This is a genomic window from Acinetobacter sp. ANC 4216, assembly GCF_004331195.1.
Classification (GTDB): Bacteria; Pseudomonadota; Gammaproteobacteria; order Pseudomonadales; family Moraxellaceae; genus Acinetobacter; species Acinetobacter kookii.
Genome location: NZ_SJOC01000014.1, coordinates 1 through 57671 on the forward strand (window position 1 = coordinate 1; position 57671 = coordinate 57671).

52 protein-coding genes, 1 tRNA gene and 2 pseudogenes (1 of these 55 running past the window's edge) are annotated in these 57671 nt (G+C 43.9%); 14 read left to right on the plus strand and 41 right to left on the minus strand.

Annotated elements, in window-relative coordinates; translation table 11 throughout:
• Positions 1-334 precede the first annotated feature (334 nt).
• From E0H88_RS11995 to E0H88_RS12005, 3 genes and pseudogenes are all read right to left on the minus strand, one after another.
• Positions 335-1798 carry a phospholipase D family protein gene (locus E0H88_RS11995; protein ID WP_131274340.1) on the minus strand — a complete coding sequence of 488 codons (1464 nt, stop codon included), beginning with the start codon at positions 1796-1798 and terminating at the stop codon, positions 335-337.
• 107 nt (positions 1799-1905) lie between these two features.
• Positions 1906-4014 carry a zinc piracy TonB-dependent receptor ZnuD gene (gene znuD / locus E0H88_RS12000; RefSeq protein WP_131274341.1) on the minus strand — a complete coding sequence of 703 codons (2109 nt, stop codon included), beginning with the start codon at positions 4012-4014 and terminating at the stop codon, positions 1906-1908.
• Positions 4015-4143: 129 nt separating this feature from the next.
• Positions 4144-4803, minus strand: a pseudogene (locus E0H88_RS12005) (IS982 family transposase); the annotation flags it as partial.
• Between the two features lie 434 nt (positions 4804-5237).
• On the opposite strand from E0H88_RS12005, the gene E0H88_RS12010 reads away from it, so the two are divergent.
• The 5 genes and pseudogenes from E0H88_RS12010 to E0H88_RS16130 all read left to right on the plus strand — a co-directional run bounded on the left by E0H88_RS12010 (position 5238) and on the right by E0H88_RS16130 (position 10176).
• Entirely contained in the window at positions 5238-6584 is a 1347-nt protein-coding gene (locus tag E0H88_RS12010; protein WP_131274342.1) for an O-antigen ligase family protein, read from the plus strand.
• 75 nt (positions 6585-6659) lie between these two features.
• Entirely contained in the window at positions 6660-8450 is a 1791-nt protein-coding gene (gene aspS / locus E0H88_RS12015; RefSeq protein WP_092820333.1) for an aspartate--tRNA ligase, read from the plus strand.
• Positions 8451-8566: 116 nt separating this feature from the next.
• A complete protein-coding gene (locus E0H88_RS12020) occupies positions 8567-8788 on the plus strand; it encodes a hypothetical protein (RefSeq protein ID WP_131274343.1) in 222 nt (73 codons plus the stop codon).
• Positions 8789-8982: 194 nt separating this feature from the next.
• Positions 8983-9846: a lysophospholipid acyltransferase family protein gene (locus E0H88_RS12025; RefSeq protein ID WP_131274344.1), complete on the plus strand. Its 864-nt coding sequence runs from the start codon at positions 8983-8985 to the stop codon at positions 9844-9846.
• A gap of 104 nt (positions 9847-9950) precedes the next feature.
• Positions 9951-10176 (plus strand): annotated as a pseudogene (locus tag E0H88_RS16130) (hypothetical protein).
• A 96-nt stretch (positions 10177-10272) separates the two neighbouring features.
• Here the strand turns inward: E0H88_RS16130 and E0H88_RS12035 are convergent.
• Together E0H88_RS12035 and E0H88_RS12040 are read right to left on the minus strand one after the other, a co-directional pair.
• Positions 10273-11043, minus strand: coding sequence for a glycosyltransferase family 25 protein (locus E0H88_RS12035; protein WP_092820330.1), 771 nt, complete (start codon positions 11041-11043; stop codon positions 10273-10275).
• A gap of 13 nt (positions 11044-11056) precedes the next feature.
• Positions 11057-11824, minus strand: coding sequence for a glycosyltransferase family 25 protein (locus E0H88_RS12040; RefSeq protein ID WP_131274345.1), 768 nt, complete (start codon positions 11822-11824; stop codon positions 11057-11059).
• Between the two features lie 79 nt (positions 11825-11903).
• Here E0H88_RS12040 and E0H88_RS12045 point away from each other — a divergent pair, with 79 nt between their 5' ends.
• Positions 11904-12788: a glucosamine inositolphosphorylceramide transferase family protein gene (locus E0H88_RS12045; RefSeq protein ID WP_409449188.1), complete on the plus strand. Its 885-nt coding sequence runs from the start codon at positions 11904-11906 to the stop codon at positions 12786-12788.
• On the opposite strand, the gene E0H88_RS12050 is transcribed toward E0H88_RS12045, so the two are convergent.
• The 10 genes from E0H88_RS12050 to E0H88_RS15945 all read right to left on the minus strand — a co-directional run bounded on the left by E0H88_RS12050 (position 12789) and on the right by E0H88_RS15945 (position 24004).
• The gene (locus E0H88_RS12050; RefSeq protein WP_131274346.1) at positions 12789-13823 is read right to left on the minus strand and encodes a glycosyltransferase; all 1035 of its coding nucleotides are present in this window, start codon (positions 13821-13823) and stop codon (positions 12789-12791) included.
• Entirely contained in the window at positions 13820-14599 is a 780-nt protein-coding gene (locus tag E0H88_RS12055) for a glycosyltransferase family 2 protein (RefSeq protein ID WP_092820326.1), read from the minus strand. Before E0H88_RS12055 ends, E0H88_RS12050 begins: the two co-directional genes overlap by 4 nt.
• The gene (locus tag E0H88_RS12060; RefSeq protein ID WP_213074929.1) at positions 14593-15348 is read right to left on the minus strand and encodes a polysaccharide deacetylase family protein; all 756 of its coding nucleotides are present in this window, start codon (positions 15346-15348) and stop codon (positions 14593-14595) included. The genes E0H88_RS12055 and E0H88_RS12060 overlap by 7 nt, the downstream gene beginning before the upstream one ends.
• Entirely contained in the window at positions 15345-16373 is a 1029-nt protein-coding gene (locus E0H88_RS12065) for a glycosyltransferase family protein (protein ID WP_131274348.1), read from the minus strand. Before E0H88_RS12065 ends, E0H88_RS12060 begins: the two co-directional genes overlap by 4 nt.
• A gap of 12 nt (positions 16374-16385) precedes the next feature.
• On the minus strand, positions 16386-17264 hold the full coding sequence (locus E0H88_RS12070) for a mitochondrial fission ELM1 family protein (RefSeq protein ID WP_131274349.1): 879 nt from the start codon (positions 17262-17264) through the stop codon (positions 16386-16388).
• Between the two features lie 40 nt (positions 17265-17304).
• A complete protein-coding gene (locus tag E0H88_RS12075; protein WP_131274350.1) occupies positions 17305-18099 on the minus strand; it encodes a GT-D fold domain-containing glycosyltransferase in 795 nt (264 codons plus the stop codon).
• Positions 18100-18176: 77 nt separating this feature from the next.
• Positions 18177-19103, minus strand: coding sequence for a branched-chain amino acid transaminase (locus E0H88_RS12080; RefSeq protein WP_086199767.1), 927 nt, complete (start codon positions 19101-19103; stop codon positions 18177-18179).
• Positions 19104-19121: 18 nt separating this feature from the next.
• Positions 19122-21881, minus strand: a complete 2760-nt coding sequence (gene glnE / locus E0H88_RS12085) for a bifunctional [glutamate--ammonia ligase]-adenylyl-L-tyrosine phosphorylase/[glutamate--ammonia-ligase] adenylyltransferase (RefSeq protein ID WP_131274351.1) — start codon at positions 21879-21881, stop codon at positions 19122-19124.
• Between the two features lie 74 nt (positions 21882-21955).
• Positions 21956-23230, minus strand: a complete 1275-nt coding sequence (locus E0H88_RS12090) for a sensor histidine kinase (protein WP_131274352.1) — start codon at positions 23228-23230, stop codon at positions 21956-21958.
• 597 nt (positions 23231-23827) lie between these two features.
• Positions 23828-24004: a hypothetical protein gene (locus E0H88_RS15945; protein ID WP_165493316.1), complete on the minus strand. Its 177-nt coding sequence runs from the start codon at positions 24002-24004 to the stop codon at positions 23828-23830.
• A 409-nt stretch (positions 24005-24413) separates the two neighbouring features.
• Between E0H88_RS15945 and E0H88_RS12095 the strand changes: the two genes are divergently transcribed.
• On the plus strand, positions 24414-26645 hold the full coding sequence (locus tag E0H88_RS12095) for an NADP-dependent isocitrate dehydrogenase (RefSeq protein ID WP_092820319.1): 2232 nt from the start codon (positions 24414-24416) through the stop codon (positions 26643-26645).
• A gap of 131 nt (positions 26646-26776) precedes the next feature.
• On the opposite strand, the gene E0H88_RS16135 is transcribed toward E0H88_RS12095, so the two are convergent.
• From E0H88_RS16135 to E0H88_RS12105, 3 genes are all read right to left on the minus strand, one after another.
• Positions 26777-27103: a hypothetical protein gene (locus tag E0H88_RS16135; protein ID WP_252152019.1), complete on the minus strand. Its 327-nt coding sequence runs from the start codon at positions 27101-27103 to the stop codon at positions 26777-26779.
• The gene (locus E0H88_RS16140; protein ID WP_252152020.1) at positions 27100-27459 is read right to left on the minus strand and encodes a hypothetical protein; all 360 of its coding nucleotides are present in this window, start codon (positions 27457-27459) and stop codon (positions 27100-27102) included. Before E0H88_RS16140 ends, E0H88_RS16135 begins: the two co-directional genes overlap by 4 nt.
• 93 nt (positions 27460-27552) lie before the next feature.
• Positions 27553-27639, minus strand: a tRNA-Leu gene (locus tag E0H88_RS12105).
• A 194-nt stretch (positions 27640-27833) separates the two neighbouring features.
• Between E0H88_RS12105 and queA the strand changes: the two genes are divergently transcribed.
• From queA to secF, 7 genes are all read left to right on the plus strand, one after another.
• A complete protein-coding gene (queA, locus tag E0H88_RS12110; RefSeq protein ID WP_131274353.1) occupies positions 27834-28871 on the plus strand; it encodes a tRNA preQ1(34) S-adenosylmethionine ribosyltransferase-isomerase QueA in 1038 nt (345 codons plus the stop codon).
• Between the two features lie 26 nt (positions 28872-28897).
• The gene (locus E0H88_RS12115; protein ID WP_131274354.1) at positions 28898-29926 is read left to right on the plus strand and encodes a hypothetical protein; all 1029 of its coding nucleotides are present in this window, start codon (positions 28898-28900) and stop codon (positions 29924-29926) included.
• 27 nt (positions 29927-29953) lie between these two features.
• Complete coding sequence (locus E0H88_RS12120; RefSeq protein WP_131274355.1) at positions 29954-30520, plus strand: LemA family protein; 567 nt, start codon at positions 29954-29956, stop codon at positions 30518-30520.
• Positions 30521-30746: 226 nt separating this feature from the next.
• Positions 30747-31877 carry a tRNA guanosine(34) transglycosylase Tgt gene (tgt, locus tag E0H88_RS12125; protein WP_092820315.1) on the plus strand — a complete coding sequence of 377 codons (1131 nt, stop codon included), beginning with the start codon at positions 30747-30749 and terminating at the stop codon, positions 31875-31877.
• A 105-nt stretch (positions 31878-31982) separates the two neighbouring features.
• The gene (yajC, locus tag E0H88_RS12130; RefSeq protein WP_086195837.1) at positions 31983-32312 is read left to right on the plus strand and encodes a preprotein translocase subunit YajC; all 330 of its coding nucleotides are present in this window, start codon (positions 31983-31985) and stop codon (positions 32310-32312) included.
• A gap of 51 nt (positions 32313-32363) precedes the next feature.
• Complete coding sequence (secD, locus tag E0H88_RS12135) at positions 32364-34265, plus strand: protein translocase subunit SecD (RefSeq protein ID WP_092820314.1); 1902 nt, start codon at positions 32364-32366, stop codon at positions 34263-34265.
• Between the two features lie 10 nt (positions 34266-34275).
• A complete protein-coding gene (gene secF, locus E0H88_RS12140; protein WP_092820313.1) occupies positions 34276-35244 on the plus strand; it encodes a protein translocase subunit SecF in 969 nt (322 codons plus the stop codon).
• Between the two features lie 116 nt (positions 35245-35360).
• Here secF and E0H88_RS12145 read toward each other — a convergent pair whose 3' ends face one another.
• The 23 genes from E0H88_RS12145 to cysM form a co-directional block, all read right to left on the minus strand.
• Positions 35361-35795, minus strand: a complete 435-nt coding sequence (locus E0H88_RS12145; protein ID WP_131274356.1) for an excinuclease — start codon at positions 35793-35795, stop codon at positions 35361-35363.
• 20 nt (positions 35796-35815) lie between these two features.
• Positions 35816-37036, minus strand: a complete 1221-nt coding sequence (locus E0H88_RS12150; protein ID WP_131274357.1) for a beta-ketoacyl-ACP synthase — start codon at positions 37034-37036, stop codon at positions 35816-35818.
• Positions 37036-37761, minus strand: coding sequence for a 3-ketoacyl-ACP reductase FabG2 (locus tag E0H88_RS12155; protein ID WP_092820310.1), 726 nt, complete (start codon positions 37759-37761; stop codon positions 37036-37038). The genes E0H88_RS12150 and E0H88_RS12155 overlap by 1 nt, the downstream gene beginning before the upstream one ends.
• Positions 37758-38195 carry a hotdog family protein gene (locus E0H88_RS12160; protein ID WP_131274358.1) on the minus strand — a complete coding sequence of 146 codons (438 nt, stop codon included), beginning with the start codon at positions 38193-38195 and terminating at the stop codon, positions 37758-37760. The genes E0H88_RS12155 and E0H88_RS12160 overlap by 4 nt, the downstream gene beginning before the upstream one ends.
• On the minus strand, positions 38192-39391 hold the full coding sequence (locus tag E0H88_RS12165; RefSeq protein ID WP_131274359.1) for a beta-ketoacyl-[acyl-carrier-protein] synthase family protein: 1200 nt from the start codon (positions 39389-39391) through the stop codon (positions 38192-38194). The genes E0H88_RS12160 and E0H88_RS12165 overlap by 4 nt, the downstream gene beginning before the upstream one ends.
• 11 nt (positions 39392-39402) lie before the next feature.
• Positions 39403-39966 carry a DUF3261 domain-containing protein gene (locus tag E0H88_RS12170; RefSeq protein WP_131274360.1) on the minus strand — a complete coding sequence of 188 codons (564 nt, stop codon included), beginning with the start codon at positions 39964-39966 and terminating at the stop codon, positions 39403-39405.
• Positions 39956-41254, minus strand: a complete 1299-nt coding sequence (locus E0H88_RS12175) for an NAD(P)/FAD-dependent oxidoreductase (RefSeq protein WP_131274361.1) — start codon at positions 41252-41254, stop codon at positions 39956-39958. The genes E0H88_RS12170 and E0H88_RS12175 overlap by 11 nt, the downstream gene beginning before the upstream one ends.
• Before the next feature lie 11 nt (positions 41255-41265).
• Positions 41266-43599 carry an MMPL family transporter gene (locus E0H88_RS12180; RefSeq protein ID WP_131274362.1) on the minus strand — a complete coding sequence of 778 codons (2334 nt, stop codon included), beginning with the start codon at positions 43597-43599 and terminating at the stop codon, positions 41266-41268.
• Positions 43574-44158, minus strand: coding sequence for a LolA family protein (locus E0H88_RS12185; protein WP_252152021.1), 585 nt, complete (start codon positions 44156-44158; stop codon positions 43574-43576). Before E0H88_RS12185 ends, E0H88_RS12180 begins: the two co-directional genes overlap by 26 nt.
• Before the next feature lie 68 nt (positions 44159-44226).
• Complete coding sequence (locus E0H88_RS12190; RefSeq protein WP_092820303.1) at positions 44227-44646, minus strand: acyl-CoA thioesterase; 420 nt, start codon at positions 44644-44646, stop codon at positions 44227-44229.
• Between the two features lie 19 nt (positions 44647-44665).
• Entirely contained in the window at positions 44666-46198 is a 1533-nt protein-coding gene (locus tag E0H88_RS12195; RefSeq protein WP_131274364.1) for an HAL/PAL/TAL family ammonia-lyase, read from the minus strand.
• On the minus strand, positions 46198-47076 hold the full coding sequence (locus tag E0H88_RS12200) for a lysophospholipid acyltransferase family protein (protein ID WP_131274399.1): 879 nt from the start codon (positions 47074-47076) through the stop codon (positions 46198-46200). Before E0H88_RS12200 ends, E0H88_RS12195 begins: the two co-directional genes overlap by 1 nt.
• 55 nt (positions 47077-47131) lie before the next feature.
• Positions 47132-47866 (minus strand): glycosyltransferase family 2 protein, encoded by a 735-nt coding sequence (locus E0H88_RS12205; protein WP_131274365.1) that lies wholly within the window; start codon positions 47864-47866, stop codon positions 47132-47134.
• A 12-nt stretch (positions 47867-47878) separates the two neighbouring features.
• Complete coding sequence (locus E0H88_RS12210) at positions 47879-49549, minus strand: ApeI family dehydratase (protein WP_131274366.1); 1671 nt, start codon at positions 49547-49549, stop codon at positions 47879-47881.
• A 12-nt stretch (positions 49550-49561) separates the two neighbouring features.
• Positions 49562-50116, minus strand: a complete 555-nt coding sequence (locus E0H88_RS12215) for a COG4648 family protein (protein WP_131274367.1) — start codon at positions 50114-50116, stop codon at positions 49562-49564.
• Positions 50113-50361 (minus strand): acyl carrier protein, encoded by a 249-nt coding sequence (locus E0H88_RS12220; protein ID WP_092820298.1) that lies wholly within the window; start codon positions 50359-50361, stop codon positions 50113-50115. The genes E0H88_RS12215 and E0H88_RS12220 overlap by 4 nt, the downstream gene beginning before the upstream one ends.
• Before the next feature lie 9 nt (positions 50362-50370).
• Complete coding sequence (locus E0H88_RS12225; RefSeq protein WP_092820297.1) at positions 50371-50631, minus strand: phosphopantetheine-binding protein; 261 nt, start codon at positions 50629-50631, stop codon at positions 50371-50373.
• Entirely contained in the window at positions 50628-51437 is an 810-nt protein-coding gene (locus tag E0H88_RS12230) for a lysophospholipid acyltransferase family protein (protein ID WP_131274368.1), read from the minus strand. The genes E0H88_RS12225 and E0H88_RS12230 overlap by 4 nt, the downstream gene beginning before the upstream one ends.
• On the minus strand, positions 51422-52060 hold the full coding sequence (locus tag E0H88_RS12235) for a beta-ketoacyl synthase chain length factor (protein WP_131274369.1): 639 nt from the start codon (positions 52058-52060) through the stop codon (positions 51422-51424). The genes E0H88_RS12230 and E0H88_RS12235 overlap by 16 nt, the downstream gene beginning before the upstream one ends.
• Positions 52061-52293: 233 nt before the next feature.
• The gene (locus E0H88_RS12240; protein ID WP_131274370.1) at positions 52294-54600 is read right to left on the minus strand and encodes a RelA/SpoT family protein; all 2307 of its coding nucleotides are present in this window, start codon (positions 54598-54600) and stop codon (positions 52294-52296) included.
• A gap of 29 nt (positions 54601-54629) precedes the next feature.
• A complete protein-coding gene (gene rlmD, locus E0H88_RS12245; RefSeq protein WP_131274371.1) occupies positions 54630-56021 on the minus strand; it encodes a 23S rRNA (uracil(1939)-C(5))-methyltransferase RlmD in 1392 nt (463 codons plus the stop codon).
• A gap of 6 nt (positions 56022-56027) precedes the next feature.
• Positions 56028-56849, minus strand: a complete 822-nt coding sequence (locus E0H88_RS12250) for a 3'-5' exonuclease (protein WP_131274372.1) — start codon at positions 56847-56849, stop codon at positions 56028-56030.
• 19 nt (positions 56850-56868) lie between these two features.
• Positions 56869-57671, minus strand: partial view of a cysteine synthase CysM gene (cysM, locus tag E0H88_RS12255; RefSeq protein ID WP_131274373.1) — the 3' portion only. The gene runs 118 nt beyond the window's last position; 803 of the gene's 921 nt are visible here — the last part of the coding sequence; the start codon falls outside the window, past its right edge; its stop codon occupies positions 56869-56871.

Here is a 57671-nt window from a genome sequence, read left to right on the forward strand (position 1 = left end):
AAGCTGTTCAATCGGCTGGTTTAACTGGCTAAAAGAAATCTTGTCATTATTCAGGAATCGCCAGACTGCTTGTGTCGTTGCGAAACTCGACTTTTGGGCAGAAGCCAGGTCTTTGATTGCGGGAGCAAGTGAAGCGAGAGGATTCATATTGAGCTTTACAAGGCTGTTATAGCGTTTAACCAGACGCTGATCTAAGCCAGAGATGTTAAATTGAAGAGCATGCTCTTCAATTTAACGCAAAGCTCGGGATTTGTGTAGATACCTATGCCTTTTAGGAGAGGGAACTCCTTCTCCCTCTGGGATGAGGAATATATTCCGCAAGGGGATGAGGGACTTAAAACGTCGACAATCCGCTCCATTCCATAAAACGGTAAATTCCATATTTCAGTTTCGATTCATCTGCATATTGCCTGTAATCCACACTCATGTTTTTACCATTCAAGTTGGACCAAGCCGTATCAAAATAAGCCTGAGCATCGGTAAATACTGCTGCCTGCGATGAACCAACCACACGTAAATTGGTTTCCAGATTATAGTTTTTAATGTTTCGTGCAGTAAAATTGGCTGAACCCAAAATCATTTCAGATTGCTGTGCATTTGATTTAGTAATCATCTTGCTATGACATTGTTCACCCTGAGTGTTGCACCAGCGCACCGGCACACCTGCAGCATTGAGTTCAGAAGCCACTTGCCGGTTAGGAATCCCATTTTTCTTACGCCCAAATGCGTCCTTATTCGGATCGAGCAATACACGGACTTTTACCCCACGCTCATGTGCAGCCATCAGGGCTTTGACAATATGCCGTTCAGACAAATAGAACATGGCCAAATCAATCCGCTCTTTGGGCTTGGCCGTTTCAATCAGTTTGAGTGTTGCATCGTAAATCGCTTTTTCAGTCAGCACCTGAACCTGGGGTAAAGACCGATCACCCTCAAACTCACCAATAATGACCATTGGAATGTCAGCTTTGGACATCCGGCCTACAGCCTGTTCAGTCTTTAATACATCAATGGCTGTATTGCCCATTACCAGCAAAGCCACATTAGAATGACGTGAACTGCCATCATGCGGATTGGCTGAAGTCACCAAAGCTTTCCAGCCCTGAGCCGTATCCACCACCAGAGTTTTACGGTGATTGGCCTTAAAATTAAACAGATTAAAATAACTGCGCAGGGTAATTTTTTCCTGACCAAACGGATTGGCGAGCCAGCCTTTTTCAGGATTATTGCCGGCATCCTGACAACAGAGATACCAGAAACCAGACCATAAGGGATTGGATGCACGCAGCGGTCGTAAATCCGTTTCAATCACATCAATGCCTGCATTGCGTAACTGACGGTAATGCTCGGGTGCAAGCCCTCCATAGACTGAATTAATCGGGTCGGTAATGACCCTGATTTCAATATTTGGCTGCACACCGCGTTTTAAAATCAAGGCATCCGTAAGTTGTTGTGCCAATGTCTGATGCGCTCGTGTCGATTCGCCCACTTCGCTATTGAACAAGAACATGTCCAGTACAATGGTGGTTTGCGCTTCATCAATCAACTTTAACATTTCATTAAAAATATGATGGTCTTGCTGCTGTTTTCCAGTTGCATCCAGATAGGTTTGATCAGCAATAAACTTCACCTCGGCATGACGTAACTTACCGGTAAAATTCAGGCCTTCAGGCAAAGGTTTATAAGTATGATAAATGGCCGATGAGAGATATCCCAAAGCCAGCAAACCGACGATCACGCTGACATAACGACGGCGTGACCAATTCAGTTTCTGATGAATTCGTTGAAAAATACGCATAACAAAAAACCTAGTCCAATGTCATCAGACTAGGTTTTATTGCTTGATTTATCAAGAGGATTTCTGTTTCACCTGCTTGAATCAACCCCTCCCGGGATCACTTTTGTCTAGAAATCGAATTCCAGACCAACAGTAAAGTTGCGTCCCACCTGCGGAATATTCGACAGGAATGAAGCGTGTGAATAGACTTGATCATCCAGCAGGTTATTGGCTTTAAAGTAGACACGGTAATCATTACGATCTTTCATCTGGCCCGCATAAGACAGCCCCAGATTCAGCATGTTGTAGCCGTTGGTTTCCTGTTCATAGCTGGCAATTTTGTCTTGCTTAAAGACATGGTAAAACTCAGCCAGACCGGACCAGTGGTCATCAAAACTTGCATCCACTTTGCTCCCTAGACGGCCTGCCGGAACACGGGGTGCATTTTCACCGTCAATTTTGCCGCGGACATAGTCGCCAAACACACTGAGCTTATACATGTCATTGATCTGATAACCGGCTTGTGCTTCTGTACCATAGAATGTGGCTTTGTCTTGGGTGTAGTTGATACCACGTAAGTTGCCTTGTTCTGCAACCGTAGCCCCATAAATATAATCATTAAACCAGTTATGATAAATATGCACGTGATAGTCGAGTTTATCGCCTTCATAATGCAGGCCCAGTTCCAGATTGTTGGAGCGTTCCTTATCCAGATCCGGATTACCGACTTCATAAGTATTCGTGGCAAAATGCATGCCATCTGCATAGAGTTCCTGAGCGAGCGGTAAACGCTGCTGATGTGAACTCACCAATGACAGTTTATAGTTTGGTGCAAATTCCCAGTTTGCAGCTGCAGAAGCCGATACACCTGTGCCTGAATAATCTTTTTGCTCAGACTCTACTTCAATTTTCTGATGTTCAACACGCGCACCTAGCTCCACATGTACATCACCCAGCTGTTTATGCTCCAAGGCAAACAGACTGTATTTTTCAGTTTTTGTGTTCGGCATCACCACACTTGAGCCATGGACATGATGCTCTGCATCATTTTCATCACCCTCTTCATGTTCGTCATGTTCGGACGCAGCAAGATCAATCTTTTGCTGACTATACTGCGTTCCAATCACGCCCTCCCAGCCAGCGACAGGCACATGTACCAGCTCCAAACGGCCATCATAACCTTTACTCTTGAAGTTACTGATGACTTCATTTTCTTCAAGCTCATCATGCTCGTAATCGGTAAAGCTGGCATGGGCACGCAGTTTCTCGAAACCGGCAAAAGGCTGTTCCAGCTCGGTACGCACCTCATAACGCTCAGATTTTAAATCTACCCATGGTCCGCCATGTTCTTCTTCATGTGCTGGTGCATTTGGATCTGGCTCTGGACAACCGTGAAAATGATCGCCATGCAGTACACAACCATGATATTCATGGCTATGCCCCGGCAGACCATATTCATCCTGTCGGTTGCTATAGGATAAACCGACAAAGCCACGATCATGAATCCATGAACCACCAATATTCACGGCCTGGCTTTCAGCAAAAGTATTCGCGACTCGGCGTTCTTTTTCTAATTCCCCTTCATGTTCATGAAAATAATCCGGCGCAAAATAGTCATTGGCTTTACGTTTCGAACCTTCTACACGTAAAGCAAAGTTTTCACCAATACCCGCTGTTACACCAGCACTCGCTAATTTTTCATCACTGCCTGAGTTATAACGTAGGCCTGCTGTGCCTTCTAAGCCATCTTCAGGCATTTGTGTCGGAATTTTCTGGTCAGTGACATTGACCAGTCCACCCACTGTTCCTGTTCCATACAGTAAGGTCGATGGTCCACGAATAATCTCAACCTGTTTTGCCAGAATCGGATCAACAATGACGGCATGGTCTGGTGAAAGCGTAGAGACATCCGCCGTTTCAGAGGCATGTTGCAAGATTTTCACTCGTGGACCGTCCTGACCACGAATCACCGGACGGCTGGAACCTGAACCATACTGGTTTGAAGATACCCCCAGCTCACCTGCCAAAGCATCACCAATAGTCGTACCACCTTCGGCAAGCTTTTTATGATCAATCACTTGATCGGCAACTGCAAAATCTGCAGCCGACTGTACCAAGGGATGTGCCTGCAATTTGATGGTGGAGAGTTGTTGAGTTTGACGCTCTTCATCAGCAAAAACAGCAGGTGCAATGACGGCAAAAATAGAAAGTGTAATTAAATTCTTATGAAGAAGCATGGAACGGACTCAAGACTGCAATTTCTGAATATTGTTATAATATAACATTTCATTTTTTTTGCAATAAAACATTTCTTCCACATACTTAGACTAAACTGTAGTGCTTTCCTAATAAAAGCTGAATCCTGTTTAAAACGACAATTCCATAATTTGAATTGCAGGCTTATTTCGATGATTCAATTGGTATGCACATAACGAAGCATAGATTCCACTTAAGAAGCCTGAAATACTCCGGGCTTTACTCGTCACTAAATAGTATTGCCTTTCAATAGGCTAAATAACGTTCATATTTTATTACACTGTTTTAAGTGATATTTATCTGATACAGACAGTTGAACAGACTTCATGTTCTTTCAATGATAGGTGATTAAATTAATACCTTGATTCTTTAATCTATTTTTTACGTCTTGGCTGATATAGCCATGATCTGCATAGAGTTTTGCTTGTAAACCATTAACGAGCTATTCAACCATGTTAATAGCCACTTTGTATGCCCATTCGATAAAGCTGTACGGACAATCTCGCCTGACTGACTCATGATGACATGCAGCTTACAACCAAAAAACCAGTGCATTGAGCTGTTACCTCGAGATACAATGTTGGTTAATGATCTATGGCGTTGAATCCATTGATTTTTACAGACAGGTAGTGTGGTTGACTCAATCCATAAATATTGGCTCTGTTGCACTTTTATTAAGGTGCGATGTAAAGCATGGAGTGCCAGTTGATGCATATTGATGAGGTGAATCATACGTTGGAACAAGGTACGCTTTTAAATAGATGCTTTTTACTTTATCTCTTGTGGTAGTTGTGATTGGTACAATGCTACAGATTTATAGCGATTATCTACTTAGGAAAATTCTAATATCCAACATTTATGGGAGCTCACTGACCATCCAACCTTATGGATTAGACTAGTTTTTACAGTCTACAGTATCGTCTATATCAAAAATTTATTTACTTTCCCCGTAATCCAATATGATTTAGGCATTTAAAATTTTTACTCCACTATTAAATTCTTTATAGGTATTGTACTTGCAGTACTTTTCAGCACAACCATACCTCATTTATCATAAGCTAAATCATGCTCTACCCTGTATTCCAAAATAAAAAACAACTTATTGAATTAAATAAATTTTTATTAAAAAACCCAAATAAAAAAACAAATGATTGAATTAGATTAGAAAACAGTTAAAATATTTTTTTTTAACTAAAATCATACGATGTTTCACTCTAAATTTTTTGATTCTGAAAATTTTATATATTTTTTCACTACAGCTATTTATGTAATTTTTTTCTTTAATTTAACAATAAATGATGGTTCTGACAGATCTTTACTTAAATTTTTTGCATTTTTAGCAATCTTATTTTTTTTTACAAAAAAAATTAAAATTCACACCAACCTATATTTTATTTTAATTACAATTACCCCATTTTTATTTATTAGCTTAAATGAAATTATAATAAATAAAAATATTATTCCCAGCAACCAATTAGCATGGTTTTCGCACACCTCTGAGCTATATAAATTCCAATTTATATACACACTATTTTTTCTTTTTTTACCGGCCCTAATCTTAAATACAAAATTCTGCAGTGAAGTTTTCTTTAAAATAATTAATATCACTGTACTAATATCAATTCCATTTAATATTTATATAAATTTAAGTTCTAATTTCGATAGAGATTTAATTGCCAAAGAACTTAATCCTGTCATTCTTTATGATTATTCTTTAATAGCTATCAGTTTATTAACATTCTGTTATGGATTCTATAAAAAAAATAAAACAGCGTATATTTTTATATTTTTAAGCTTGATTAATATTTTATTAATTTGTCTTCATGGCACGAGAGGTGCATGGCTAGGTATACCAATTATATTTCTTATAGTTTTTATTATTTTTTACAAGAAAAATTTTTTAAAAATTCTAACAATTTTTGGTGTAAGTTTACTATTAATAGCAATAGTCCTGATGATACCTAACAATCCAATACAAACGAGACTACAAGCACTTAAATCAGATGAGTATAATATTGTACACAATCAGAATTATAATACCAGTGTGGGTACTCGATTATCCCTTTGGGAACTTTCTCTAGAAAAATTCAAAGAAGCCCCGCTTACTGGAATCGGAATTGTACAGTTTAAAGAAGATATATGTGAATTAAACCGACAAGGAAAAATTGGAGAATGTACAATACATGCCCATAATATTTTCTTTCAAATTCTAGCGACACAGGGACTGTTAGGAATTTTAGCTTTATTAACTCTGCTGCTCCTTCCTCTTCAGTTTTTTATACAATCGCTCAGAAAAAATTCGAACAATGAAGAGATAAGACTTCTATGCTGTGCAGGGATTTCTTTTATTGTTTATATCATTATCTGTGGCTTAACTGACTTTTATTTTTATGCTCCACGTCAAACTATACTTTATTATCTTGTAATATTTACTTTAATGTCTCTAATCCTAAAAAATCTCCAACATGAATCCTCAAATCGTTTGCAGAAAGTAAGTGGGGGAGAATTTAACAATGTGAATCCTTGTGAGGAAATTGATAAAGAGGCATAATTCAACACTCGAAAAAAGCGGTACGCTGTTTACGTATACGCTGACCTTAACCCATATAGTTGGATTTTTTACGCTATGATGCGAACTCATTACTGCGGCTCATTAACTGAAGCCCAAATTGACCAAACCGTAACATTATGCGGTTGGGTTCACCGTCGCCGTGACCACGGTGGTGTTATCTTCCTGGACATGCGTGACCGTGACGGTCTGGTTCAGGTGGTGATCGATCCAGATACCCCGGAAGCATTCTCAACTGCTGACAAGGCACGTTCTGAATTCGTATTAAAAATCACAGGTCGTGTACGTCGCCGTTATGAAGGCACAGAAAATGCCAACATGGTGAGTGGTCAAATCGAAGTTTTAGCAAAAGACATCGAAGTTCTTGCTACTTCAGAAACTCCTCCTTTCCCATTGAATGACGAAAACACCAACATTTCTGAAGAAATCCGTTTGAAATATCGCTTTCTAGATATTCGCCGTCCAGAAATGTTAGATCGCCTGCGTTTCCGTTCTAAATTGACAAACCTGATTCGTAACTACTTCGAAGAAAATGGTTTCTTAGACGTTGAAACGCCGATCTTGACCCGTGCGACACCTGAAGGTGCACGTGACTATTTAGTTCCAAGTCGTGTTTCTAACGGTAGCTTCTACGCACTTCCACAATCTCCACAGCTATTCAAGCAGTTGTTGATGGTGGGTGGTATTGATCGTTACTATCAAATTGCGAAATGTTTCCGTGATGAAGACTTACGTGCGGATCGTCAGCCTGAATTCACCCAGATCGACGTTGAAACATCGTTCATGAGTGACGATGATATCATGGATTTAATGGAACGTTTAACGGTCAAGATGTTCGATGAACTTCTGGACGTAAAATTCGACAAATTCCAGCGCATGACCTATGCAGATGCAATGCGTGATTATGCATCTGACAAACCAGACTTGCGTATTCCTTTGAAACTCGTTGACGTTGCAGACATGATGCAAGACGTTGAATTCAAAGTATTCGCAGGTCCTGCCAAAGATCCTAAAGGCCGTATCGTTGCACTTCGCGTACCGGGTGCAGGTTCTCTTCCACGTAGCCAGATCGATGAATACACGAAATTCGTGGGTATCTACGGTGCCAAAGGTTTGGCTTACATTAAAGTCAACGAACTTGAAAAAGGCATTGAAGGCCTTCAATCCCCAATCGTGAAATTTATCGAGCCAATCGTACTTGATCTGTTGAAACGTGTTGGTGCTGAGAATGGCGATATCGTGTTCTTCGGTGCGGACAAAGCCAAAGTTGTAAATGATGCAATGGGCGCTTTGCGTATCAAGATTGGTCATGACATGAACATGGCGACTTGCGAGTGGGCTCCGCTTTGGGTTGTTGACTTCCCGATGTTCGAAGAAACTGATGATGGCAAATGGACTTCTGTTCACCACCCGTTCACACTACCAAAATCAAGTGTAGAAGAAGTGAAGAACAATCCAGGTCAAGCATTGTCTGTGGCTTATGATATGGTATTGAACGGTACTGAAATTGGTGGCGGTTCACTTCGTATCTATACGCTCGAGATGCAAAAAGCGATCTTTGAAGCGCTTGGTATTTCTGAAGAAGAAGCCGAAGAGAAATTCAGCTTCTTGCTCAATGCATTAAAATTCGGTGCACCTCCACACGGTGGTTTGGCATTCGGTCTGGACCGTCTGGTAATGTTGATGACGGGTTCATCTTCAATCCGTGATGTGATTGCATTCCCGAAAACCAAAACCGCTGAATGTCCATTGACTCAAGCTCCTGCTCCAGTTGAAGGCAATCAATTACGTGATTTGGGTATTCGCTTACGTGAAAAACCAAAAGCTGAAACTAAACAAGAAGTTTAATGTTTTTCTAGTACAGTGACCAAAACCCTGCTCAGGCAGGGTTTTTTATTAAATTGAGATTGGTTTCTGGTAATGGCATAATAATGCTGTTTTTCTATTATTGAGTTAAGCAAGCTATGGCTATGCGTCCCGCTGTTCGTAATCGTGGCATTATGTTGATTGTGTTTTCTGTTGTGCAGTGGCTATTTATGCGTTATATCCTGGCCAATGGCTTATTTAACATGGATACCAATGAACGCATTCTTTATTTTTGTGTAAGTAGTCTAGGTGGGGCCTTGCTTATTTTTGTCGGCTTGATTTATATGGTTTTAAAAGGCAATGCCGATAAACCTCAATAACTTATTTTATTAATCCACTGAATACCACCATGAACTTCAGTGGTTTCTGTAATTTGTGTTTTCTTTATTTTGTTCTCAAGACTTTTAACTCCTACTCTGTAGTTTAGAAACGGCGCAGCATCATTGATGCGATAAAACTCTTTCCAAAATTTTCTTTTCATTCTCTATTTTTGGTTTTTTAGAGTGGCGCTGTCATGTATTTTCTATTTAAAGTTGTTGCCCTGCTGCCACTTTCGGTTTTGCAACTCATTGCTTTTTGGATCGCCCTTCTCCTTAATGGTCATAATTCCTCTATGAAGCGGATTACGCGGATCAATCTACAATTGGCTTATCCAGAATTGAACGCATCACAACAAAAAACTCTGATCAGAAAAAGCTTAATTAGCCAATGTATGACTTATGTGGAATCCATTAAATGCTGGGGTATGTCGCCTGAATATAGTTTGAATCAGCTAAAAAATATTTATGGTGAACAGCACCTTACTCAAGCCTTAGCCAATAGCAAAGGCGTAATTGTGGTGGTTGCCCATTTTGGCTGTTGGGAACTTTTAAATGCATGGCTGAATCTGCATACTTCTCCCATGATTATGTATAAACCCAACAAAAACAAAGCTGTGAATCGTTTTATGTGGGAAGCAAGACAACGATTAAATGCAACTCTCGTCCCGACAGATGAAAATGGTGTGCGTGCAATCTTTAAGCACCTCAAGCAAGGTGGACTGACAGTCATTTTGCCAGATCATCTTCCTAAAGCATCCGGTGGTATCTATTCAAACTTCTTTAGGCAAAATACCTTATCGACGACACTGGTGTCAAAACTGGCCAATAAAACTCAATGCAATATCATTGGGCTTAGTTGTATACGGGATGAAATTTCCGGTTTCAGTGTCCACTGTTCAGTTTTGACAGATGACATCTTGTCGAATGATTTACAGACTTCAGTTGATAGCCTTAATCAAAATCTTGAAAGCATGATTAATGTTGCGCCTGAGCAATATGTTTGGTCTTATAAACGGTTTAGAAACTGTTATGGAAACGTCAATCCTTATAAAATTTAAACGTGTATTTCTCTTTACATTAAATTAGATGATTTGACCACTATAATGGAATAAATTGAGATTAGTAATCACTAATAACATTCTAGGATTGAGTTAAGCAAGCTATGACTATGCATCCCGCTGTTCATAATCGTGGTATTATGTTGATTGCATTTTCTATCGTAAAATAGCTTTTCATGCGGTACATTTTGGCGAATAATTTTTTTTGCGCTCGCCAAAGAGCGTATTCTATATTTTTGCGTAAGTAGCATTGCTGGTGCTTTCGTAATTTTTGTTGGCTTGATTTATATGATCTTGAAAGCTATTAAAAAGCGGAAAACTAAACCTTGATTAAATTTTAAAAACCAATTAATTTTCTAATTTTGATCAGTTTTTTGCAACTACTTTTACTTTATAAAACATTAAATTTAATTCATTACTAACTACTTAATAATATGTAGAATTAGTTTTTTTTAATATAAATTTTATTAATGAATCAAGAAATTTATTTAATTTATTCTTTTTAAATTTTGGTTTAAAACCTTTAAACAATCGTTCAGACTCTAAAGAGCTTTGATACAAATAATTTCCGGTTATTTCTGGATGCTCAAATAAATGTGTTGCATAAAAATTATAATTTTTACTTAAATACCTTAACCCTCCCCAGTGATCATAGATATGAGGAATTTCATGATAATCAACTAATAACTTTGCCATTGACTTATCAACAATATAAGCGCAAGCATATGAAAATTTTGAGATATAATAAGGATGCAATTTCAAAATGTGTTTTCCACATATTAATTTTTCTAATTTAATCCCTCTAACTTGATTGTTTATTTTCAATTGAATACCACAAAGACTGAATAAGAAGCATTCGGATAGATTTAGTTTTTCTATCTGTTCTTCCAAAGAATTCAAATCAAAATGATTTATTTGAATTATGTCATCTTCAATTATCAATGCATATTTTTCGTTCGAATTTATAAAATCTCTCAAGGATTTAACATGTGATAAAGTACATCCAAGCTCGCCAGGACTTAAAGGTTCTATTTGCCTTGCAACACCCATCTTGTAATATTCTAATATTGGTAAATCAATTCCGCGTACTCCTACTTTTGTAAATTCATCTTTATAGCTTTTAAAAATACTTTGTTCAAAAAGATTATTTAAACGCTGGCTATCAACAGTTTCAATACTAATTAAATACTTTTTCATTTATTTACAAATTTTATTTAGGGTATTTTTTATAGAAAAATTTTAATAAATTATATCTTAGACTAGTTCCATAACGACTTACCAACACATCCGAGCTGTTCATCCTTACCCTTTCCTGTTCAATTGAGCTAAGCTGTGAGTTCTGCTCCCCTGCAGTAATGATTGGGTGATCGACAATTGCTGTCATCCAAATTGAGGCTGATTCATTGAAATCAGTTAAATATCGCCAGTCATCTGCAGCTCGTAAAGGACGATGATAATCAATCAATGTCTGTGCAATTTCCCGATCAACAATATAGGCAACAGCATAACAAATTCGCTGATAAAAATCTGGCGATACTTTTAAAATTTTCTGAGATAAAAACTCTTGATCTAAAATATCTCCGCGAACTTTTTGACATTCTTTCATACGAATGCCCCCTATACTGAACAAAGTATTTTTAGGTAAGTTCAGCGAAGTTAATTCTGCTGATAATTTTTCAATCGTTAAATCATACGGAAGAATAGCATCATCTTCCATTACTAAAGCATATTGATCATCTGTTGTTAAAAATTCTTTTAATGCTGCTAAATGTGAAAGGGTACAGCCCACCATACTCGGTGAAAGAGGTTTAGATCGACCTTTAACACCCAACTCAAAATATTCTTTTGCAGAAAGATCCCCGCCCTTAATCCCAATTTTAGTCACAAGTACTTGACCCTTTTCAAAAAAATCTTGAGCTAAAAATTTCTTTAACCGGGGTGATTTTTCATCTTCAATACTTATGACAAAAATTTTCATTGCAGCCTACCTTTTCGCACTCATTGAATGATATCTAATGTAGAATTGGATAGATAGTCTTATATATTCTCTTGCTTTGATGATGCGTACAATATTAAAAAAATGGTATAAATTTCAACAAAACCAACAACTCAAAAAGTTTGATTCTCATTGGTACATGCGCTTTGGCTGGCTTGATCAACCCTTAAAAAGCCAAGAGCAGTTACATGGTTTATTTGAAATCCATTCACCTGAAAAATTCACCTTTGCAGACTGTTTTTATGTACAGGAAAATAATCGTCATTATATCTTCTTTGAAGAAGTGAATGATATCCATCCTGTTGGTTTTCTATCCGTATTGGAAATTTTCAAAGATGGATGCTATACAGAACCACAGACCATTTTAAAACTGGATTATCACCTGTCTTATCCATGCGTATTTAAGGTCGAAAATGACTGGTATATGATTCCTGAAACCAGTGCCAATAAAACCATCGAACTGTGGAAATGTACCGAGTTTCCTTTGAAATGGGAAAAACATTCCAATATTTTAGAAGGGATTGATGCCGTCGATAGCACACCTTTTTACCATGAAGGCATGTGGTACCTGTTTACCTCAACACGCAGAAACTGTAAAAAGTTTGGGGACCGTTTAGACCTGTTCTTTACCGAAAATATTCTCAACCCAGACTGGCAAGAACACCCGCAAAACCCGGTGTGCAAAGGCCAGCAACAGTTTCGCATGGCAGGCAAGCCTTTTATTTACAACGCCAAACTGGTTCGCCCAAGCCAGGATTCGCTCAAACGCTATGGTGGCAACATTGAACTGAAAGAAATTATTCAACTGAGCCCGACGGTTTATCAAGAGCAACTTTTAGAAGTGGTTTTGCCAGACTGGAAGAGCGAGGATGATGGCTGCCACACCATTAATGTCGAAAATAACTTTGTGGTCCTGGATGCCATTCGTTTATCCGCTAAACAATAATCAAGCCTTCAGCAAATGCTCATAAATATTGAGCGTTTGCTGTGTCATTGCAGCCACCGTCAATTCTGCTTTGGCTTTGGCAAATAAAGGCTGAAAATCCTGTTGGGCATGTGCATTTAACGCATTTTGAATGGCCTGTTGCAATCCCTGTACGTCGCCAATATCAGCCAGATAGGCTTCAGGCAACCATTCAATCACCCCATTGACCTTCGTTGCAGCCATGGCTTTATCTGCTTGCAAAGCTTCTACCATAACCAAAGGGAAACCTTCCCGGTCGGATGAAAGCACCACGACATCGGCCAACTGCACCAGGTCACGTGCATCGGTTCGAAAGCCTAAAAATGCAACCCGGTTTTGCATATTCAAGTCTATAACTTGCTGTTCAAGTGTCTGCCGTAATGAACCATCGCCAACAATATACACATTGGCATCTACGTCCTGCATGGCCTGAATCAATAATGCAATATTTTTGACGGGTTCTAAACGGCCAATGCACATCACATTTTTTTTACCCGCATCCAAGCCAGGAAACTGCTGATCAATGTCTGTTTTTAATGCCTGCTTTTGTGCATCTGTCAGGCTGGGCTGCACATATACGCCATTATAAACAATATGCGATTTTTCTGGAGGAATGCCTTTGGTCAGTGCTTTGCTGACTGCAATCACTGCATCTCCCACCAGATAAGCAGATTTATTCTTTTTCGTACCGTGAACCGTCGTTACCACTTTGACCGGTTTCAGCCAGCTCTTAATTTTAGAAACCAGTTCAGCCGCCTTGCCTGCCTGGGCATGCACAATGTCCGGCTGAATTTGATTGATTAAGCTTTTCAACTGCCAGAGCAGGAAAATATTCCAGCGGCTACGGGCAAAATCTAGCGGATGAAAATGCACCTGCTGATTAAACTTTTCTGCATAACACGGATGCGCAATCATATGCACTTCATGCTGCAATGACATTTCATTGGCCAGGTTAAATGTATGCTGTTCTAGGCCACCCACACCGCCACTGGTCGCCAGAACCTGAACAATTTTCATGTCTTGTCCTGTTTATTCTTGGACGCATTTTGATACTGTTCAAACAGCTTGGCTTCTTTTAAAAAAGCATAAAATGCATTGATCATGCTGTTCACAAAACCGCGCCAGCCATTCAAGCAACTACGGCGGATAAAATAGGATTTTAAAAAGGTTACAGGCATGACCAGACTCAATTTTAACAAGCTTGGCTTTTTGCCTTTTTGAAATTTTTCGGCAGCTTTCAAATTGGAATACTGGTTATTTTTTTCCACTTTAACGAAGATGCTAGATTCGCCGTAGTGATAAATATCGCCTTCAGCACGCACGCTCTGACCATCCACAATCACATTTTCATGGACTTTATTTTCCAGGTCGTAATGTCCTTTGCTTTTGCGAAAAAAGCGCACTTTGGCATGCTTTTTCGTGTGCTTGCTGTTCGGCACGCCCAAGAAGACATCATTAATAGGTGTAATTAAGGCATCAATCTGACTGGCCTGAATGGACTGTTCAATTTCTTTTTTCAACTCGGGTGACAAAACTTCATCGCCATCCAGGTTCAGCACCCAATCATATTGACACTGTGCCAGAGCCAGGCTTTTTTGTCCGGCATAACCCTGCCAGTCTTGGTGCGAAATACGCACATTAGGAAATGACTGGGCAATAGCATAAGTAGTATCGGTACTGCCCGAATCCAGAATAATCACTTCAGCAAAATCACGCACACTGTTTAAAGTAGCTTCAAGCCATGCGCCGCAATTTAAAGTGACGATATAAACACTACATGGAATACTCATAATTTATAACGTCCTTTGGCTAAGGCAATACGCATTTGCAAGGCATTCATGGCCCCGTGTGTACTGACACGAGGAATATTAAATTGATTTTCTGCGGTATAAGCTTCGATTTTTTTACGGGTAGATACTGCATTTTTAAAGCCAATTTCTTTGGCCATTTGCTGATGCTTTTCATTAAAACGGCCAAAAGGATAAGCAAAACTTGGACAGCGTCCCACCAGCTTTTCGACATCCTGTTTGGAAGCCTGCATTTCTGCAAAAGCTTGGTCATCGGACAGTTTGAGCAAATTGACATGATGCTGTGTATGCGCACCAAACTCGATAACACCCGAATCAGACATTTCTCGAATCTGTTCTGGACTGAGCTTTTCAATGCCTTCAATTTGTGTTGCCAGGAAAATGGTCGCCTTGGCATGGTATTTTTTCAGCAAAGGATAGGCATATTGATAATTATCTAAAAAACCATCATCAAAGGATAATGCCACGATATTCTTTTGCCCTTGAAACTGATCCAGTTCCGAAACAAAACAGAAGGTAGACTGCTTTTTTGTTAGATATTGCAGCAGTTGCTCAAACTTGGCTGGTGGCATATTCATGCCTGAAGCTTCTGCATGTGGCGTCACTTGGTGCAGCATGACTATTCTTGGCAAACTGGCACGACGAAATGGCAACCAAAAGGTATAATTTCCCAATAGATATAAAACTGCCGCAAAGGCAACGAGACCCAAAACCACATACAGTAACCACATTATGCATATACCTCATGCGACCATTCATAAGCTTCAGTCAAAGGCTGATCAAAAGTCACTTCCAGCATAAACTGGGTAATTCGTTGAGCATTAAAACTATTGCGTGTTTTTTGCCAACCCGCTTCTGTCATACGTTTTGCCTCAGCGGGATGCTCTGCATAAAACTTGATTTTTTCAGCCAGATCAAACTGGTCATCAAAGTAAACGATTTCTTGATCAGTATAAAGTTTGTCGAAGCCCGGAATTCGTGGGCTAAATGTTAACAAACCATTGCCTGTGAGCTGCACAATCCGGTCCGAACTATAGAGCGTGACATCATTTTTACGTGAATAATTCAGTCCCATACGCGATTCAGACAATACTTTGTAATAGCCTTTCCCATACACACCCGGCTGTTCAAAACAGCCATAATACTGATATTGAATATGATTATTCTTTAAAGTGTCAGCCAAATCTTTAAGGAATTTTTCACGTTCCGGCTCTTTATACACCACGCCACAGAAAATAAATTCCTTATCAATATTGCTTGATTCAAACTGTTTTAATTGTTCTACATTACGATGTCCCACATTGGGCATATAAGCCACTTTTAAATGCGGCTGCTTGAGTTTTTTCAGATACTCACCACCCGTGGTGCAGAAAATAGCATCCAGATAGGGTGAAAATTCACGTACAAAACCGAGTTTCTGTTCCAGATACAAGGGGTCAACGTACCAGAAAGCTATTTTAGTTTGAGGATAACGCTGCTTGATTTCTTTGAGCACATTTGGACTCATCAAGTCACTATGTCCCACCAAAACCAGGTCTGGCTCAATATTATCCACAATTTTTAGAATTTCTTTATTGGCCCAGTTCGCACCGAGTTTTTTGGTTTTGAACACTGTCCCCATACGCGCCATATCGCGAAAACTGAAATCATAAACAAAATGACCATTTTCAATTAATCCCGCTGAAATTTTGCGGTCTGTACAGTAAAAATGTGCGCCTTGTTTATTAAAGCCAAAATTCGCAATATGTAAAATTTTCATGAAGAAACAACTCTATGTTTTCAATAATATATCAGCAACTCGGGTTGCTTCATTCAGTTTTAAATTCAATAGATTGTGATGTGGTTTATCTGACGATGTCGATAAAAGCTGATCCAACAACGTGGTAATTCTATCAGATTTCAAACGGTCTATCGCAATTATCCCCACCTTACAACCGGCTGTTAAAGCCTCGAAAATCATGGAAACACTGTCTTCCGTGACCCAAACCGCTTCTGCTTGTTGCATCTGTTCAAAGATCCAGCCTTGTGGCGTATCCTCAACCGGAAAAATCTGTAGCTGGCTTGCATAAGGCTGAGCTGATAAATGTTCAAGAAATTCTTTTGGGGTACGACGCGAAGTGGTTAAAATAATTTCAGCTTGTGGATGGTGCTGCACAATATTCTGAATCCCCTCTAGCACCTTCTTTTCATTCCACTGATGACGTTTGGATGAGCCACCTAAAGCAACCAAGATCCGATTGGCCTGATGGCGTTGTTCATTAACAATCGGGTTTAAAGCGCCTTGAGTGGTAATCACATGTCTGGATTCAGGTACGCCATCATGTTCAGGAATGATGGCATGGTCAAACCAGGCAAACGGAAAATTTGGCTTCATTAAAATAACCGTTTTCGCCTGCGGATATACTTTCCCCAACAGCAAAACCCGTGATTGGGTATGACTGCCCACGCCAAAAATATAATCCGGCTTTCTTTCAAACAGTGCCAATTGATGACTCAACATGCCTTTTAACAGCGTGAAAACTGGCAATTGCTGAATGGAGATTTCCTGAAAAGTAACTTCGATATTGCTTATGCGTTGCATAGCTTTATATAAACCGACTGCTTGCGAACGGTGTCCCGCTTTACCATCACTGACGTAGACAATATGCATAGAGAAAAATCCTCACAAGTGCTGCTTGAATGGCTGGCAATCAGCCTGCTTTCTGCTGAAAAGCAGCATCGTATGAACTAGTGATGTGACCAATATCCAATGCTTGATAGCCAAGATCGGAAAAACGTTTGGCTAAAACCGTTCCAGTAGGGCCTAAAGCAATCAAAATCAAACAGTTTTGCCCAGCAGTATTTTGCACCTCTGCAATAATCCTGTTTGCATCAGCATAAGCATTCATCGCTTTCGAATAAATTATTTGACGGGTGGAAACATTATCAAACAGCATATGTTCTAAATTCAGTTTAGAACCCTCACCTGTAATCAAAACAATTTTACGATTCTGCCAAATTGATTTCCATGCCTGTACTGCCTGTTCGGGATACATGATGAAAAAATCAGGACGTGTCACCATAGAGTGTCCGTATGAATGTTCAAAGCTCAGCTTTTGTTTTAAGTCTTTCCAGCGTACATACCAAAATTTTAACCACCAATTGGCTTCATCATCGTCGCAAGCTGTCAGTATTGTTGGCAAACATACCAACAGTTTTTCATCTTGGTTTTTTAGGATATTTTCCAATTCTAAGGCAAGTTCAGGACTACTTTTCTGAAAATCAATATCATCTCCATCCATTAAGGTAATTTCACCATCTCCAAAACGCGCCAGTGATTTACCTTGCGCAACCAGCTGTAAAGTTTCCGGCATTGAATACAGCAATTTTTCTTCAAAATATTGCAAATCTAACTGATTTTCAGCAAGCCAGCGCTTTTTATTGAGTTTATACATTCTTTTTTTCATGCGTAGTTTAAATCTACGCATAGCCGACTCAAATGCCATTCAACACCTGTACAATATCTATTAAATACAAAAAAAGGCGAAACTTTCGTTCCGCCTTCTCATCTTAACCGATCAACTTATTTTACGTAAGTTAACCAGTGTGCATATTTAGGATCTTTACCCTGAACTGCATCAAAGAACGCTTTCTGGATTTTTGTCGTAATTGGACCACGACAGCCTTCACCAATGATACGATCATCATATTCACGGATTGGAGTCACTTCAGCGGCAGTACCGGTGAAGAATGCTTCATCACCAATATAGAATTCGTCACGCGTAATACGGCGTTCAACCACTTCATAACCCAAGTCTTTGGCAATGGTAATGATTGTTTGACGGGTAATACCGTCTAAAGCACCGCCAGCGATATCAGGGGTATGCAATACGCCATCTTTCACCAGGAATACGTTTTCGCCTGAACCCTGACATACATAACCTTGCGGGTCCATCAACATCGCTTCGTCATAACCCGAATGTGCCACTTCCTGATGCGCAAGAATAGACAAGGTATAGTTACCAGACGCTTTTGCCTTACACATGGTCACGTTTGGATGGTGATGGGTGAAGGATGAAGTTTTTACGCGAATGCCTTTCGCCATTGCTTCTTCACCCAGGTAAGCACCCCAGCCCCATGCCGCTACAGTGGCATGAATGGTATTATTGGTTGCAGCAATACCGAGTTTTTCCGAACCGATAAAGATAATTGGGCGCAAATAGCATGAAGCTAATTTATTTTCACGTACTACATCAATTTGAGCCTGCTCAAGTGCTGCCTGATCAAATGGAACTTTCATTTGATAGATTTTTGCAGAGTTAAGCAAACGTTTTGTATGATCTTGGAGACGGAAAATCGCGGTACCATTTGGTGTTTCATAAGCACGGACACCCTCAAAGACACCCATACTGTAGTGCAATGTATGAGTTAGGACGTGGATTTTCGCCTCACGCCAGTCAACCATTTGTCCATCTTGCCAGATAAAACCATCACGATCAGCCAAATTCATGGCACACACTCCAAATTTTTATACACAGTCATTTCTATCCAACGCAAAAGTTGCAGTTGGATCAATTAATCTTTGCCATAACTTGCAAACGACCTCTCGGGTATCGTACCAGTCGTCAGCTGCAACTTGCATGGATTGATTTGCAAGGGCTAAACGGTGGCTCTCGGCTCGTTCACGGAGATAAGCTTGAATCAATGCTGTCGCGTCGGCGCTGGATAAGCGATCCGTTTTTGCGGCATCCTCAAGGATTCGTACGTTGTCGGAGTAATGGGCGAGATCAGGATTCGACCCACTCCATGCTAATACCGCATACTGTGCCATAAATTCGATATCAACGATACCACCTGCATCCTGTTTTAAGTGAAAAATCCCATCTTTTTGCTGCTCTTTGGAAGAGCCCAAATGGTCTTTCATTTTTTGACGCATTTTCAGTACTTCTGCTCGAACATTCGCCTCATCCCGCGGTTGAGTCAAAATACGGCAGCGTAAATCTTCAAATTTTTCTCGCAGTGAAACTTCACCTGCAATGGATCTAGCCCGGACCAGAGCCTGATGTTCCCACACCCAGGCACTTTTTAATTGATATTGTTCAAAGGCTTTGAGACTTGTTACCAGAAGTCCCGCCTCACCCGATGGACGTAAGCGGGTATCAATTTCATAGACGCGCCCATCTAGGGTTTGGGTGGTCATCAGCGACATGAATTTCTGTGCCACGCGCATGGCAAACTCAAAACCGCTAATCTGTTTGATCCCATCGGTATCGCCCTGTTCACTGATATAGTGAATAAAGACCAGATCCAGATCTGAACCATAACCCAGTTCAATTCCGCCCACTTTCCCATAACCAATCACGGTAAAAGCAGTATGATCCAGCGTACAGCGCTGACCTTCGGCATCCAAGGGAAAACCATGCTTTTTCGCCACAATCTGATAAGCCAGATTGAGCGTGGCATTCACTGAAACTTCTGCAATATCGGTTAAGGCATCGGAGACTTTCATCAGTGGACTTTCCGCCAGTACATCACTGGCCGCCACAGCCAATACATTGGATTTCTTGAATAAACGCAGCACGCGCATCTGATCTTCCACCTGATCAATCTCGATGCGTAACAGTTGCTGACGCAGTGAATCTTCCAGATCCTGACGTTTCGGCAATTCAAAATCCATCGATAAAAACTCATCCAACAGTACCGGATAATGGGTCAGCTCCTCGCAAATCCATGGACTCACCGTGGCCATTTTCACCAGACGCTGCAACGCACCTTTGCTTTCAATCAGCATCACCAGATATACGGTACGGCGCAGGACCGATTCGACCAAAGGCATCAAGCGCAACAGCGCCACTTGCGGTTTATCAGACTGCAAAATCGCTTCAATCAGGTGTGGCCAAAAAGTTTTCAGACGCTGTACCGCCTTGGCTGGCAATTTTTTCAGCGCATGTCCATACCAGAACTCATGTACCAAATTTTTGGCATCTTCATCCAGCACCTCATTCAGCTGTTTTTCTAGCTGGGTAAAACTTTCCACCAGTGGATCAGGCTCTTTTTCTTTAATTAAATGCTCAAACTGGTAGATAACCTTGGCACGTTTTTGATTCAATACTTCTAAAAATTGCTCCCAACTGTCAAAACCCAGCGTTTCAATCATGCGATTTCTTAAATCAGGCTCAACCGGTAAAGATTGGGTTTGCTGATCATTTAAAGCCTGAATGGCATGTTCAATGCGGCGCAGGAACAGATAGGCATCTTCCAGTTCAAGTACGGCATTTTGCTCTAGAAGCCCGACTTCTCCCAGGTGATGCAGGCTGACCAGACACTGGCGATCCTGCAGTTCAAGTTTTGAGCCGCCATAAATTAATTGAAAGACTTGAACAATGAATTCGACTTCACGAATACCGCCTGCACCGAGCTTGATATCATCTTCAATATTGCGGCGCTGCACTTCGCGTTCAATCATGGCCTTCATTTCACGCATGGCTTCAAAGGCGGTGTAATCGACATATTTGCGAAATACAAAAGGACGGGTCATTTCCAATAACTCATCCCCTTCTTTTCCACCCGTCACAATGCGGGCTTTAATCCAGGCATAACGTTCCCATTCACGGCCATGCTGGCTTAAATATTTTTCTAAGGCAGCGTGACTAATCGCCAAGGCTGAACCATCACCCCAGGGACGCAGGCGCATATCGACACGGAATACAAAACCGTCTGCGGTAATATGATCCAGCAGATAAATCAGTTTCTGCCCCCACAGAATACAGAACTGCTGTACGTCGATACATTTGCGACCATTGGTTTCACCCTGTTCATCAAAGGCAAAAATAAGATCAATATCACTTGAAAGGTTAAGTTCTTGCGCCCCAAGTTTGCCCATGGCCACCACAATTAAATCCTGCACGGCACCACCGTAGCCAATCGGCTCACCATGCTTGGCCAGCAAAGGTGCAAGGGCAAAATCTTTAGCCGCACAAATGGCAGCATCGGCAAAATCGGAAAGCTCGCGTGTCAGGGTAACCACATCCGTCAATCGATTGGCATCCTGCCAGATCCAGCGGAACATCAAGCGCGCGCGCAGCACACGAAGAGCATGCATCCAAGTGCTTTCATCTGTAATCTGCTCTAGCGTGTCATGGACAAAATTCTGGATTTGCAGGGGGGTTAAAGGAAGGAGAAATTGATCAATTGCATAATCTTGTTCTAGTAAAGCGCTGTGTTTTCCCAACACCTGTTCTGCATATTGGCTCGCACGCAATGTGTTCTGCAATTGTTCCGCATTCATTTTAAAACCTTCAGCCTAGTTTTTTCCTAGTTATAACAGCTGAACACAAATACAGGAAAAGAAAAATTGATTTTCTATACTTTTACCTGTTCAATTTTCAGCTGTTCCTGGGCTAAAGCCTGATGGGCACTGGTGGCTGCCGGTAAAGTCACATTGAATGTGGTCCCTTCACCTTCTGTAGAATCTACAAAAATTTGACCATGGTTCAAATCAATAAAGCGCTTACACAAGACCAGGCCCAGACCGGTCCCTTTTTCTCCTGCGGTCCCTTTAATACTGGCCGTAACCGACTGTTGGAACAGCTGATCCATTTGTGCCTGACTCATGCCCAGACCGGTATCCCGTACAGAAATATGCACCCCATCTTCGCACTCGCTTGCCTGAATGATGACGCGACCCGTACCATCGGTCGGGGTGAATTTTAAAGCGTTGGAAACCAGGTTTTGTATCACCGAAGTGATCATGTTGATATCAGCATAGACCTTGATGCCTTCTTCAATCTGGTCAATTAACTGAATATTTTTCTTTACGGCCAGGCTATTCAATACATCACAAACAATCTTGCTGGACTGTTTTAATTCAAAATTAATAGGATGATAAATAAAACGTCCACCTTCAGCCATTGCCCAATTCAGCAGGCTTTCCAGCAGGTTATACGTCGATTGTGCAGTATCGTACAAATATTCGGCAATACTCTGTACGCTGGAATCATCCAGTGTTTCACGCTCTTGCGCCAGCACTTCTGAAAAGCCGAGTAAACCATGAAATGGAGCTCTCAAGTCATGGGCAATAATCTGGAAAAACTTGGTTTTGCTGAAATTGAGCGCCACTTGTTGCTCGTGCATTTCTTTAAGTTCAGCATGTTCTGCTTTAAGTTCAATAACATGGATTAGACTGTTGGTGAAGTCACTGACCGTTGCAATATCTTCAGGATTAAACAGTTTTTGCTGCTGATCGAAAAAGAGTGCATGACCAATTGAAGTTCCGTCATTTAAGCGCAGATCAAAAGCCAGATAACGCTTGGCCTCTACCCCAAATTGACTCACATGCTGCACCAGGTTCGAATATTGGCTATGCTGATGATCAATAAAATTAAGCGCTTCAAAATAGGGACTTAAACAGGTTTCACCAGGCGAGCAGAAAGCCTTAAAACCATTCGCGGAGGAATACCAGATATAAGGCTCATGATGAAAAGCCAGCACTGCCTGTTCAGCGCCAAGCATATTCCGGGAAAATCTTAAAAAACGCTCCACCTGATTGATTGGTGTAAAAACGCCTAATAATAGTGAAATTTTACATGCACTAAGCTGCTCGGTTTCCGAGCCTATTTCCAGCAACTGCACTTTCATATTTGGTTCATCCAATCACTATTACTTGTTGTTTTAAAAAAAAATTAATTATCACCCTTTCATCTTATTAACAAAGTTTCATATCGAAGACAATAAACAAAGACAAACAGTGACAATTTAAGCCCATATGTACCCATAATTTTCACCACAACATCGGCAGCAAATTTCAACGCTATCTAGACAATAAAAAAACCGCGCTATTATTAGCCACTTAATTAGTCACTTAGATTCTTTACATGTATATCCCGAGGGTTGGACTCGAACCGGAACTTTAAAGCCTTTACCAGTCAGCGTTTGACTACAATTGCATGATACCCGATTTCCACCGGCACAGTGAGCGGATTAAATAGCTGCTTCATCATCTATTTGTTTAAACATGGGATAATTACTCCGCTCATCATTCCACTGTTCAAGCCCACTCTCTGTTACAAAAATCCTATATAGCAAATCGCCATATTTCTTTAGAAAGATTGAAAAATCACTATTTTATCCGGCCAGTTTTTTTTAAGCCTCCCTCTCAATGCGTTCGCTGTCCCTTCAGAATGTTCTTTTTAAGTAATGTTACTCAAGGCAATAGCACATACTTCATATCTTCTTTTACATCAGGCCTGTAACATGCTCATTTTCGATGCCAGTGATGATCATGAGATTGCCAGGACATTTTTCAGCTGAGTCATGAATAGCATTAATAAATGCATCTTTTCCCCTCATCATTTTCCAGCCGATCTGAAAAGAAATTTGCCGCTTGCTCCCCTGTGGATAATTTATTTCCATGATACCCAACATGTTTTAATTAATTACTTTATAAATCGGCAAAAAATGGCTCGCCGATTTTTTCAAGCAGAAGGCAAAAAATAAAATTAAGTTATTGATAATAATAGATTACATAGCTATTAAACTCAAAACCACTACTTGTCTGAGCAAGTGGGCGTAACCGCCACATGAGAGACTGGCAGCCCTATCCCGATTCGAAAAATACCTAAATTTCGCGTAGAATAGAGGGATTGGTGAACAACACTGATGTATACAAATTTTCAGCCAAAGACCAATATGCAAGATATTGCTGTTCGGCTGAGGTGCAATAAGCACCGATATTTTTAATGTTTTATTTAAGCAAACCGGTTCGCAGGACTGAGCCAAAAGCTCGGTGCCTAAAAACTCAATCCAAAGCAAGGGGCTATATATGGCTGGTGGAAAGTCAACAATCATTTACACATTGACCGATGAGGCGCCATTATTGGCGACCTACTCACTGCTGCCGATCATTGAGACCTTTACTAAGCCAGCTGGCGTTGAGATTGTCAAAAAAGACATCTCTGTGGCCGTACGCGTGCTTGCAGAATTTACGGACTTCCTAAGCGATGAGCAGAAGGTACCGAATAACCTAGCAGAGCTTGGCCGTCTCACACAGGATCCAGACACTAATATCATTAAACTTCCTAATATTAGTGCTTCAGTTGGCCAGCTGACAGCTTGTATCAAGGAACTTCAATCGAAAGGTTATGCTCTTCCTGACTACCCGGAAAACCCGGCAACTGAAGAAGAGAAGTCAATCAAAGCTCGTTACAGCAAATGCCTCGGCTCAGCTGTAAACCCGGTACTGCGTGAAGGCAACTCTGACCGCCGTGCACCTGCCGCAGTAAAAAATTACGCGAAAAAACACCCGCACTCAATGAGCGAGTGGAAACAGTGGTCACAAACTCACGTTTCACACATGGATGAAGGCGACTTCTACCACGGTGAGAAATCGATGACTTTAGACCGCGCTCGCAACGTGAAAATGGAACTTATCACCAAGAGCGGCGAAACCATCGTTCTTAAGCCAAAAGTTGCGCTTCTAGAAGGCGAAATCATTGACTCAATGTTCATGAGCAAGAAAGCGCTTTGCGACTTCTATGAAAAAGAACTTGAAGATTGTCGCGAAGCTGGAATTTTGTTCTCTCTTCACGTTAAAGCGACCATGATGAAAGTTTCACACCCGATCGTATTCGGTCACTGTGTGAAGATTTACTACAAAGAAGCATTCGAAAAACACGGCAAACTGTTTGATGAGTTAGGTATTAACATCAACAACGGTATGGCGGGTCTTTACGAAAAAATTGAAACACTTCCAACTTCTGTTCGCGAAGAAATCATTGCTGACCTGCATGCTTGCCAAGAACACCGCCCTGCACTTGCAATGGTTGACTCTGCTAAAGGCATCACCAACTTCCACTCACCTAACGACATCATCGTAGATGCATCTATGCCGGCAATGATCCGTGCCGGTGGTAAAATGTGGGGTGCTGATGGTAAACAGTATGATGCTAAAGCAGTCATGCCTGAATCTACATTCGCACGTATCTACCAGGAAATGATCAATTTCTGTAAGTGGAACGGTAACTTCGACCCACGCACTATGGGTACTGTGCCAAACGTTGGTTTGATGGCGCAAAAAGCTGAAGAATACGGTTCACACGACAAGACTTTTGAAATTCCTGAAGCAGGTATTGCGAACATCACCGACCTTGAAACAGGCGAAGTGTTGATGTCTCAAAATGTGGAAGAAGGCGACATCTGGCGTATGTGTCAGGTGAAAGATGCTCCAATCCGTGACTGGGTGAAACTTGCAGTAACTCGTGCACGTAACTCTGGCATGCCTGCAATCTTCTGGCTTGACCCGTACCGTCCACACGAAAACGAATTGATCAAGAAAGTTCAAACTTACCTGAAAGATCACGACACTACCGGTTTAGACATTCAAATCATGTCTCAAGTACGTGCAATGCGTTACACGCTTGAACGTGTTGCTCGTGGCCTGGATACAATTTCAGTTACTGGTAACATCCTGCGTGACTACCTGACTGACTTGTTCCCAATTATGGAGCTTGGTACTTCTGCGAAAATGCTTTCTATCGTGCCGTTAATGGCTGGTGGCGGCATGTACGAAACTGGTGCTGGTGGTTCTGCACCTAAACACGTACAACAACTTGTAGAAGAAAACCACTTACGTTGGGATTCTTTAGGCGAGTTCTTGGCGCTTGCAGTGTCATTAGAAGAAATGGGCATTAAAGAAAACAATGCTCAAGCAAAATTGCTGGCTAAAACCTTAGACCAGGCAACAGGCAAACTTCTTGACAACGACAAGTCTCCATCACGCCGTACTGGTGAGCTGGATAACCGTGGCAGCCACTTCTACCTGGCTAAATTCTGGGCTGAAGCACTTGCTGCACAAGACGAAGATGCTGAACTGAAAGCGAAGTTTGCTCCGCTTGCGAAAGCACTTGCTGAAAACGAAGACAAGATCGTTGCCGAGCTTGCAGAAGTACAAGGTAAGGCAGTAGATATCGGCGGTTACTACGCTCCTGATCAAGAGAAAGTAAATGCTGTAATGCGTCCAAGCGCTACATTAAATGCTGCACTTGCTTCAATCTAAGCTTTTGCAGAACTGACGGAAGTCTGTGATGTAAAAAAACCGGCGTTTAAGCGCCGGTTTTTTCTATGTCTGTCTATAACTATAAGACTCTAATTTTCATTCAAGACTATGAACTAGAATTCAGACCAAATTTAGCTTTCTTGCTTTTTAGGAATGCACCCTACTTTTAAATCATCATAAATTTCTATAGCCGCATCAATCGCACGAAATAGAAGACCAGAAATAATGGCGATAATCGTACCAATAACAAGAGTACAAATTCCTCCTGCTACTAATACCCATTCTGATACCTCTACTAGAGGAAACCAGTCTATTTTTTTGATAAGGAAGACCAAAATATTATTTAGAGGGATAATAATAATTGAGGATAAATATATCCCTGCTAAAATTATTCTTTTCTTTTTGTAACTTTCTTTAGAGGATTGTGCCGTAAGAATAATTTTATTATCTGCAATCAATGCCGTTTAAAATGACGCGCCGTGATTAATTTTCTTATCATAATGAAAAAACGTTGCGGAAATACTTTAATTATATAATCACCTTCCAAATGACTGGTTTTTTCAGAACATACCAATGCTTGTGCAGCGCAATCCTTCTCCAATTTATTTTTGTCCGAATTATAATAATTATCCAAGTATTCTTTAACCGCTTCCAAGCGATTCAAATAAAATTTCCGCCGATGCGTAAAACGCTTAGCTTTATCAAGCCAGACTAAAAAAGGGACAATAGCTAGAAATACAGGCAAAATTTTAATTAATAAATCAATCGTTATCATTTTCATAAAAATAAAGAATATTCTTAATAATAATAACATAAACCCTATCAGTGCTTTAAATTCGATTGTCAGACTTTCCCTCAAGCAATAAAAAACCCCAAGACTTAATATGCTTGGGGTTCTTCAAAATCTTGGTCCCGAGGGTCGGACTCGAACCGACACGTCATCTCTGACAGCGGATTTTGAGTCCGCCGCGTCTACCAATTTCACCACCTCGGGAAAGGTGTTGCAAGCTAATCAGCTTGTGGTGGCTATATTACTATCAAACTTGGAATTGTCAATTATCTAATTTAGCCGATCGCTCAATTTTAAATCAAAATCAAAAACTTTGTCTTAAAAAACATCAGATATCATCTGTTTTACCCTTTTCCAGCCTATAATGCGGATGTTTTTCTTATTTCAATACATTGAAGATGCAACTTTCCGACTTTAACTTTGATCTCCCTGACGAGCTGATTGCCCGTTACCCGCTGGAAACCCGTAGTGCTTCCCGTCTTTTACACTTAGACGCTCAAGGCCAATATCATGACCATCAATTTACAGATATTCTAAATTTATTGAATGAAGGTGATTTGCTGGTTTTAAATGACACCAAGGTTATGAAAGCACGCCTTAAAGGTAAACGTGCCACTGGCGGTGCGGTTGAAGTTTTGGTGGAACGCATGCTGGACAAGTTCATTGCGCATTGCCACATTAAAGCCAGCAATTCGCCAAAAGAAGGTGCAGAACTGTTCATTGGTCCAGATGAAGTCAAAATCACGGTAAAAGGCCGTCATGAAAACCTGTTCATAGTCGAGTTTTCTCAGCCCATTTTAAATGTTCTGGATTTATATGGTGCTTTGCCGATTCCGCCTTATTTCAACCGTGAAGCAGAATCGATTGATACCGAGCGCTATCAGACCGTCTTTAATGACCCAACTAAACTGGCCAGTGTCGCGGCCCCGACTGCCAGCCTGCATTTTGACGAAGCTTTGTTGAAAAAACTTGGAGAAAAAGGCATCCAGAAAACCTTTGTGACCCTGCATGTTGGTGCGGGTACCTTCCTGCCAGTACGGACCAACGATATTGAAAACCATATCATGCACAGTGAATGGTGTGATGTGTCTGATGAATCTATGGCACTGATCCGTGAAACCAAGGCGCGTGGCAATAAAGTCATTACGGTCGGCACCACCGCAACACGTGCCACTGAAAGCGCTGCACAGGCCAATGGCGGTGAATTAAAAGGCTGGACGGGTGATACGCAAATCTTCATTTACCCGGGTTATGAATTTAAGGTGGTCGATCGCCTGATTACCAACTTCCATCTTCCCGAATCTACTTTATTGATGCTGGTTTCGGCATTGTCGAATCGTGATAATATTTTAAATGCCTATCATCATGCTGTAGAAGCCAAATACCGTTTCTTTAGTTATGGCGATGCCATGCTGGTTGATAAAATCACACCTTAATCATTGTCAATAATAAGAAGTACGCCATGCCGCTCGATACTGTTAAACATTCGATTCATATTCGACGTAAAAAAAATGAACGGGTCTTTAACAATGTTACGCGGCTTTGGGACATCGCCCGCAAGGCACAAACGCATCAGGATATTTTAGATGCCCTGCATCCCTGGAATGCCCCGATCGTGCTCAAATTTGAAAATGTCCTCCCGCTGCTTCTGGCAGCAGCAGGACTTTTTTTTATCCTGCTGATTTTTATCCATCCCGGCAATATCTGGGTTCAGATCAGCCTGATCAGCGGTTTTTTTATGATTTTCTGGGCCTACATTAGCTATGAAGAAAGCAAGCCCGTTGATGAAGTCATTGAATATCTGGAACAGCAAAGCATTGCAAAAAAATACCATCTTGCCTTTCAGCAACAGCCGCAGCATATTTCCGTTCCCCTGCAACCGGTTCTGTTTATTGCGCATTTAAAGCGCCTGTTTCCGGTTTTTAACCAGGGCAGCATTGCCAATGACTTTCCTTATTATGCCAGCACTCAATGGACCGATGATGAAGGCAAACAGCATCAGGTGATGGTCTTTCAATATCACTATGTCAATGAAATCCGGATTCGAAATAAAGACGGTAGCGAAGTTCAAGTCAAAGAAGTCCACAAAGATTTATGGGGCGTTTTTGTTTTTGATGTCGAGACACAGGGACTGGCGGTCACCACGGCCAACAAGGAATTTGATTATCCTTACAGTTTTCCGTGGCATACCAGCGATATTCAGGTCAACCAGAAACTGAATATTTTTGGCAGCGATGAAATGCAGATGGCAAAACTGCTCACACCTGCATTTGTGTTGAGGCTGGATGAATTTTTTGCCCAGCGTCAAGGCGATTTAATTTTCCATCCTGATAGCCATATCTTATGTTTTTTAGGACCGGCCGATTTATTTCACATTTCTAGCCGGGCAAAAAACATTCACGATATTTCTGCATTACGTGGACACTTGCGTACTTTTAAACTACCGTATCTGGAAAGTTTACAGCGTGATTTAACGCAGTTTTTAAAATAACAATCTTTAATGTTTGGGGACAAATAAATGGGGCTATTGATTTTTTTATTGTTGATTATTGCCGTGATTGTAGCCTGTATCATGATTCGCAATAATATTGTGCGCCATCACAATGCTTCTATTCGTGCCTGGTCGGATGTGGCAACTTATGAGCGTCAGAAGATTAAAATTCTGGATGGCTTGCAACCTTTGGTTGAACAATATGCCAATTTTGAACAAGGCACGTTGGAAAAAGTGACCAAACTGCGCCAGAATATTTTAAATCTCAATTTAAACAATGCCGATGTTGCCCAGTTGCAACGTGTTGAAAGCCTGAACAAGGAATTGATGCATAGCCTCAATGTCGTGGTAGAAAACTATCCTGAACTAAAAGCCAATGAAATTTATTTGAAAATGATGAATGAAATTGAAGAACAGAATGAAAATGTCGGTGCAGCCATCAGTATTTTTAACCGTAATGTCGAACTGTTTAACAACCATATTCAAATCTTTCCGAATAATATTGTGAACACCATGACGCTGAGTAAAAAGGCCATTCGTCCTTTTCGCGATCTGGCTGCCACACAAAATTTTGATTATCGGCCGAACTTTTAAAGCTGTGGGACGGCTTGCGTGCTGCTAAAAAGTCATGCAAGACCTTCCTTTATATAGCTTTGAAACATTTTTCTGCTGTCCTCTACAAGAAAGCATCGAGTTAAAATTCAACAACACTGGCGTTTATGTGCGTAATCTAGGAAAATAGCGGACTTTTGGCGGCGAACTGTTTTTTCGCTCTTGCACTGCAAGTAAAGCAGTGCTTTGCTCTCGTCCAGGATATTTTATGAAGTTTGAAAAATTAGGTCAGTCGGGCCGTGCCCGTCGTGGTCGTTTAACGCTTGAACACGGTGTCGTTGAAACACCCGTGTTTATGCCGGTCGGTACTTACGGTACTGTCAAAGGCATGCTCCCACGTGATGTAGAAGATATTAAAGCCCAGATTATTTTAGGCAACACTTTCCATCTTTATTTGCGTCCGGGCCTGGACGTGATTCGTGAACATGGCGGCTTGCACGAGTTCATGAAATGGAACAAACCGATTTTAACCGATTCAGGTGGTTTCCAGGTGTTCAGCCTCGGTGCCATGCGTAAAATCAAAGAAGAAGGTGTCACCTTCCGCTCCCCTATTGATGGTTCAAAAGTCTTTTTATCTCCTGAAATTTCAATGGATATTCAACATACCTTGAATTCAGACATCGTGATGATTTTTGACGAATGCACGCCTTATCCGGCGACCCGTGAAGAAGCACAGAAATCTTTGCAGCTGTCACTGCGCTGGGCAAAACGCTGTAAAACCCATCACCATGATGTATTAAAAAATAAAAATGCCCTGTTCGGTATTATTCAGGGCGGCATGTATGAAGACCTGCGTGATGAATCACTGGCAGGCTTAAAAGAAATCGACTTTGATGGCTTTGCCATTGGCGGTCTTTCTGTCGGTGAACCGAAAGAAGAAATGATCAAGATTCTGGATCATCTCCCACCGAAAATGCCGGAAAACAAGCCACGTTACCTGATGGGTGTCGGCAAGCCGGAAGACATCGTGGAAGGCATCCGCCGTGGCGTGGATATGTTCGACTGCGTCATGCCAACCCGTAATGCACGTAACGGTCATTATTTTGTGACAGACGGTCTGGTCCGCATCCGCAATGCCAAATATCGCCATGACCAGCGCCCGCTCGATCCAGACTGCGACTGCTATACCTGCCAAAATTTCACCCGCGCTTACCTGTTCCATCTGGAAAAATGTGGTGAAATGCTAGGTTCCATGCTGGGTACCATTCATAACCTGCGTTATTACCAAAGGTTTACACAAGACATCCGTGATGCGTTAGATAATGGTACTTTTGATGAATATGTACAGGATTTTTATGCGCGTCGTGGCCTGGAAGTACCTCCTTGTCCTGAAGATTAATCCTTCAGCATTTGCGCTGAGGAAAAAGACAAGGTAAATTGCTGAACAAGTTATCTTATTTATCATCATATTGTTGATATACATTTTTTAGTTTAGGAAATTGAAATGAGCCTTTTTATTTCTACTGCTCACGCAGCAGGCGAAGCTGCACAACAACCAAGTTTGGTAACCAACCTTTTGATGATTGCGGTATTTGTCGCAATTTTCTATTTCCTGATCTGGCGCCCTCAAGCAAAACGCGCCAAAGAACACCGCACTTTGGTTGAAAGCCTGGGTGTAGGAAGCGAAGTAGTATTTGCGGGTGGCCTGATGGGCAAAATCACTAAAATTGAAGGCGATTTTGCAGTGGTTGAACTCAGCCGTGGCGTAGAAGTAAAAATTCAGCGCGCAAGTGTAATTTCAGTTCTTCCTGAAGGTACATTAAATAACCTCTAATCAAAATTAGTCGTGCCCTAGCACGACTTTTTCATTTTAAGAAGAAAACAGATGCGTTACCCAGCATGGAAATATCTGCTGATCCTCGTGGTTTTGGTGGTCAGCACATTATACGCCCTGCCTAGTTTGTACCCCGATGAACCTGCTGTTCAAATTTCCGGTGCCAAAGCTGGTACCCAAATTGACCAGAGCATCGTGCAAAAAGCAGAGCAATTATTACAAAGTGAAAAAATTTCAAGCCATGACAACAGCTTTAGCAATAATGCTGCCCTTTTACGTCTCGACTCCTCTGAAGCACAGTTAAAAGCCAAAGAAGTATTGCGTCGCGGATTGGGTGATGATTACGTTGTTGCATTGAACCTTGCGCCAACCACACCTGAATGGCTACAAAAAATTGGTGCCAAACCCATGAAACTGGGTCTGGATTTACGTGGTGGTGTTCACTTCCTGCTTGAAGTGGACATGGACAAGGCCATCAGTCAGCGTATGGAAACATCGGCGACTGATTTGCGCCGTCAATTGCGCGACAACAAGCTGAAATTCAACAGCCTGTCATTGAACAACAACACCATTACCGTTCAGTTCGCCAATAACGGCGACCGTGAAGCAGTGATGGATTTCTTGCGTCGTAACGGCAATGAATTCAACCAGCAAGCGATTGCCTCTGAGTCCGGTTCAACTTTACGTCTGAACTATACCGACGTACGCAAGCAGGAAATTCAGTCCTATGCCGTGAACCAGAACTTAACCACCTTACGTAACCGTATTAACGAGTTAGGTGTGGCGGAAGCACTGGTGCAAACCCAAGGCAGCAACCGCATTGTGGTTGAACTTCCGGGTGTTCAGGACACTGCTGAAGCGAAGCGTGTCTTAGGCCGTACAGCCAACCTGGAATTCCGTCTGGTTTCCGATTTGAATGACCAGTACATCGACCCGTATACCGGCAAATCAACCGGTCAGGCTTTGCCTCCTGGCACTGAAGCTTTTGCTTATGAATCGTTGGATAGCGGTCGTGAATTACTGCTCAACCGTAACCGTATTCTGACCGGTGAGCGGGTTCAGAATGCCTCTAGCGGCTTTAGCCAGGATACCGGTGGTGCTGAAGTAAACATTACCCTGGACAGCGCTGGTGGTAAGCTGATGGCAGATGCCACCCGTAATGCGGTCGGTAAACGCATGGCGGTATTGTTCATCGAGAACAAGCAGAAGATCAGCTATGTTCCAGATCCTGTGACGGGTGCACAAACCGAAGTCCGTACGCCTTATGCTGAATCGGTGATTATCAATGCTGCGACCATTCAGGCAGTGCTGGGTTCGCAGTTCCGTATTACCGGTCTGGATTCACCGCAGGAAGCGGCTGAACTTGCCTTGATGCTTCGTGCCGGTGCTTTGGCTGCGCCAATGTACTTCGTTGAAGAACGTGTGGTTGGTCCGAGCCTGGGTCAGGAAAATATCGACAAAGGTGTGTTATCGACTCAAATCGGTTTCCTTCTGGTTGCAATCTGGATGGTGGTGTTCTTCCGCCTGTTTGGTCTGATTGCCAACTTTGCACTGGTCTTTAACCTGGCGATGATCCTGACTGTGATGTCATGGATTGGCGCTTCCCTTACCCTTCCGGGTATTGCCGGTATCGTAATTACCATTGGTATGGCAGTCGATGCCAACGTACTGATCTGTGAACGGATACGGGAAGAAATGAAATGGGGTGCCTCGCCCAAACAGGCGATTGTCGCCGGTTATGATCGGGCCTATAACACCATTTTTGACTCGAACCTCACCACCTTCCTGGTTGCATTCATTCTGTTTGCCATCGGTACTGGTCCGATCAAGGGCTTCGCGGTGACATTAATGATCGGTATTGTCTGCTCGATGTTTACAGCCATTACTGTAACACGTGCCATCGTACAGATTATTTATGGCAAAAAACGTAACTTGAAAAAGTTGAGCATTTAGGAGATCGAAGATGACTGATATGACTCAACCGAAAAAGAAATACGGTCGCCCGGATGATGAGCGCATCATTGACTTTATGAAGATTGCCAAACCGGCGGCAATCATCTCTATTCTTTTAACCCTGGCCAGTATTTTCTTTATTGCCACCAAAGGTCTAAACCTCGGTCTGGACTTTACTGGCGGTGTCTCTGCCGAGCTGAACTATAAACAGCCTGCCAATCAGGTCGAAGTTGTTCAGGCGTTGAACCAGGCCGGTTTTAAAGATGCCGTGGTGCAAACCCTGGGCAGCAACAAAGACCTTCTGGTTCGTATGCCTGTTCAGGACATTGAAGTAGAAGATCTGAATAACGCCATCACCAAAGCGGCGCAATTACCGAACAACCCTGCAGTAGTTCACAAAGTGGATTCTGTCGGTGGACAGGTCGGTAATGAGCTTTATATTCGTTCGGCAGGTGCCGTTGCCCTGGCCTTACTGCTCATGCTGGTTTACGTGACCATTCGTTTTGAGTTCAAGCTGGCGGTCGGTGCGGTGCTTTCGTTATTCCATGACGTGATTGTCACCATTGGTATTTTTGCCATGATGCAATGGCCGTTTGATTTAACTGTCTTGGCCGCAATTCTTGCGCTGTTAGGTTTCTCGTTAAACGATAACATCGTGGTATCCGACCGTATCCGTGAAAATTTCCGCAAGATCCGTGGTGCTACCCCGCGTGAAATTGTCAATATTTCCTTAACGGAAACTTTACGTCGTACCATCCATACCTCCATGACTTTATTGCTGGTCGTTGTAGCGATGATGTTCCTGGGCGGTGAAGGTCTGCACTGGTTCTCGATTGCGATGTTTATTGGTGTATTTGTCGGTACCTATTCTTCAATTTATATTGGTACTGCATTTGCATTATGGCGTGGCCTGAACCGTCAGGACTTTATTGTACAGGTGAAACCTGAATTTGATGAAGAACAGGAAATTCCAAAGTAATTTCTGTAATTTCTTTAAATTCGATAAAAAAGCCCATCATGTGATGGGCTTTTTTATGCAGGTCAAAAATATAAAGTTCACTGCATCTGAAATTTGATCAATGTAAATGCTCTAGCTTATAGCTTTGCAAGATCACCTTTTAAGGCAACGCCTGCAACGGCCATGCCTTTGGCACATTGATACGTGGTGCTGCTCTTCGTTTCGTTTGCTTTATAGTAGCTCACGATATTGGTGACAGCATTGGCGCCCTTTGCTTTTGCCGTATTCTGGAACTGGATTAAAGCTGAACGTAAGACATGATCGCATGAGCTTTCAGCAGATTTGGCAAAACCATTGGTTTTTTTATTGCTCACCAAACCTTTTTGGATGACTTTTCCACCAGCGCGCGTACCCGCCAAATAAAATTTAACCGAACCGTCCAGTGTACCGTCAGCAACCGCACGATTGACCGCTTCCTGAAAGTTGAAGTCATGCATTTCATCTGCTGCCTGAGCTGAAACAACCCCACCCAAACACAATGCAGCTGTAAATGCTAATTTTTTGATGAACATAATGTACCCTCTGGTTGTTGTTAGACACGTTTAAAAATCAGGGAGGTATTAATTCCTCCAAAAGCAAAATTGTTACTCATAACAATGTCGGCATGCATATTTCTTGACTGTTTGACGATATAATCCAGATCGCCGCAGGCCTCATCAATTTCATCCAGATTTAATGTCGGTATAAACTGGCTACGCTGCATCATTTCAATACTGAGCCACGCTTCAATTGCCCCGCATGCGCCCAGCGTATGCCCGAAATAGCTTTTTAAAGAGCTGATCGGTTTTTTGCCCAGTAAGCGAGCAGTGGCCTGGGTTTCCGCAATATCGCCCTGATCAGTGGATGTCCCATGTGCATTGACATAGTCAATCTGGTCTGCCGGAATTTGCGCATCTGACAGAGCCAGTTCCATACAGCGCCCCATCATCTCCGAATCTGGACGTGTCACATGCTGACCATCGGTGTTGCTACCATAACCGATGATTTCTGCATAAATTTTGGCACCGCGAGCCTTGGCATGTTCATATTCCTCTAAAATTAAACAGCCAGCCCCTTCACCGACCACCAGACCATCACGCTTGCTATCGAATGGACGCGGTGTTTTTTCCGGATGCTCATTTTGGCTACTGGTGGCCATCAGCACATCAAACACCGCAGAACCTGCGGCGCTGAGTTCCTCCGCCCCACCGGCCAGCATCACGGTCTGCTTGCCATATTTAATCGCTTCATAAGCCTGACCAATTGCCATGGAACCTGAAGTACAAGCACTGGATGTCGGTAAGGTTAAACCTTTCAAGCCAAAATAAACGGTCATGTTGACAGCACTGGTATGCGACATCATGCGGATATACGTGGTGGCATTGAGTTTGTTCATATTGTTATCAATCAACATGCTGCCAAACTCGCCAATTGCATCGACACTGCCAGCAGATGAACCGAAGGCCACACCAGTTTGACCACTGCTTAAAATCGGATCATTTAATAGGCCGGCATCTTCCAGGGCTTTTTCGGCACAGACCGTGGACATTAATGCCACCCGTCCCATGCCGCGGGTCACCTTACGATTAAAATGCTTGGGAATGGTATAGGCTTCGACCGGACCGCCCAGCTTGCTGCGCAAGTCCGTGTACACTTCCCAGTCCGGCATATAGCGAATGCCGCTTTTGCCCTGCTCAAATTGCGCAAAAACCTGATCGGCCGTTTCACCCAAAGAGGTAATCCCGACCATGCCCGTGACCACAACACGTTTCATCAAATCAAGCCCCCATTCACTGAAATCACCTGTCGGGTGATATAGCTGGCATCATCACTGCATAAAAATTTTACGACCTTGGCGACTTCATCGACCTGCCCCATACGTTGTAAGGGTATCATCTTCAAGGCATGTTCTTTGACTTCTTCAGTGACCATTTCGGTTTCAATCAGACCCGGTGCTACACAGTTTACGGTAATCTTGCGTTTCGCCAGTTCCAGCGCCAAGGCCTTGGTCGCGCCAATTAAGCCTGCTTTGGCAGCACTGTAATTGACCTGTCCCCGGTTACCCATTAAACCTGAAACCGAAGATAAAGTCACAATGCGGCCGCCCTGTTTCAGACGAATCATTGGCATCACCAAAGGTTTGAGCACATTATAAAAACCGTCCAGTGAGGTTGAGACCACTTCATCCCAGTCGCTGTCGGTTAAGGCCGGAAATGCCGCATCCCGGGTTAAGCCTGCGTTCAATACCACGCCATAAAATGCGCCATGTTCTGCAATATCCTGTTCCAGCAATTGCAGCACTTTTTCACGATCATTTACATCAAATAACAACGCATGACTGGCTTGTCCCAATTCCTGAATTTCCTGCACCACCTGTTCGGCTTCCTGTTGTCTGGAGCGTGCATGGACAGTGACATCAAATCCTGCCTGTGCCAGTTGCAAGGCAATGGCTTTACCAATTCCGCGGCTTGAACCTGTTACTAAAATTCGTCTACTCACACTGACTTCCTGATCTCTTCTTTCATTTCTGGCGGCTCAAATACACTCAACATGGCACTAAAACGATGTTCCCGGTATTCAATTTCACATTGAAACTGCCCCAGCCCCTCATGTAAATAACCTTGTTCCGCTTTAATCCGTACGGTTTCCCCCAAAGCAAAATAAGGCACGGGCAACTGCATTTTACGCGTGCCCAATAAAAACCCGATTTTAGGCGGCAAGCCTGACATTCGTCCTTTATGTCCTGCATAAGCGCTAATGGTCTGTGCCATCAGTTCAATACTGGTCCAGGTCGGTAAACCTTCCGCCTCACAAAACATCAGTTCAGGCCGAATGACCAGTTCGGCAATGGCAAACACATCATTGGCTTCAATCAGATGATCGACAAACACCATCGGCTGTTCATGCGGGATAAACTGTACTGCATCCATCATTTCAGTTTTGTTCCAAAAATCAAACTAATATTGCTGCCGCCAAACGCGAATGAATTGCTCATTACGTAATGGATCGGTTGTTGCAACTGCGCATTCAGCACATAGTTGGCTTCATCCAGTTCCGGATCAATACTGCCTGAATGATGCAGCGGCAGCCAGGACTGATCAGCCAAAACCTGCTGACAGATCACTGCTTCAATGGCTCCTGCTGCCCCCAGACAATGTCCGGTTTTATGTTTGCTGCTGCTGATCGGCACATCATAGTTTTGAAATACCGTCTGTACGGCTTTGATTTCCATGGCATCATTTTGTGGCGTTGCCGTACCATGCATATTCAAGTAGCCGATATCATGAGCTGTAACACCCGCCATATCCAGCGCCTTTTGCATGGCTTCGACTGCGCCTTTGCCTGCCGGATGCGGTGCAGAAATATGCCAGGCATCCATCGACTCACCGGCTGACATCAGCATGACTGGTGCCGTTTCTTTGGACAATAAAAACAGCCCGGCCGCTTCGCCAATATTGATGCCGTCACGCTGTGCGCCACAGGGCTGACACAGGTCATTGGACAGGCTTTCCAGACTGTGAAAACCATTTAAGGTCAACCGGCACAAGGTATCGACACCGCCGACCAGCACCGCATCGGCCAGACCGGCATTAATCAAGCGCTGTCCTGCCGCCATGGCTTTGGCACTGGAAGAACAGGCAGTGGAAATGGTGTATGCTGGACCTTCCCAGCCCAGATACATTTGCAGGCCTTTGGCCAGGCTGCCCATTTCCTGTTTATAGTGATCGATTTCAATCTCGGTGTGATGGTTGAAATACTGTTTCAGCAGTTTTTCATTGTCGGCAATACCTGAGGTCGAGGTTCCCAGAATAATCGCCAGACGTTTGCGATCGAACTGCGCAGTATAGTTACGGATTTCGCTTTCAATCAAACTTAAGGCCGTTAAGGCAAAACGAAGATTGCGCGAGTCTACATCCTGTAAACATGCCGGAACAGTTTCGATTAAGGGCTGCTCATAAGCCCCTACCCAGACCGGCTTTTCTGGAATGAATTCTTTGCTTAAACTCAAACTATTCTGCTGTGTGGTCAGTGCCTGCCTGATCTGTTCAGCGGTATTTCCGAGTGCGGATAAGCCGACGCTCAACTGAATGCCCACTGCCGGATGTTGTGTCGTGATTTTATCACCCATGATCATGCCTCTTATTCAGTGCTGTCCGCATCAATATTTGCTAAGCCATCGTTGATGCGAGTAATGACCATCTGGTACGGCACCTGCAGATTATCCAGCTCAACCACATCATCCTGCTGCTGAATATTGAGCACATGCTGCTGATTGATCCATACTTTCCGGGTCTGAGCCGAAGTTTCAATACGGACATTCTGCTGCTGTAAGCGGGCAAAATCCGGATAGGTGGCATACAGAATATCGCGCACCACAAATTCAAACGGCAATAATTTCATTTGCTCGATGCGCTGTTCGACATGCACTTTCTGTCCATCAAAACTGAGCTTGAACAATTGCTGCCCGGTCAGGGTCAAAGCCAGCATTTCCAGCTTTTGGCCTTTTTGTTGCTGATACAGCAAAAAGCTGAAACTGTGCGCTTTCCACTGAATTTCTAACTGATCCTGACGCTGGTAGTTGTTCGCAGCCCATGTAGTCGTTGCCAAGCCTTGTGCTTTAAGCAGCATGGACTGACAGCCGCCACACAGCAGGACTGCGCCGATGAACATCCCCGTCCATTTCAGTTTCATCTTAAGCACCATTCATTTCTGTTTGCTGTAATTGCGGATCACGGCAATATTCCGCCAAAGTGCTTAAACGCTTTTTGGCATTTTTATGAATTGGATTGCTGCTGTCCCAGGCATAACCGGCCAGTAAGGAAGAAACCATACGGCGGATTTTGTCCTCCTGATTTTTCGAGAACACCACATCCTGAAATTCACCGCTATACCACGACTCCACATAGGCACGGAATACCTGAATGCCTGCACGTAGCGGTTTTTCATATTGCTCCGTCCAGTTGACCGGTTGCCCTTGCAGCAACTGGTCGACCAGCGGAATAGCCAGGCTGGAAGATTTCAGGGCAATGGTCACACCGGAAGAAAACACCGGGTCAAGGAATTCACCGGCATTGCCCAGTAAGGCATAGTTACGTTCGGCCAGATGTTTGACATCGGCAGAGTAACCCACCAGGGTACGTACTGGCGTGTCAAATTTGACCTTGCGCAGCACATGCGACAGGCTTTCTTCATCTGCCAGAATACGCTTCAGCAAGGCTTCCAGATCATCATCGGCACTGCCCTTAAAGCCATAGCGCTCAAAGAAATCCTGCTCGGCCACCACCCCGAAAGAGGAACGGCCATCGGCAAAGGGAATCAGCCAGTACCAGGCACGCGGATCTTTGGCATGCACCGTAATCAGGATTTTTTCCCGGTCAAATTCCGGGTCATTTAAAATGCCATCTTCAATATGGGTAAACACGGCACGGCGGACCGGAAAATCGGACGGGCTTTCCAGATTCAGAAATTTTGGCAAGATGCGGCCAAAACCGCTGGCATCCAGTAAAAACCTGCCCTGAATCTGATAGACCTGCTGCTGTTCATCTTTGACCGTGAGTACCGGATGTTCCGGCTCAACATTTACATCAATGACTTCATGACCGAAACGGATATCGGCACCGTATTTTTCTGCCTGCTGTGCCAGCAAATGGTCAAAATTGGCACGGCGCACCTGCCATGTGGTGCCCGGACCGTCGCTAAATTTCTCGCGGAAATCATAAAAACTGCGCTGCGCGCCCTTTAAAAAAGCTGCACCATTTTTAAACTGGAAAGCAAACTGCTCGACATGCTCACATACCGTATCCAGCAAGCCGGCTTCCTCTAAAAAAACCATGGATTGCGGCAGCAATGATTCGCCAATAGAAAAGCGTGGAAAATGCTGTTTTTCAATGATCGTGACCTGATAGCCTTTCTGGCGCAGTAATGCTGCTGCCGAACTCCCCGATGGCCCTGCGCCGATAATCAATACATCTGTGTGTTGTGTGGTGCTCATTGCACTGTACCTTATTCTCTCAGCTCTTTTGGCTGATACTGTTGAAGCACAACATGTCCGGCATCGGAAGATGTAAACAATGTTGCGTAGATAAATGAAAAAATAACCCCAAGTAATACCGTCAAGCCAAAGCAGTGAATGGCATAGGTATGGCTAAAGGATAATAACCCGAAACCCAGCAAGGTCGACATCATACATAGGAATAAGGCCATGCCAACCACTTGCGGATGATCATGCCCGTGCCGGTAGAAAATGGCATAGTCCACCCCAATCCCGATAATCAGGAAAGTGCCCATAATACTGAACAGATTGATTTCTACACCCAGCCAGGTCTGAATCGCAAAGGTGGTCATTAAGGCCAGACTGACCGGGAGCACTAAAGGCAAAATCGACTTGATGCCATAAATGATGCCCAAGCCAATCATCAGGCAGATTAAGGCTGAAACCAGTAACCACTGTGCCTGAATACGGTGCTGCTGGAACAGTTCGGACAACAGGTTCACCGGACGCAATAACTGTGCCTGCGGACTATTCAGCTGCTGCAAGGCAGCCACATCATGCACATTTTGTAGCAGCACCAGACGCTCGGTTGGGCTCATTTGTAAAAAAGCCAAAGGATGCTGACTCATTTCGGCTGGGCTGAGTAAAGGCTGCTGAGAAAGCTGCTTTTGCCAGGCCACCACCTCGGCCGGATTCAGCTGCAATGCCGTAGCGTAGTCCTGTAAAGCACTGGTTGGAATGGCTTGCAGCAATGCAATATTGTGTTGCTGCTCTGCTTTGGAGGGTAGCCATTGGCCTAAGGCCTGAACACCCTCCAGCTTGTTCTGGTTCTGCAAAACCTGCAATTTCTGTAGCAGTTGCTGTTCATTCTGTTCCAGCTGCTGCACCGTATCGCCATGCACCACAAAGTATTCGCTGCTTTGCTGCTGCATAAAGCGTTCACGGACATACTGATCTTCCTGCTGGAGCGTCTTATCTATACTTTGCAGGTTACGGATATCATCATTGCTTTGCAGCAACAGCAGACTGCTGCCTGTAATCATGGCAATGATCAAGATAATACCATAACGTAGGCCCTTGCTGGCCTGTACCCAGGAGCGTGCCTTGCCAATAAAACTCAAACGGCGAATCGCCGGTTCGGCATTTAAAGGCGGCAATCTTGGCAACAATAAAACGCTGGTGATCCATGCCGCAGCCAGTCCCACCATGGAAAATACGGCAATCTGCCTAAAGCCAGGAAATGGGGTAAAACTCAAGAAAATATACGCGACCAGAGTGGTCATCAGGCCCATAAACAGGCTGGGCAACAGCGGTTTGAGTACGGCAAAACCGTCAATCTGCCGATGCTGTGACTGCATGGCCATAAAGTAAAATGAAAAATCGACACAGACCCCGACCAGACTGGCCCCAAACACCAGGGTCATCAGGTGAATTTCACCAAAGACCCAATGGGTGATGGCAAAGGCCACCAGACAGCCGGTACCGACGGCAACCATTTCAGTCAGCATCGGACGAACCGAGCGGAAACCGAACAGCACCAACAGAAAAATCCCGATGGTCGAACCGACTCCAATGGTGGAAATTTCTTTTTCCGCCGAGGTGGTGCCGAACTGGGCAAACAGCAAGGTCCCGGTCCAGTGCGGCTGTACCTGCATCTGTTTCAGCTTTAAACTTAACTGCTCAATCCATGCAGCAGTTTTTTCCTGGTAATCAATATTGTAAGGGCTATTTTTGAGCTCCAGAACGATAAGGCGGGAAATACCCTGCTCATCGCGAATGGTGGCAAAGCCATCTTCAAGTTCAATATCCTGATTGCCCTGTAAACTGGACAAGCCCACGGCATAGCGTGGAAATAATAAGAGCGGGTCTTGCTGTAACAGCTCAGCAGTCACCGGCATGCCCGGGCTCATGATCTGCAACAGGCCCTGTTCGCTCAGCGCGGCATAATCTTTTTGCTCCAGCAGCTTTTGATCTGCGGATGACAGCAGACCGGCACGATGCTGATATAACACCTGGGCAAACCTGTCACTGTCCAGCTGTGCATGTAGAGGTTGCCATAAATCTGTTGCCGCTACGCTCTGTTTAAAAGTCGCTGTGGCTTTGGCCAGTGCAGCATCATCTTTGGCATTCAGCACCACAAAGACCTTGTCATTCAGCTGCTGACTGACATATTGCTGCGCCCGTTCCAAGCGGGGATCATGATGGGCTTCCGGCAGTAAGGCAAAGATATTGGTTTGAATATGAATGTCTTTTTTCAACCAAGCCGTACCCAGCGCGATGGCAATCACGCTCAGTACAATCAGCCAGAGCGCAGTAAATTTATTTTGCCAGTTGGAAAAGTGCATTTTCCTCAGCCGTTAAGTTTTGGGGTTGGGTGGTTTGCTGGCTAAAGCGAATGCTGGTGCTGTTGTTGGCTTTCTCGCGAATCACGATACGGTCCACATAACGCTGCCCTTGTGCATCGACCCGGACAAACAGTTTCTTAAACAAACTGCTTTTCGGGGTTAAGGCCACATTCCACTGTGCCGGACTGTAACTGGCCGAAACAACATTGAAATTTTTGGCCAAAGCCGCTTCATTCCCCGACATCAGCTGCAGGAACATGGTCGCGACCGAGCCATAAGGAGATTTGTCAATTTCAATCTGGCTATGCGTGCGCTGGGTTTTCTGTACCAGTTTACGAGGGGTCACAATCAGGTCGGCTTTGACCGGAGTCTGGATTTTCCAGATTACGCCCTGCGATTTGGAAAACAACACCGTACCTTTGGACACAAAGGTCTTGTTCATGCTCGCCAGTTTTTTTTGCTGTTCAAAATTGGCCCGCACGGTTGGCGTTTCAGAGAGCTGGCTAAAGATTTGTCTGAGCTGCGGATTTTGCGCATGCACTGCTTGCGACAGCAACATGGTCAGAGACAGCACTCCTGCCAGGAATAATCCTGCTGCACGTGGTAGATTGAGAAAGTTCATCTGCTTTACTCCGCTTTAAACTCAGACCAGGCGTGTAAACGCTGCAATAAAATTTGCGGTGACTGGAAACACATTTCCCGACTTTCAATATGCACCGCCACTTGGGTGGTATAGCCTTTGGTCAGCCTTTTACCGCTTTCCACATCAAAAATCTGATATTCAATTTTCAGGCGGTTTTCCCATTCTTTTAAAATGGCACGCACCCGAATTTTCTGCTCAAACAGGATGCCATGCGCATAACGTACATGGCTTTCAATCACCGGCCAGGCATAGCCGGAATCACGCATCTGCTTGTAGTTATACTGAAACTGGTCCAGCAACTTGCAGCGCGCAATTTCAAAATACTTCAAATAATGCCCATGCCAGACCACATCCATGGTATCTACATCATGAAATGGCACTTCAATTATTACATCGGCATGCATAGTCTGTTTCCCGTCAGATTTAGCGAACAAGTGCGCTATTCAATAATTCCAGATTTTCCAGTCGGTCGACCAAGAGTTGTAATTCGCCCTGTAATGGACGGTCTTCCACCACGTAATCAAAAGTCTGCAAGACCCAGGCCTTAAATGTGTCGAGGACTTCAGACAATTTTTCATCCAGGGTTTTTAAATGAATGGCCTGCACACTAGCACAGCACAGTGCTGCAATCACCTGTTCCGTTAATACAATGACGCGGCTGGCATCACGCGCAGCAATGGTGCCCATACTGACCTTGTCCTGGTTATGACATTCGGTTGAGCGTGAGAAAATCGAAGCAGAAAGCGTCTGTTTTAAGGCTTCTGCTGTCCATGCTGACACCCCAATCTGTACGGCCTTAAAGCCATGATTCAGTGGTAGACGCTCATCGGTTGCCCCGGTTAAATTACGCGGCAAACCATTGTTCATTTTATAGTCGACCAATTGCGCAAATTGGCGGTCCATTAAATCGGCAATATTGGCAATCATGATTTTCAGGCTGTCCATGGCTTGGGCAATATGACCGCCATAGAAATGACCACCATGCAACACGCGTAAATTCACCGGATCAATCAGTGGATTGTCATTACTCGAGTTCAGTTCATTTTCAATAAACTGGCGTAGCCATACTTTCGAGTCTTCAAACACACCAATAATATGTGGTGCGCAGCGTAGCGAATAACGGTCTTGCAAGCGTGAACTTTGATGTTCGGTTTGCACTTCACTGTTTAGCCAATTCCGCAATTGCGCAGCAATATTCTGCTGACCCGGATGCGGCTTTTGCGCAAACAGCACTTCATCAAAATGGCTTGGGTTACCTTCTAGGGCCAATACATTCAGTGCCGTAATGCAGGTGCTGGCCAAACTGATCTGTTCGGCTTTTTTATAGTTCAGGCAGGCAATCGCGGTCATCACCGCCGTACCGTTCATCAGTGCCAGTCCTTCTTTAGGACGCATCACCAGAGGCTGCATGCCTTTTTCTGCATAGACCTGGCCAATCGGAACAATCTGCCCCTGATAGTAAACATCACGTTCACCGACCAAAGCACCGGCAATATAAGACAATGGCGTTAAATCGCCACTGGCCCCAACCGAGCCTTCCGAAGGAATCACCGGAATCACGTTTTCATTCAGCATCCACACCAGACGTTCTAGCAGTGCATGTGAAACACCTGAATAGCCACGTGCCAGCGAGCACAGGCGTGTCACCACGACTGCACGTGCGCTAATTAAGTCCAGGTTTTGACCCAGACCACAGCCATGAAAACGCGATAAATGCAAAGGCAGTTCATTGACCTGATGGGCTGGAATTTCCACCAGACAGGAATCGCCATAACCGGTGGTCACGCCATAAATCACGCCTTCATCTTGCAGCAACTGATCCAGAAAATCGGCACCGCGTTGAATCAATTCGCGCCATTCAGCACTGGCCGGTAAAGCGACCGATTTTTCCTGACGCGCTACAGCGACGACATCTTCAATTGATAACGGATTTTCCCCAACAACTAAAACTTGCATTAATCTTTGTTCCAGAAATTATAAAAATTAAACCATTGATAGGGCGCACGAATACAGTGCTGCTCCAGTAATTCCACATATTCACGGGTTGTCGTTTGCATGGCTTGCAGACGGTTTTTGCGTGGAAAATTCAGCTGTTCGGCAATTGCGTGAATATGCACTTCAAAGTCGTCGGCCACGCGATAACAGAACACGGCGAGCACCGGAACTTTCAGCAAACTGGCAAGAATCCACGCCCCTTGCGGCCAGTTTGCATCTTCGCCTAAAAATGAAATCAACTGTACCCGATCCGACTGCACCGGCACACGGTCTGCGGCAACAATCACCCATTCTCCGCGATCCAGTTTTTCTTGCAACACCAAGGCTGTTTCAATCCCCAGTTCATCCACCGAAACCAGATTGACATCAGCATGGTCATTGAGCTTTTTTAAGAACTGGTTAAATTTGGTGGCATGCTTTTGATAGACCAAAACATTAATTTTTTGCGGATGTTCCGACTTAATGGCACGCAGCAATTCAATATTGCCAAAGTGCGACACCACAATCACCGCGCCTTTTTGGTAATGCTCACGAAAATATTCATGTCCATGTAAAACCAGTTGCTGTTCCGGGATTTTACCCAGCCAGCCCTCAATTTTGTCCAGAATGCATTCCCCAAACTGCATGAAATGCCGATAGCTCTGTGCCAGACTCGGCGTATGTAGAAATGGAGAATTTCTACCTGCAAAATGGTGCAATCGGGTCAGATATTGCAGTGAAGCCTGACGTGCGGCAGCCGCAAACAGCCAGTACCATAAGATAATAAAATACATCAATACCCGGCACAGCCATCGGCCACCCAAACGGTAGAACGCCAGCACAAGACTCAGTGAGGTCATGCCGCCACGTTCCTGAATATCACTCCATTTACCTGAATTCAGCTCGGCCACAGAATTAACCTTTTACTTTCTGTGCCAGCAATTTTGGCAAACGAATCAGCATCCCGCCCAGCAATTTGGCATGCGCCTTGCTCATGCCCAGATTGTCTCGCCAGACATGGTAATGAGAAATACCGTCTTCTGGATAAATGACTTTGGTCGGCACATTGATAAAAGGCACATTGGCCCATTTCAGGCGCACCAGAATTTCACTGTCAAAGCCCATACGTGGCTGAAATTTTGCCGAATCCAGCACTTTAATGGTTGAGGCTAAGGGATAGACCCGGAAACCGCACATGCTGTCCTTAATGTCAAACGACAGGCTGTTAATCCAGACCCAGATATGCGTGGCATAACGGCCATACAGGCGTTTTTTGGGCACCGATTCATCAAAAACCGGCTGTCCGATGACCATCGCATCTGGATGCTGTGCAGAAATATCAAGGAATTTTGCCACATCCTGCCAGTCATGCTGACCATCCGAATCGAGCTGCAAGGCATGACTAAAACCCAGCTTATGCGCATGGCGCAAACCACTCATCACGGCCTGGCCTTTGCCCTGATTATGGTGATGTTCCACCAGCTCCACGCCTGGATACTGTTCAGCAATGCAGTGTAAAAGTGCCGTACATGCAGCATCACTGCCATCATTGACCAGAATGATCGGTTTCTGAAACTGGTCCAGATGGGCGACCAAAGCCTCGATATAATGAGGATGGTTATAAACCGGAATCACAAAACATTGCTGCATATACATCTACCTTTAAATCTGATCGCTCGGCGTTTTAAACAGCAATCGTCCAGAGGCCAAGGTCTGATCTGCATGAGTAATTTCAAAACTGACTTTGTGCAATTTTCTGGTCAATTGCAATTGCAGCACCATAAAAGGCTTGATCAGATCCTGAAACTTCAACTGCTCGAAACCATTGCACCATTCCAAATCGGCCCAGGTCTGGCGGGCAAAATGCTGAATAAACCCGATCTGCCCCACCCCTGGAAAAATAGGATAATCTGGAAAATGCCCCTTAAAGCATTCCAGTTCAGGTGAAAACTCCAAACGGTAGGATGCCGAATCCGCGACATGCTGTTGTTCCAATACAATAGGCAATAACATAGGCTGAAATAAGGATTTCATGTATTGTTTATTCAGCTTGGATTGGGAGTTTTGCGGTAATTGTGTCAAAAAACGCCACTGTCTTGGAATGGCAATGCTTTCCAGTTTGGCTTTCAGCTGGGCTTTTAAGGTCGCGACATACTGTACTTTGCTGCCATTTTGCAGTTGCTGTCTGGCCTGCTCTGACAATACTGCAACACAGGCTAAAATCTGGCGATGTTCCCGTTCCAGAATCAGCACATGACATTGTACGATGTCATCCAGCTCGACAATTTTTTGCTCGATGGCATCCAGACTTAAACGTTTTTCTTCCAGTTTGACAATCCGGTCCAAACGCCCCAACAAACGGAATGGACTTTTTAAATTGCCGGCTTCAACCAGTTCAACTTTATCACCGGTAAAAATCCAGTCTTCGCTAAACGCATGATTGGTTCTGACCTGGAGTTCCTGCTGTGCATTGGTCTTTATATCGACATTGGCAAAGGGTATCCACAAGGCATCATCCTGCTGGCGATGGGCAATCCCGCCGGTTTCGGAACTGCCAAACACTTCGGTAATGGTACGGTTCAGATAGGGTCTTACACCGGATTCCAGTTTCCCACCAGAGGAATACACCGTTAAACAGTCTTGCAGCAGCACATCCTGAGTCCAGCGTTTTAACAGTGCCGGACTGGAAATCACATAATTATCCATCTTGAAAACAGTTAATTTTTTCTGGATATCGGCGACATCTTCGGGGAAAGCCAGCTGTACTTGAAAAAAGCAGCGACCGCTGGCCAATGGCCAGAGCAACTTAAACAGCAGGCCATAAATATGCTGATGACTGACCGTGGCAATCGCAATCGCCTGCCCAGGCAACTGAAAACTGGCATCCAGCCCCTGTACTTCATTCAGCAACTGACGCAAGCTGCGCGGGATTTTTTTAGGCTGACCGGTAGAACCGGACGTATAAAAATAAAGCTGTGCCTGAGTCAGAAAGGCATCATCCAGATCGAGTTCAATCGGCTGGTTGTAGCTATGGGATACAGTCTGGCGCTGTAAAAAATAAACATTCTGCCCGGCCAGTTCTTTTTCCAGATCACTGACCCGGTTCGGAGGCAGCAGTACCTGTTTTTTGGCCAGTAGTGCTGCAAATAACAGCACTAAAAACTGGTAACTGTCAGGCTCCCAAAGCGCCCAACTTTCCTGTGAAAGTGCCTCAATGGCATGACGTTGTTGCATCACATCCTGCCAGAAATCCTGAAAGCGGATCTGGCTTAAATCAGGCTGAATACACAGCGGTTTCAGTGAATGGAGATGATTTTGAAAATGACACAACATAATATTCTGTTTTTATTCCTGAAGTTGATTTAAGCGCTGCTGTCGCTTACGCAAGATAAATTCGCCCAGTAGTAACAACCCCATCAACACATAGGAAATAAAGCCGTTATACAATACCCAGACCTGCATGGAGGCAAAGAGTACGGTCGCCAAGGCAATCAGGGCATTCAATACAAAAAAACCGCACCATACAAAGGTGACTTTTCGGGTCCAGATCACCCCAGCTTCGGGCAAATCCGGTTCTGCCAATCGGGCAAAACGCTCAATCATGGATGGGGGGCGGATTAAAGTCGAGGCAAAAATCATACATGCCCCCACACTCATCAACACCGGATACAGTTTTAGCCAGGCATGATCTTTTAAAATCAGGCTCAGACTGCCACACAAAATAGCAAATCCGGTTAAGGGCCACAGCAAGGCATTGCCCTTGCTGAACAGACGCAATAAGCCCAAAACAATCAGCAGGCTGCTGACCCAGACATATTGTCCATGTGCCAAACTATAGCCCACTAAAAAGGGATAGAGCATCAACCCGATTGCCACTATCCCTTTAAAGATCAGTTTCATGCAGCAGACATGTTCTGAATCACAGTCACCACATCCTGTACTGTGCGTACGCTTTTAAAGTCTTCAGGATTAACCTGTTTACCGGTCAATTCCTTGATTTTGACCACCAGATCAATCGCATCGATACTGTCTACGTCCAGATCGGTGGCTAAATTTGCATCCAGCTGCACATCTTCAGGGCTAATCTCAAACAGATCTTCCATCCATTCTCTTAATTTTTCAAGTACTTGTTCCTGAGTTAGCATCACTACCTCTTATGCCTGTTGCTGTGCTTCAACCAAAGCCACCAGACTTTGAATTGATTTAAAATGTTGTTTGGTTTCCGCCGATTCAGCATTCAAATGAATGTTGTAACGCTTTTTCAGCGCCAGGCCCAGTTCCAGTGCATCAATCGAATCCAGACCCAGGCCATCCCCAAATAAAGGTGCTTCGGTTTCAATATCATCTATGCTGATGTCCTCAAGGGCCAGAACATCAATAATCATTTGCTTTAATTCATCAGCAAGATTGCTCATTTTTTAGATAACTCTTGGTTAAAAAATTGGTGTAATTGATGATTCAGCTGACGCACGTGTTTCGGATTCACCGTTACATCCTCTAGCAGATCATCGACTTGTATGGCATCCAGTACCTTCACATGAATATGGAAAGGCTTGGAAGGAACGTGATACCACTTTTCATTCTTGGTTAAGGTTGAAGGCGTACAGCTAATCAGCACCGGACGAATCGGCACGTTGGCACGAATGGCAATATTGGCCGCACCGCGCTGAAATTCATTCAGCAACTCGCCTTTTGCAGTCCGGGTACCTTCAGGAAAAATCAGCAACGATGCTGCCTGATCCTGCTTTAGCCTTGCCACGCAATCATGAATAAACTGTTCCGAACCGGCATTTAAAATATAACCGGCATTCTGCACCGGACCTTTGGTAAATGGATTTGACCATAAAGCCTGCTTGACTACACAGTTGGCTTGTTCCATCAGCCCGATCAGCACCACCACATCCACCAGGGTAGGATGGTTGGCAATCACCAGTTCCTGCTTACTGTGCTGTAATTTTTCCAGGCCTTCAATGTCATAGGTCATAATTCCGAGTTTTACCATCATTTCGGTAAAGCCCTTGAAGCTATGCTTAATGACTTTTTGGGTACGCTGCTGCCTTAAACCGGGATTCTGAGTCGACAGTTTCACTAAGGGTGCAATTAGCCCCCCAATGGCCACGCCGCCAATCCCGAAACTGGCGAAACTGAAACCGGTTGCGCCCACACGCCACAGGTAGTTGGCTTTTTGCTTGATTTGATCGCGCTTTAACATTTTTGCCATGCCTGAGTTTGAGGATAATCAAGACGCTGTTCAGATTGCTGCCAGAAATCATAAAAATTCTGCGCATCAATATATTTATGACGCTGGTTGCCTAGCGCATGCATATCCAGTTGCAGGTTGGGTGCTTCAAGACTCACCATTGCCGACATGGCAAAAGCGGTAAAAGGCTCAGCTTCGTGATAAATTTCCGGCAATGCCTCATCGTAATACACCACCAGAACGCGTGGATTCGGTTGCGTTGCGGTTTTTAACCAGGCATAGGCTTCAATCAGGGCTTCACTCCACGAAGCCGCCAGACTGGTCGATGGGGTCGTATCCTGACATAAAATGGAATACAGTCCGGCAATCGCATTATGTACGGAAGTTGAAAACTGGGTCGGTGACGGCGTCTGATCTTGCAGTACATCGGCCAGAATTTTTAAAGTCTTATGTTCATCGCCATATTGTGAAGCCCAGACAATATAATCTGCCGATTCGGAATTCAGCGATTGAATGGCACTGCTTAACGCGAGTTTGGCAATCCCTGACAAACGTCTGCGCTGCATGGCTGGAATTTGTTCTAAGGCGGCAACGGTTTCATCGGCACGACTTATGCACAGTTGTGACACATTGATTTGAAGCATTGCCCTAATTTTCCATACCCTAAAATATTTTAGCTCGAGGCTATTTTAATGGGTCGGATTATAGCATTTGTAATAAAAATTACACAAAATGTATCTTGTATAATATTGAGTATTTAAAATTATAGTTTTGATTTCATTGTTTATTTTGTTTAAAAACCCTTAAAAAACCGATCAGGCATAAAAAAACCAGCAACAGATGTTGCTGGTTTTTATGGCATCAGTGCAATGCTGGATTAATTGCCTTGCACCAAACGACGCGCACTAATAATGCCCGGCTGTTGTTCCAAACGCGCCAAAAGACGGGATAACTGGGCCAAACCTTTCACCTCAATCAACAATTTCATGTTGGCAATACCATCCGCTTCAGAAATGGTATTCACCTGACGGATATTGATCTGATCCGAGAAAATCACTTGAGTCAGGTCTTTGAGCAGACCGCGGCGATCATAAGCCTCAACAACAATCTGTACACTTTGACCACGGGTCGGCTGCATTTCCCAATCGGCTTCAACGGCACGTTCAGGTTCCTGGGAAATCATGCGTACATAATCCGGACAGGCCACCTTGTGAATACTGACGCCACGATTCAGGGTGATATATCCCCCAATGGATTCACCATGCACTGGCTGACAACACTGGGCAATATGCAGTTCCACATTGTCCAGACCGTCAATTAAAATGCCATGTGCAGACAGGGTATGGCTGGCACGCGGATTCAAGGTCGGTTTGAGTACCAGTTCAGGCTCATCCTGACCGATATGCATATGACGGTTGACCTGATTGATCAGGGCATGCAGGCTGATGTCGCCATTCACCAGCCCGATCAGGATATCTTCACCCAACTTGACATTGAAGTGATTGCAATAGTCACTTAAATCAATACTTTTGGGATGAATCGCCAGGCGTGAAAGCTCTTTGTTGAGAATTTCACGGCCGACTTCCAGATTTTTACTGCGGTCTTGCTGTCTGAACCAGTGACGCAACTTATCCCGCGCGCGGGCAGTTTTAATATAACCTAGCGAATTGACCAACCAGTCCCGGTTCGGCTCGCGATCTTTCTTGGTTAAGATTTCAACCTGCTCACCGGTTTTCAGGGTATAGGTCAGCGGCACATAGCGCTGGTTCACCCGTGCCGCATAGCACTTGTTCCCCACTTCGGTATGCACGTGATAAGCGAAGTCCAAAACAGTCGAACCACGCGGCAACTCTTTGATATCGCCATCACGGCTAAACACATAAATTTTTTCAAAGCCTTCAAAATCTTGAATCTGTTCAAAATTTTCTGGCTCATCCTCTACTTTATGCGCACTGGCATCATTGCGTTCCTGATAATGTTCCAGTACGGCACGCAATGAATGTAAACGATGATTGAAGGAATGATCGGTATTTTTGGCGCCTTCTTTATAGTTGAAGTGCGAACATACCCCAAGCTCGGCTTCTTCATGCATATCCTTGGTGCGGATTTGCACTTCAAGCGACTTGTTCTCTGCAATCACGGCAGTATGCAATGAACGGTAGCCATTGGCTTTGGGATTGGTAATGTAATCATCAAACTGATGCGGAATATGGCGCCAGATTTGATGCACAATGCCCAAGGAGTGATAACACTCGGGTACGGTTTTAACCAGAACCCGCACCGCACGGATATCGTACAGCTGGTCAAAGCTTAAGTTCTTGCTTTTCATTTTTCGATAAATCGAATAAATGTGCTTCACCCGTCCGCTAATTTCGGCTTCAATCCCATGGCTGGCCAGTTCGGTTTTCAGCTTATCAATCACAAACTGAATGTACTGCTCACGCTCCAGGCGCTTCTCATTCAGCAATGAGGCAATTTCTTTATAACGCTCCGGGGCCAGATAACGGAAAGCGAGATCTTCCAGCTCCCATTTCAGCTGGGCAATCCCCAGGCGGTGTGCCAAAGGCGAGTAAATGGTCAGAATTTCACGCGCAACACGTTCCTGACGTTCCCGAGAAGCTTGGGCCAGTTCACGCAAGGCGTAGGTACGTTCGGCCAGCTTGATCAGCACCACGCGAACATCTTCGGTCACGGCAATCAGCATTTTATAAATGCCGCTTAAATGTTCGCGCTGGTTGTTATTAAAGTGGTCTTCCAGACGCTTGTTCTTTTCAATCAGCTCGGACAGCTTACCCATCGCCAGTGTGCCTTGCACCAGGCCATAGACTTGCTCGCCAAAATGCTCCTGCACTTCTTCCAGCGTCATCACGCCTTCACGAACGCTACGATATAGCATTGCGGCAGACAAGGTCGCTTCATCGACATGCAGATGCGCCAGAATATCGGCCATTTCAATGCCGGTATAGAAGGTATTGGAACGATGGTTGACCGTACTTTGCAGTTCTTTCTGCAAAGTTAAATGCGCTACATCTTCGAGTTGTTTTAGCGCCGTATCATCTAATATGCCACGAACCCGATTTAACCATTCAGCCAAATCTTGTTGGGCTTGTTCGGCATGTTCTACAGTCGCTTCCTCCGACAACTCATTGAGACGTCCAGGAAGCTGCTCACGTACTGTGACCATACCCTACTCCTACTTTTTTACACTTCATATTATAAATCGTTTATTTCGTTGTATTTTTCGAATAAGGCAATAGATTCCACATGTCCCGTATGGGTAAACATATCCATTACCCCAGCCTTTTTTAATCGATAACCATGTTTTACCAGCACTCCCGCATCTCGCGCCAGTGTGGCAGGATTACATGACACATAAACGATTCTTTTTGCACCAAATTTGGGCACATAATACATTATTTCCTCCGCCCCTGAGCGTGGAGGATCAATCAATAATGCATCAAATCCCTGATTTGCCCAAGAATGATGCGAAAAATCTTTTGTTAAATCTTGTGAATAAAATTTTACGTGACATATACCGTTTTTCTCGGCATTTTCTGCACCACGTTGAACCATTTCCTCACTTCCTTCAACAGCAACCACTTGTCCGGTTTCACCGACACAACGCGCCAAGGGTAAAGAAAAGTTTCCTAAACCACAAAACAGGTCGAGTACACGCTCCCCTTGCTGCAATTGAAGCAAATCACATGCCAGCTTCACCATCTGCGGGTTAATGGTGGAGTTGACCTGAGTAAAATCAAGCGGATTAAAGCCAAATTTCACATCAAATTTGTCCAAAGCATAATGCAAACGCATCGCCGCGGCCGGATCATCGACACGATGCAAACTGTCGCCCCCTGCAGGCTGCAAATACAGTTGCCACTGTCTGTTTAACGCAAACTGTTTTAATTGGTTGACATCATCGGATGACAATTTTTCAGTATGGCGCACCAGCAATGCAATATCCTGATCCCCCATGGCCAATTCTACATGACCAATCGCTGCTTTGCCCTTTAGACTTTGGAGTAATTGTTTGAGTTCGGTCATGGAACCAAATTTACGATCCAGCACCATACAGCGGTCAATCGGCGTCAGCTTATTGCTCTGGCGTTCACGAAAGCCCACCACCAACTGCTCTTTGGCTGGAATATAACGCACACCGATACGTGCTTTACGGCGGTAGTCTTCACGTTGTGAGCGTAAAGCTGCCAACCATTGTTCAGGCTGGATACCGGCAAAATGTTCCAGATGCGACTTCAAGACCTCCTGTTTCAGTCGAATTTGTTCATCTTGCTGAATATGCTGCATATTACAGCCACCACAAACACCAAAATGCGGGCATTGCGGCTGAACACGCAAATGCGAAGGCTCGCTCAGAATCTCTACGCAATCGGCTTCTTCTAAACGTTTCACCACATGGGTAATTTGTGCTCTAACCGTCTCCCCCGGCAAGGCATATGCAATAAAAACTTTTTTACCGTGCTTGTCACTCGGATGATCGGGATGCGATCCATAGTGCGCGATTCCCCGTCCTTCATGTGAAAGAGACTCAACCTGAAATGTGTAAATCGGATGCTGAGCTGGACGTGACTTGGTTCTATGTTTCATGAATACCTAGGGTGTGGGAGAGATAAAATCTGTAGCGGTAAATTCGGTATGCTGTGAAGTTTCACGCCATACCTGAAGAAAATCTGCGTGTTGCAGTTGATGCTGTAAATACTGGATGGTGGCTTGAACCCAGTAACGGTGATCTTCAGCCAGCAATTGGCCTTTCAGCAATAGCCAGCGCAAATAGATCAGCCAGGTATTCAGCACATCGCCTTCACAGTAGCTGGTTAATTTTAACCACTGCTGTGCACGGACATATTCCGGAACATGGTAAGCACCATCACCGCGCTTGCCCGGAAATCCCAGCAGATGTGCAACATCATCCAGCTTCTGGAAATGACGGCCATTAAACATCGCCATGACATCCATCAAATCGACATGGCGCTGATGGTAACGGTTCTGGTAATTATTATAACGCTTTTGCTGGTCAATTTCGCCCTGATCAAACAAACTCGGTGCCGACAGACCGTGATACATGGCACGGAATAGAATCACCGGCAAATCAAACTGTGAACCATTCCAGCTCACCAGGGTTGGATGGCGCTTATCAAAAATGGACAGGAATTTCTTTAAAATTTCCGCTTCAGTATATTGCTCTCGGCTAAATGAAAAAAGTTTCATGGCACCATTTTCGTCAATCCAGAGACCAGAAATACAGACAATTTCATGCAGCGGCAAACGCTGGAAATCTGTCCCTGATTCCTGACGGCGCAATTTCATTAACGCCTGCTCAAGATCCGCTTCGGGCAAATCCAGATGATATAAATGCGCACCTGACTTTAAATCGGTCAGCGTTTCGATATCAAAAATCAAGACAGGTAAGCGCATTTCATCTCACAGTTTTTAATTATTCAGGGTCAACTACAGAGAATAAACCTGTAGACAGGTAGCGGTCACCACGATCACAGACGATGCAGACAATTACGGCGCCCGGATTTTCTTCCGCCAGTTTAATGGAAGCCCACACGGCACCGCCTGATGAGGTTCCGGCACTGATGCCTTCTTTGCGTGCCAGTTGACGTGCTGTTTTTTCCGCTTCAATTTGCGGAATATCGATAATGCGGTCAACACGTTTTGGATCAAAAATGGTAGGCAGATATTCTTGTGGCCAGCGACGGATACCGGCAATATTGGAACCTTCCGAAGGTTGCAAACCGACAATCTGAATATCCGGATTTTGTTCTTTTAGGTATTTGGAAATCCCCATAATTGTGCCTGTCGTTCCCATGGAACTGACGAAATGGGTAATTTTACCGCCGGTTTGCTGCCAGATTTCCGGACCGGTCGTCCGGTAATGGGCGTCCACATTGTCCGGGTTGCCAAACTGGTTTAAGACCAGTCCTTTTCCTTCTTCTTGCATTTGCAGCGCCATATCACGCGCCTGTTCCATATTCTCGGACTCGATCAGCTCGGCGCCATAAGCACGCATGGCATCTTTGCGTTCCTGACTTGAACCTGCAGGCATAATGAGTTTCATTTTATAGCCACGCATGGCAGCCACCATGGCCAAGGCAATTCCCGTATTTCCACTGGTCGCTTCAATCAATGTATCGCCTGGCTTGATTTGACCACGTTTTTCAGCCTGCATAATCATGTTGTACGCTGGGCGGTCTTTTACCGAACCTGCAGGATTGTTCCCTTCAAGTTTCG

Bases quoted from the DNA above. Each gene is read 5' to 3' on its own strand.
- E0H88_RS12165 (WP_131274359.1), bottom strand. From the start codon at position 39,391: ATGGGTGATAAAATCACGACACAACATCCGGCAGTGGGCATTCAGTTG.
- E0H88_RS12010 (WP_131274342.1), top strand. From the start codon at position 5,238: ATGTTTCACTCTAAATTTTTTGATTCTGAAAATTTTATATATTTTTTC.
- E0H88_RS12065 (WP_131274348.1), bottom strand. From the start codon at position 16,373: ATGAAAATTTTACATATTGCGAATTTTGGCTTTAATAAACAAGGCGCA.
- E0H88_RS12035 (WP_092820330.1), bottom strand. From the start codon at position 11,043: ATGAAAAAGTATTTAATTAGTATTGAAACTGTTGATAGCCAGCGTTTA.
- E0H88_RS12250 (WP_131274372.1), bottom strand. From the start codon at position 56,849: ATGCGCTTACCTGTCTTGATTTTTGATATCGAAACGCTGACCGATTTA.
- E0H88_RS12175 (WP_131274361.1), bottom strand. From the start codon at position 41,254: ATGAGCACCACACAACACACAGATGTATTGATTATCGGCGCAGGGCCA.
- znuD (WP_131274341.1), bottom strand. From the start codon at position 4,014: ATGCTTCTTCATAAGAATTTAATTACACTTTCTATTTTTGCCGTCATT.
- E0H88_RS12215 (WP_131274367.1), bottom strand. From the start codon at position 50,116: ATGAAACTGATCTTTAAAGGGATAGTGGCAATCGGGTTGATGCTCTAT.
- E0H88_RS12040 (WP_131274345.1), bottom strand. From the start codon at position 11,824: ATGAAAATTTTTGTCATAAGTATTGAAGATGAAAAATCACCCCGGTTA.
- E0H88_RS12070 (WP_131274349.1), bottom strand. From the start codon at position 17,264: ATGCATATTGTCTACGTCAGTGATGGTAAAGCGGGACACCGTTCGCAA.
- yajC (WP_086195837.1), top strand. From the start codon at position 31,983: ATGAGCCTTTTTATTTCTACTGCTCACGCAGCAGGCGAAGCTGCACAA.
- E0H88_RS12210 (WP_131274366.1), bottom strand. From the start codon at position 49,549: ATGTTGTGTCATTTTCAAAATCATCTCCATTCACTGAAACCGCTGTGT.
- E0H88_RS12190 (WP_092820303.1), bottom strand. From the start codon at position 44,646: ATGCATGCCGATGTAATAATTGAAGTGCCATTTCATGATGTAGATACC.
- E0H88_RS12090 (WP_131274352.1), bottom strand. From the start codon at position 23,230: ATGAAAGTGCAGTTGCTGGAAATAGGCTCGGAAACCGAGCAGCTTAGT.
- E0H88_RS11995 (WP_131274340.1), bottom strand. From the start codon at position 1,798: ATGCGTATTTTTCAACGAATTCATCAGAAACTGAATTGGTCACGCCGT.
- glnE (WP_131274351.1), bottom strand. From the start codon at position 21,881: ATGAATGCGGAACAATTGCAGAACACATTGCGTGCGAGCCAATATGCA.
- E0H88_RS16140 (WP_252152020.1), bottom strand. From the start codon at position 27,459: ATGTTATTATTATTAAGAATATTCTTTATTTTTATGAAAATGATAACG.
- E0H88_RS12050 (WP_131274346.1), bottom strand. From the start codon at position 13,823: ATGAAAATTGTTCAGGTTCTGGCGACCAGTGGCGGTGTGGGTGGCCTA.
- E0H88_RS15945 (WP_165493316.1), bottom strand. From the start codon at position 24,004: ATGGAAATAAATTATCCACAGGGGAGCAAGCGGCAAATTTCTTTTCAG.
- tgt (WP_092820315.1), top strand. From the start codon at position 30,747: ATGAAGTTTGAAAAATTAGGTCAGTCGGGCCGTGCCCGTCGTGGTCGT.
- secF (WP_092820313.1), top strand. From the start codon at position 34,276: ATGACTGATATGACTCAACCGAAAAAGAAATACGGTCGCCCGGATGAT.
- queA (WP_131274353.1), top strand. From the start codon at position 27,834: ATGCAACTTTCCGACTTTAACTTTGATCTCCCTGACGAGCTGATTGCC.
- E0H88_RS12185 (WP_252152021.1), bottom strand. From the start codon at position 44,158: ATGTTGCTGTCGCAAGCAGTGCATGCGCAAAATCCGCAGCTCAGACAA.
- E0H88_RS12025 (WP_131274344.1), top strand. From the start codon at position 8,983: ATGTATTTTCTATTTAAAGTTGTTGCCCTGCTGCCACTTTCGGTTTTG.
- E0H88_RS12075 (WP_131274350.1), bottom strand. From the start codon at position 18,099: ATGGCATTTGAGTCGGCTATGCGTAGATTTAAACTACGCATGAAAAAA.
- E0H88_RS12080 (WP_086199767.1), bottom strand. From the start codon at position 19,103: ATGAATTTGGCTGATCGTGATGGTTTTATCTGGCAAGATGGACAAATG.
- E0H88_RS12095 (WP_092820319.1), top strand. From the start codon at position 24,414: ATGGCTGGTGGAAAGTCAACAATCATTTACACATTGACCGATGAGGCG.
- E0H88_RS12120 (WP_131274355.1), top strand. From the start codon at position 29,954: ATGGGGCTATTGATTTTTTTATTGTTGATTATTGCCGTGATTGTAGCC.
- E0H88_RS12195 (WP_131274364.1), bottom strand. From the start codon at position 46,198: ATGCAAGTTTTAGTTGTTGGGGAAAATCCGTTATCAATTGAAGATGTC.
- E0H88_RS12170 (WP_131274360.1), bottom strand. From the start codon at position 39,966: ATGGTGCTTAAGATGAAACTGAAATGGACGGGGATGTTCATCGGCGCA.
- E0H88_RS12020 (WP_131274343.1), top strand. From the start codon at position 8,567: ATGGCTATGCGTCCCGCTGTTCGTAATCGTGGCATTATGTTGATTGTG.
- E0H88_RS12240 (WP_131274370.1), bottom strand. From the start codon at position 54,600: ATGGTCACAGTACGTGAGCAGCTTCCTGGACGTCTCAATGAGTTGTCG.
- aspS (WP_092820333.1), top strand. From the start codon at position 6,660: ATGATGCGAACTCATTACTGCGGCTCATTAACTGAAGCCCAAATTGAC.
- E0H88_RS12160 (WP_131274358.1), bottom strand. From the start codon at position 38,195: ATGATGGATGCAGTACAGTTTATCCCGCATGAACAGCCGATGGTGTTT.
- E0H88_RS12150 (WP_131274357.1), bottom strand. From the start codon at position 37,036: ATGAAACGTGTTGTGGTCACGGGCATGGTCGGGATTACCTCTTTGGGT.
- E0H88_RS12115 (WP_131274354.1), top strand. From the start codon at position 28,898: ATGCCGCTCGATACTGTTAAACATTCGATTCATATTCGACGTAAAAAA.
- E0H88_RS12180 (WP_131274362.1), bottom strand. From the start codon at position 43,599: ATGCACTTTTCCAACTGGCAAAATAAATTTACTGCGCTCTGGCTGATT.
- E0H88_RS12230 (WP_131274368.1), bottom strand. From the start codon at position 51,437: ATGGCAAAAATGTTAAAGCGCGATCAAATCAAGCAAAAAGCCAACTAC.
- E0H88_RS12045 (WP_409449188.1), top strand. From the start codon at position 11,904: ATGATGCGTACAATATTAAAAAAATGGTATAAATTTCAACAAAACCAA.
- E0H88_RS12200 (WP_131274399.1), bottom strand. From the start codon at position 47,076: ATGACCTCACTGAGTCTTGTGCTGGCGTTCTACCGTTTGGGTGGCCGA.
- E0H88_RS12225 (WP_092820297.1), bottom strand. From the start codon at position 50,631: ATGAGCAATCTTGCTGATGAATTAAAGCAAATGATTATTGATGTTCTG.
- E0H88_RS12220 (WP_092820298.1), bottom strand. From the start codon at position 50,361: ATGCTAACTCAGGAACAAGTACTTGAAAAATTAAGAGAATGGATGGAA.
- E0H88_RS12235 (WP_131274369.1), bottom strand. From the start codon at position 52,060: ATGCTTCAAATCAATGTGTCACAACTGTGCATAAGTCGTGCCGATGAA.
- rlmD (WP_131274371.1), bottom strand. From the start codon at position 56,021: ATGAAACATAGAACCAAGTCACGTCCAGCTCAGCATCCGATTTACACA.
- E0H88_RS12145 (WP_131274356.1), bottom strand. From the start codon at position 35,795: ATGTTCATCAAAAAATTAGCATTTACAGCTGCATTGTGTTTGGGTGGG.
- secD (WP_092820314.1), top strand. From the start codon at position 32,364: ATGCGTTACCCAGCATGGAAATATCTGCTGATCCTCGTGGTTTTGGTG.
- E0H88_RS12205 (WP_131274365.1), bottom strand. From the start codon at position 47,866: ATGCAGCAATGTTTTGTGATTCCGGTTTATAACCATCCTCATTATATC.